The sequence below is a fragment of the Bacillota bacterium genome, from assembly GCA_023511455.1.
Lineage (GTDB): Bacteria > Armatimonadota > HRBIN16 > HRBIN16 > HRBIN16 > HRBIN16.
Genome location: JAIMBJ010000010.1, coordinates 1 through 57,671, shown reverse-complemented (window position 1 = coordinate 57,671; position 57,671 = coordinate 1). Strand labels below are relative to the sequence as shown.

Genomic DNA, 57,671 nt, shown 5'->3' with positions numbered 1-57,671 from the left:
CACGTTCCCTCGTCGTAGGCGCCAGTGAGGGAACTATACCAATGGTAATAGCTATCACCGCCCCACACCCCAAACGGGGCGACGCGGTAGTCTACGACTGTCCGGGCATCCATGCCATAGCAAATTGGGGCTAGCGTGTCACCATACATGGTACCGACGTTATCCGGTAGATTCAATACACGCACAGGCTGGGTCTGTCCATTGACAACCTGAACCTCACGATGGTAGGTAGGGTCCAGAGTGCTGGTAATCACCGCCCCACGAGTATCCTCGTCTACGGCGAAGCTTGCACTGGCATAAACCTGACCATACTGGTTTGCTGGGCAGTGTCCATGTATCTGGGAGTCCAACGTGGCAGAGACACGGATTTCGGCGATACCGTTTTGTATCACCGGTGTACGCTGGATCAAATACACGCCCCACGAATTTCCCGTCGCTGATTGCCCCGGATGGTACTGCCATCGGTAAGGCGCCCCCCATCCATTGTCGGCAGAATGGGCAAATAAGGAGGGCGCCGAGGCTCCTAAGGGCCCCCAGCCCAGCCCCCACCCCGCACCAGCTGTAATCGTGAGGTAAACCCTTGTCGGCGGGTTCGGTGCGGGATTGCCGTTAGCGTCAAGCCACTGCCATACTGCGGTTACCGTACCGTCGGCACGAGCGCTAAAGTCTGTATTTGAGCTATAGGACAGAATGGGTGTCCAAGGCAGAGGCCAGCCGTGGTTGCTCCAGTGATACACTACCGGCCAGTTACCATAGGGAGGACGTGGAGAAAGGTCATATACAGTGGAACCTTGTGCTTCGTAATGCTTAACCCATCTGCCTTGAGCCTGGGATTGGAGAGGTGGAACCATGACGCAAATAGCAAGCACAGTCCACATTGCCGCATGTAACGCGTGCATTAAGTATTTCTTAAGAAGTAGCTTTATTCCCGCCCCCGTAGTACTGCAAAATTCAGTATTCTATCCTTCATAACGAAGCTGAAGATGCACACAGTAGCCAGTGTGCGCAGGCAAGCAAATCGTCGTAACATTTTGTGAGCACCCTCCTTTGTGGTGTTGTGATGAAAAGCCGTCTGGAAATTTTCGTCCACACTACGGGAGATGCGCTACTGGCTACAGTATAGCACCTTCCTACATGGTTGTCAAGCGTTTTTGAGGGTGTTCGAGAAGTGGTAGGGGTCAGGCAATTGCAATAGTCTCGCAGAGTTGGCGACACAAAGCGACATCATCTGTCATTCTGAGCGAAGCGAAGAATCTCTTCTGAGGTGCTGAGATGCTTCGCTTGCGCTCAGCATGACAGGAAAGTGTCGCTTCAGTCGCTGGAACAAGCCGCGAGGCGATTTATCGAACACCCTCACCGTTTTTGCGGGGGGGTGGGAAAAATTTCTCGAATCTCGCCAAAGGTTGCGCCCTGTGTTCTTGCGAGGGAGCGCAGCGACCAAAGCGATCTCCTGCGCTGTGGTGGATGCGGGCGCACTCGTAAAAGCTCTGCAACGGCTCGGTGGGAGCCTCGCCCTCACGGGGTTGGAAAGGGGGTGTATCCGTCATCACCCCTGCCGGTGCTGGGCTAGCGGTTGACGATTCCCCCCTCACTCCTGTATAATTCCTTCACCAGTCCTTACATCAGTATGCTTAAGGAGGCGTATCGCTAACTTGATTATCGTACTGAAACCCCATGCGACAGAACAAGACATCGAAGAGCTGACAGAGAACATCAAGGCGCGCGGGTTTGGCGCGCACGTGTCGCGCGGCGTCGAGCGCACCATCATCGGCTGTATCGGCGTCATGGACGCGGAGAAGGCGACGCTTTCCGAACAGTTTTACGCGCTGCCTTATGTAGAACAGGTTATCATTATCTCCAAACCCTACAAGCTGGTCGGGCGTCCTTTCCGACCGGAGGGTACCGTCATCAACGTCAGGGGGGTGCAAATCGGGGGCAATCGCCTGACGATAATGGCAGGTCCCTGCACCATCGAGTCGGAAGAGCAGCTGATGGAAACGGCTCGATTTGTCAAACGGATGGGTGCGCACATCCTGCGCGGCGGCGCGTATAAGCCCAGCACCTCTCCCTACTCGTTTCAGGGCATGGGCGAGGAAGGTCTCAAACTGCTTGCCGCCGCACGCGAAGAGACGGGATTGCCCATCATCACGGAGGTAATGGACACGCGCGATGTAGAACTGGTCGCGCAGTATACCGACATCTTTCAGGTGGGCACGCGCAATATGACCAACTTCGCCCTGCTGAAGGAGATTGGCAACACCAATATGCCCGTGTTACTCAAGCGCGGCTGGGCGTCCCTGATCGAGGAGTGGATGCAGGCGGCGGAGTACATCGCCTCACGAGGCAACTACAATATCATCCTGTGCGAGCGGGGTATCCGCACCTTTGAAACCTACACCCGCAACACTTTCGACATCAACGCCATTCCCGTTGCAAAGGAGATCTCGCACCTGCCTGTAATCGCGGACCCCTCACATGGCACAGGCAAGGCAAGTCTCGTGCCCCCCATAGCGGCAGCGGCGATTGCGGCGGGCGCAGATGGCATTATAGTGGAAGTGCACCCGCAGCCCGAACGCGCGCTGAAGGACGGACCGCAGTCCTTGCGCTTCGAGGCGTTCGAAGAGATGATGCAGAGGCTGCGTGCCGTTGCGTCTGCAGTGGGAAGAAGCATCTAGGAGGATAGCATGGCGGAAGCGATTTGCGAACGGCTGTGCATCATCGGGGTCGGGTTGATTGGCGGCTCCATTGGGCTGGCAGCCCGCCAGCGCGGACTGGCGAAGCATGTGGTGGGCGTGGGACGCAGCGCGGAGCGGCTGAAAACGGCTTTGCAGGCGGGCGCAATCGAAGAAGCCACGACTTCGCTGCAGGAAGGCGTCACTGGTGCGGACATGGTGGTGGTATGCACACCGGTCGGGCTCATCGTGCCCACCATCAAGCTGTGCCTCCAGTGGCTCCCCGAACGGTGCGTGGTGACCGACGTTGGCTCCGTCAAGAGCGGCATCGTGCAACAGGCAACCGACCTGCTGGGCGGGCGTTTCGTCGGAGGGCACCCCATGGCAGGGTCTGAACAGACCGGAGTGCAGAATGCACGCGCCGACCTGTTCGAAGGCACTACGTGGGCGCTAACGCCCAACGAGAAAACCTCACACGATGCCTTGCAGAGGGTCACCGCGCTGGCGGAGGGAGTGGGAGCTCGCGTGCTCATCGCCGACCCCGACGAGCACGACCGCGCAGTGGCTCTGACCAGCCACCTGCCACACGCGGTGGCGCTGGCTCTGGTGCATGTGGCGGAGAATGCGCCTTATCCCCAGCTCATCGGAGGCAGCTTCCGTGACGGCACACGAGTCGCTGCCAGCTCCCCCGACCTCTGGCGCGACATCTTTCTGCACAACCGCGAACACGTGCTCTGGGCGATTGACGAGTTCGCGGGGCAGCTGCAGGAGGTGCGTTCTGCTATCGAGAGTGAGGACGCGGAGACCATCCAGCGCCTCTTTACCGAAGCACGGATGCTGCGACAGGCTTTCGGACTATGAGCATGGTACGCGAAATCATCCCCCTCTCCTCTCCACCTGACGCCTGCGTACAACTGCCCGGTTCCAAAAGCATCACCAACCGTGCGCTGTTGCTGGCGGCGCTGTGTGACCAGCAGGTAACTATTGCACACGCCCTCCACTCGGAGGACACGCAGGTTATGCAGGAGAGCCTGCGGCGATTGGGCTTCGTGGTTGAGCGACCAGACCCTGAGACGCTGACAGTGCTCGGTGCAGGCGGTAAGATACCCGCCTCTCAAGCAGACCTCTGGATTGCCAACGCAGGCACGGCGGCGAGGTTCCTGACGGCTATGGCGGCGCTGGGTGAGGGAACCTATCGGCTGGACGGCACAGAACGCATGCGCCAGCGTCCCATTCAGCCGCTGCTCGACGCCCTGAACGCACTGGGGGCAGAAGCGACTTCCGAGTTGGGCACAGGATGCCCTCCCGTGATGGTTCGGGCGCGTGGGCTGACAGGAGGGAGCGTATCGGTGCGTGGCAATATGAGCAGCCAATTTCTGTCTGCGCTGATGATGGTGGCTCCCTGCGCCAGACAGCCTGTGACCATACAGATCGAGGGCGAGCTGGTATCTGCCCCTTTCGTACAGATGACCCTCAGGATGATGCGGCAATTTGGCGTAGACGCGCAATGGGAAAAGGAGCGCACTCGCATTGTGGTCCCTGCCCCCCAACGATACCATCTGACAGGAGACGCAACCTACGCCGTAGAACCCGATGCCACAGCCGCTTCCTACTTCTTGGCGGCGGCGGCGATAACCGGCGGGCGCGTTTGTGTGCGGGGATTGAACAGGGCTTCCCTGCAGGGTGACATCCGCTTTGTGGAAATCCTGCAGCAGATGGGCTGTTTGGTGCGCTGGCTGCCCGATGGAATAGAGGTCAGCGGTACTGACGCGCTGCGTGGGGTAGATGCAGACATGTCGGACATCTCGGACACTTTTATCACGCTGGCGGTAGTTGCGCCCTTCGCCGATAGCCCCACCCGAATCCGCGGAGTGGAGCACGCCCGCTATCAGGAAAGCAACCGCGTGAGTGCGGTTGCCACCGAGCTGCGAAGGCTGGGCATCGATGTGGAAGAACATATCGACGGGTTAACCATCTATCCGGGCACGCCGCAGCCGGGCACGGTGCAGACGTACAATGACCACCGCATCGCGATGGCCTTCTCCATCATCGGGTTGCGCGTGCCGGGCATCATTATCGCCGAGCCAGAGTGCGTGCAAAAGACCTTCCCCAGCTTCTTTGAGAAGCTTGAAGAGTTACGAGGAGGCGCGAGATGAAGCAGATGGTCATCGCCATCGACGGTCCAGCTGGCGCAGGCAAAAGCAGTGTGGCGAAGCGTGTGGCACAGGCACTGGGCTATCGGTATCTGGACACAGGCGCACTCTACCGGGCGCTGGCGTGGAAAGCAATGCAGCGTGGCTTGCGTCCACAGGATACCCGGTATATCATCGAGATGACGCGCGAAACGCGGGTGGAGCTGCAACAACACAACGGCGAGCAACGGGTGCTGGTGGATGGCGAGGACGTGACGGACGCTATCCGCGCGCCGGAGGTGGGGAACCTGGCATCGCCGATTTCCGCCATTCCCGAAGTGCGCGAGATCCTGCTGGACTGGCAGCGCGAATTCGGAAGGCAGGGGGGCACTGTTGCCGAGGGGCGCGATACCGGTACGGTGGTCTTCCCCAAAGCGGAGGTGAAGATATTCCTGACAGCCTCGCTGGACGAGCGCGCCCGCCGTCGCCACAAAGAGCTGCTGGAGCGCGGCATCAACATCTCCTTCGAGCAGGTCAAGCTGGACATGGAGGCACGCGACCAGCGTGATAGCACCCGTCATGTGGCACCGCTGCGCCCCGCACCCGACGCCGTGGTCATCAACACCGACCACATGAGCCTCGGCGAGGTGGTGGAGGAGGTTCTGCGAATATGCCGTGCCCGGTTCACGAACGAAGCACCACCCTCTACGTAATCTCGCGGTGGGTGGTCTGCCCCATCCTGCGCCTTCTCTTCTGGATGAAGGTAGAGGGGCGTGAAAACATCCCGCCGGGTGCAGCCATCCTCGCCCCCAACCACACCAGCTACATGGACCCGCCGGTAGTGGGGTGCGCCGCCTGGCCCCGCTTCTGCATCTACATGGGTAAAGCGCCGCTGTTCAAAATCCCTGTGCTGGGCTGGTACATCCGTCGCGCCGGTTGCTTCCCTGTGCATCAGAACACTGCCGACCGACAGGCACTGCGCACTGCGCTACAGGTGCTGAGCATGGGCGAGCTGCTGATTATGTTCCCGGAAGGCACTCGCAGCGGGGACGGCTATCTGCTGGAACCGCAGACGGGCGTGGCACTGCTGGCGAAGATGAGCGGTGCGCCGGTGGTGCCTACTGCGATTATCGGCACGCGCGAGATAATGCCCGCAGACCCCCGTCTGCCGCGCTGGCACCGCCTGCAGGTGATTTTCGGCGAGCCGATGCACTACCAGCCTTTTGCCGAGCATTATGAAACCGACCGACAGGCGCGGGAAGCCTTCAGCCGCGAACTGATGCGCCGCATTGGAGAGATGATGGAGAGCCGGGGCTATCGTGCTTTCCGCCCGACGCCGTCGAACACTGCTTCTCGTTGAATCCGCCTTCGCGGTATAATATGCCTGGCTGAGGTGACATCGATGTTACACAGTGTGGAAGACATTATCCGCGCCCTGCAAGAGCATCCCGATTGGCGAGAGCCGTTGCTCAACGCCCTGCTGACCGACCAGTATCGGCAGCTGCCTACCCGCGCTGACCGACTGGAAGAGGCACTGGCACGCCTTGCCGAAGAGAGCGCAAAAACCGACCAGCGGCTGGCGGAGATGGCGGCGCGGATGGAGGAGTCCCGTCGCGAGACCGACCAGCGGTTGCGCGAGTTGTCCGAGAAGACCGACCAGCGGCTGGCGGAGATGGCGGCGCGGATGGAAGAGTCCCGTCGCGAGACTGACCAGCGGTTGCGCGAGTTGTCCGAGAAGACCGACCAGCGGCTGGCGGAGATGGCGGCACGGATGGAAGAGTCCCGTCGCGAGACTGACCAGCGGTTGCGCGAGTTGTCCGAGAAGACCGACCAGCGTCTGGCGGAGATGGCGGCACGGATGGAGGAGTCGCGTCGCGAGACTGACCGACGGTTTGCGGAGATGGCGGCACGGATGGAGGAGTCGCGTCGCGAAACTGACCAGCGGTTTGCGGAGATGGCGGCACGCATGGAAGAGTCCCGTCGCGAGACTGACCGGCGGTTTGCGGAAATAACCACCGATTTACGCGCACTCACCGAAACGGTGCGGAACCTGATACGTCGGTTTGACTCTGAACTTGGCAGCGTGAAAGGGATGACGCTGGAGATGCTGTACCGAGATAACGCCACGACCATCCTGGGCAAACATTTCAGAAACCTGAGACTGGTGGATCGAGGGCAGTATCTGCAGGAGATGCTGGATCAACATCCCATCACCGACAACGAGTGGAAGCAGCTGGTATCGTCGGACGTGATGGTTCAGGGTGTGCATCGGCTGACGGGCAAGGAGTATCTGATGGTGTGGGAGGTATCGTGGGTGATAGACGACCACGATGTGGAGCGTGCGGCAGACAGAGCAGAAATCCTTCGTCAGTGGCAGGCGAATGCACTACCCGTTGTGGCGGGTAAGGTCCTCACCGCCAGTGCACACCAGGCCGCTCAGGAACGGGGCGTCTTGGTCATACTCGATAGTGAAGTGCTGGAGCAAACCGCGCCTGCGTAGGTAAGGGTGGGATTGATGGCGAAGGTGCAGATTGGCGTTCTGGGTGGAGGGCAGTTAGGACGGATGCTCGCACTGGCGGGCTATCCGCTGGGGATACATGTATCTCTGTACGACCCCGACGCTTCCGCCTGTGCAGGGCAGGTTGCGCCTTTGCTGAGCGGTGCGTATGACGATTGGGACACCCTGGCCCGCTTTGCCGAAGGGAAACAGTGCATCACCTACGAGTTCGAAAACGTTCCCCTGCCCACTGTCCAGTGGCTGGCAGAACGGTTGCCCGTACACCCCACGCCACGCGCCCTGCAACTCTTTCAGGATAGACTGCTGGAAAAAACCTTCTTGCGCGACATCGGCATCCCCACCCCCCGCTTCGCAGCCATAGACATCCATTCGCCCGAACGCGCCCTTGAAGTTACAGGATGCCCTTGTGTCGTGAAGACCCGGCGTTTCGGCTATGACGGCAAGGGGCAGGCTGTCGCGCGCTCCGAAGAGGAGTTTCTTCAAACGGTGCAGGAGTTTGCACCACAACCGCTCATTGCGGAGGAGCTGGTGCCGTTCGACCGCGAAGTGTCGGTGCTCGGGGTTCGTGCGCTGGACGGAGAGGTGAGGGTATACCCGCTCGTGCAGAATCACCACCGTGGAGGAATCCTGCGGTTGTCGCTGGCGCCCGCCCCAGATACGTCGGCACAGGTATCGGCTGCTGCGGTAGAATGCATCACGCGCCTGCTCCAGTCGCTGGAATACGTGGGGGTAGTGGCTCTGGAGATGTTCCAAGTGGGCGAGACACTGCTGGCGAACGAGGTCGCTCCGCGCGTTCACAACAGCGGGCACTGGAGTATCGAGGGCGCAGAGACCAGCCAGTTCGAAAATCACCTGCGCGCAATCTGCGGTTTCGCGCTGGGCAGCACGGCAGCGCGCGGCTACAGCGCAATGGTAAACCTGATTGGCGACCTGCCACCTATCCGTGAGGTACTTGTTATCCCGAACGCACATCTGCACCTGTATGGCAAGCAACCCCGCCCCGGCAGAAAGATTGGGCACATTACCGTGCGCGCAGACAGCCCCGACGAGCGCGATGCGGTGCTGGAAAAAGTGTTTTCGGCATACCCTTCGGGACGTCCTTAACGGTTGCCTGCGCGCAACAGGTTCGGCAGGTTCTGGTTCTTCGCGCGGGACTGCTCCGCTAACTGCTCCTTGAAGGCGACCACCTTCTGGTGCAACGCTTCGTCAAATGTCGCCAGTATCTGCACGGCGAGGATGCCTGCGTTGCGTCCACCGCCGATGGCGACGGTTGCCACTGGTACTCCCGCAGGCATCTGCACGATGGAAAGCAGCGAATCCCAGCCCTGCAACTTACTCTCCACTGGCACGCCAATAACTGGCAGGGTAGTGATGCTGGCGGTGATGCCTGGCAGGTGTGCGGAACCTCCCGCCCCTGCGATAATCACCCGCAAGCCCCGTTCTCGGGCGGTGCGTGCGTACTCAATCACGTCCATCGTGGTGCGGTGAACCGACAGCACCCGTATCTCGTAGGGAACGCCAAACTCGTCTAATACCTCCGCCGCCAGGCGCATGGTGGGCAAGTCGGAGTCGCTGCCCATGATAATGCCAACCAGCGGTTGTTGCATCATTGTCCTCCTTTAGCAAGAAGCGTTTACTCCACCAGAATCGTACCCGCTTCCCCTTCCAGAACCTCTCCGATGATAGCGGCGCAAGGGGTCTGATAGTCCTGCAGCCTGCGCAACAGCTCGTCCACCCTTTCTGCAGCCACGGCGATAATCAACCCGCCTGATGTCTGCGGGTCTAACAACACATGTTGCATCGGCAGGGAGATATTCGCGCTCCACTGCAGGTGTTCACCTACATACTCCCGGTTGAGGCTACCGCCACGGGTGGTGTTGCCCTGCATCGCCAGAGGTTCCACCTCCGGCAGAATGGGCACTCTGTCGGAGAAGAGCCGCACAGACACCCTGCTCGCCAGCGCCATCTGATACAGATGCCCCAGTAACCCAAAGCCTGTCACATCGGTCGCCGCGTGAACCCCCACTTCTTGCATCGCCTTTGCCGCCCCCTGATTGAGTGATGCCATGACTCGTATCGCTTCATCCAGCACATCGGGAGGGCACTCGTCAAACTTCGCGGCGGTGGTGATAATGCCAGTGCCCAGAGGTTTTGTCAGCACCAGCAGGTCGCCCGGCTTTGCCCCCGAGTTGGTGACCACCTTGTCAGGATGCACTACGCCCGTCACCGCCATGCCATATTTCGGCTCGGGGTCATCCACGCTATGCCCCCCCAAGATAACTACCCCTGCTTCGCGTGCCTTGTCGTAGCCACCACGCAGGATTTCTCCCAACATCTCTGCAGGCAGGCTGTCGACGGGAAAACAGACAAGGTTCAGCGCGGTTAGCGGAGTACCTCCCATCGCATAGACATCGCTGAAGGAGTTTGCCGCAGCAATCGCGCCGTACCAGTAGGGGTCGTCTACAATCGGGGTGAAGAAGTCCACTGTCTGCACGAGCGCCATCTCTTCGTGGACGCGGAACACCCCTGCATCATCGCGGGTTTCAATGCCCACCAGCAAATCAGGATGGGCAACGTCAGCGAACTGACGCAGCACCTGCGTCAGCTGGGTGGGTCCCAGCTTGCTCGCTCAACCCGCGCAACGTACCAGCTGTGTCAGGCGAAGGCGTTTGTCTTCCATACCGGTTTATGATACCATAAACACGTGTTGGCGAGGAACCATCTCTGCGCCGCGCCATCCCGTTACGGTATAATAGGTGCAGGAGATGGGATGACAGATGGCTCTGGAGACCATAGAAGACATCATCCGCGCGCTACAGGAGCATCCCGAGTGGCGAGAACCGCTGCTCAACGCCCTGCTGACCGACCAGTACCGGCAGATGCCTTCGCGCATCGACCGGATAGAAGAAGCGCTAATGCGCCTCGTGGAGCAGACTGCGGAGACCGACCGACGCCTGCGTGAACTCGCCGAGCAGAACGAGCGGCGGTTTCAGGAGCTTGCCGAATATCAGAAAGCAAGCGACCGTCGAATCGACCAGCTGACCGAGCGAATAGAAGCCCTTGTCGAACGGGTCACTGAAATGCATTATGACCTGAGCATCTTGAAAGGCGTGGCGCTAGAGGACTACTATCGGAACCACGCGACCTCCATTCTGGGCAAGTTTTTCAAGCGGATGCGCGTTGTCGAGACCGGAATCTATCTGGACAACCTCGACGACCAGCGTCCCCTCTCCCGAGAGGACTGGGACGAACTGCGTCTCGTGGACATGCTGTCCACCGGGAGGCATCGGGAAACGGGCGAAGATTATCTGATGGTGTGGGAAATCTCGTGGACGGTCGATGACAACGACGTGCAGCGTGCGCTGGCGCGCGCCGAACGACTGCGCCAGTGGGACATCCGCACCGTGGCGGTGGTGGCAGGGAAAGGCATTACCGGCAGCGCACACGAGCTGGCGCAACAGCGCGGAGTACTGGTGGTACTGGATGGTGTGCCACAGGATGGGTCCGGGCTAATCCACTGAAGACATCCTGTGAGCTATCCCCGGCGGCAACTCTACCGTTGGTATCTCCCCGATGGCGTGATAGAGGGCGGAGGGAAGACATGTGGATTAGGCTGGTGGTGTTGCTGATTGCGCTTGTCACGAGTGGTAGCGTCTGCGCGTTCGCCCGTGTGCCATCGGATACCGATGCGATATTGCGGTTCGCCTCCGGCACGCTGCAGGGCTGGACGGTCGAGAACGAGCAGACATGGCGAATCAGCCTGAATCCCCCCTTCTTCTCGCCGCAGGGTGTACAACCCGGCTACGTGGTGAACTCGCTGGAAGCTGGCGAAAGCAACACCGGCACGTTGCGCTCCCCTGTGTTCACCATCCGCACGCCCATACAGCGTTTCCTCATTGCAGGGTGGGACGGCACCCGGAACGCCCAGAACGATGGCGACCGCACCTGGGTGCTTTTGCGCTCGCACCCCGACGGCGCCATCCTCCGCCGAGCGCATACGCCCGGCAGTAATACCCTGACGCCGGTGAAATGGGTTACCGCAGACCTTATCGGAAGGCAGGTGTATCTGGAGGTCATCGACGGTAACCCTGTCATTCGCCCCGGTGGCTTCGCGTGGATTGCCTTCGCTGATTACCGACAGGAAGACCCTCCCATCGCCAAACCTGTGGAACGCAACGACCTCTACGCTGTGCCCATCGACGAGGGGGCAGAGATGGTGCTGTGCAGGTCGATACCGTTTCTGGCAGCGGTTCCCGAACGGCGTGGAACATCCCGTCGGCAGGTGGAAGGTCACCGCGAAACCATCCCGATACATGCTCAGGCTGAAACGCTGTATCTGCTGGGTATGATGAATGAAGGCTGGGATTACGGATTGGCGCACTGGGGCGAACACCCCGAACTGCGCGACAAACGCGACGACCTAGTATATGTCGGCACGTCCATTGGCGAACTGCTTATCCACTACGAAGACGGCACAAGCGACAGGGTGCCACTTGTCATCGGGGCGACTGCGTGGTTCGTGGCGCAGTGGGCACACGGTCCCACCCACTCGGTAAGCGTGCCCATCCGCGAGCCTTTCGCCTCGCGCCCGGAATACATGCGCATCCTGCGGCGCGCCCTGCGTCTGCGCGAAAGCGAGGAAGCCGCTACCAACGACCGCCGGCACGCCCACTACTACCTTGCCATTCGCCCTCGCCCCAAACGGATAGAAGCCATCACGGTGATAGACAATCCCGATACGCGCGGACGCCCCCTCATTTCCGCCATCACGCTGGCATCTGCCCAGCCAGAGGCAAACCTGAAGCCCTTCGGTCGGTGGCGCGCGGATGCCGATGACCTCAAACCTGCTTTCGCCTCTTACCGCGTGCCGAACTGGATTGCCGATTTGGACGCACTGGCACGTGCCCTGTATACCTCGACAGAAGACCTCCCGCGCCGAGTGCCGCTACTGCCTTTTCCCAAAGACGCGGATGTAGCCCGTATCCGCTTTCTGGGCGGGCGCGAGGCGGATATGCTCACCAACATCTGGACTGCCAACATCCTGCAGATGATGGAAAAGTTCGAGAGCAGCACGGGCTTTTTCCGTGAAACGGGCAAGGACTGCCCCTGGTACGGCGGCTACAGCGGTATCGGTACCTGGGCGCCCATCGGGGTATACGCCGAGGGGGCATACGGACGCAGTTCGGACCACTACGCAACCCTTGTGTTGCGGTGCGCTTACGATGATGCCCGCCGCACCAACTACGTGGACTTCTGCGATCGATGGCTCTACTTCTACCGCGCCAACCGCGACCCGGCGCAGGGTCCTCCCAACGAACCTCTGGACATTTCACGCTACCCGAAAGATGCACCGCCGCACTGGGCGTTTGTGATGAACGGTCCCTATTCCCTGCCGTGGGCAATCAACGAGATTGACGGCAATGAGGAAATGGAGGGGCATGCCGCAACGATGGTGGGCAGGTGGGTGGCATGGCGGATGCTGGGCGCACCCACAGAGGAATGGTTAACCGCTCCACGCCCACACGTTTACGGCAAAAGCCGCTGGGACTCCACACGCGACGCCGCCGAGTTTGTGTGCTGGTTCATGGACTACACCGGGCGCGACGTGATATTCAGTGAAGGGGAAGTTACAGGCTGGGGAGGGGGACCCCATCTGCCGTTATGTCCGCCCGGAATGAGCAGGGAAACCGACCCTGAGAAGATTCGGCGCAACTACGCGAACGCCGATATGTACGAACCCTACGCCACTTACACCTGCATGGTGGCACTGCGTTGCTCCGCGCAAATCGCTGACGCGTTGGGCGAAAGGGAACTGGCATCCCGCTGGCGCGCATACGCTGACCGCCTGCAGGTTGGCATGGTGCGCCTGTTGAAAGTGGGTGACCATAACAACTTCTGCTGGCGAGTCAGCCCCTACTCGGTGTTGCCGAGCCTGCAGGACTCTCTCGTGCAGGCATGGTTCTCTATCTATCTGGACGGCTACGACCCCGCGCGCTGGAACAGCATGATGACCTCCATCACCCGCAACACGTTGCGCAGGCAGTTGAGTCAGCGGTATGGGCACGCGCCCGTGCTGGCAATGGGCTACGGGCAGGGCTGGCTCAGCCATGCCGCCCTCATGCTGGACGAGATGGACGACGCGGGTAAACTGCTCTGGAACCTCGCCAAATACACCTATGACAAAAACATGGATTACGCCGACCCCCCGCGAGGTATTGAATGGCGAAAGTGGCTGTGGATTATCCCCGAAGGCACATGCATCCTGCCGAACGGGATGTGGTACCGCATCGGCGACCTGAGCAACGGCGCCAATCAGGGACCCGCCATGCACGCTCTGGAAGCCTGCGCCGGGATAGACGATACCAACCCCCGGCATGTGCGCATCCTGCCCCGTGCCCCTTCTCCGCTGAGCGGTATCGAGGTAGACAACTTCCCGGTGCTGATTCCGGCGGAAAAAGGGTTACAGGTCGCTCGCCTGCGCTATTCATGGCGAAAAGAGGGAACATTCACGCTGTCCTGCGACAAACCCATACCCCTCCTGTCGGTGCGGTTGGGTCCCTTCACCAGCGAGGAGGATGCCAGACGATGGCTGCGGACGAATACCCTGCCCGCCGCAGCAAAAACGCGACTACAGGCGTCCGGGCATGCGGACGGCGAGCCAGCGTGGTGGGTGTGGATCGAAGAGATGCGCACAGTGAGCCAGATTCACTGGTCACCAGACCGACGCACCAAAACCAGATAGAAAACCACCATGCCGACAATCAGGCTCACCAGCTGATAGTTCGCGTCTATCTCCGTAATCGTGAAGAAAGAGCGGCTGGGGATAGCGGTTTCCCGAAAGTTTGCCACCACTGCGGTAAAGAAGTTATTCGCCGTGTGCGCCCCCAGTGCCAGCTCCAGGGTGCCAGAGCGCAGGGTGATGAACGCCCAGAAGAATCCGGCGAGGAAATACAGAAGCATCACCTTGACGAAGCCTGCAGTGGTCTCTGGATTCGCCGCGTGGGGTAGGGCGAAGAGCAAACCGTTCAAGATGGACAGCAAAACGGGATGCCGCAAGAGGAAACCCGTTGCCTGCAGCAGGTAGCCCCGATAGATAAGCTCCTCCGTGCCCGCCTGAACCGGTATCAACAGCGCAGCCACCACCAAGAACGGCAAAACCGTCAGCGGTTCGGGGTTTGGCTGATACCTGCCCGGATGCAGCAAGGCTTCTACCAGCCCTGCTACTGCCGCAAGCACAAACCACCCAACGAAGCCCGTTGCCAATCGTTTCCACGATACCTGCGCGTAAGGGGTCACGAGCGTGCGGAAGGGCCTGCCATGCAGCAACCGCACCGCCAATGCGACTGCTGCCAGCCCGGGCGCGAAGCTGAGCAGCAACAGCGCAAGCAGCAGCAGGTCCGCGCGGGCGGGGTCAGGCTCGCGCGACACCAGAGGCACGGCGGTAATCACCTGTCCGCCCATCCAGCAGACAAAAATAAACACAACGCCCGCCACATACCGCCACCACTCGTTCCTGCCCTGGCGGGCTATTTCCAGAAAAGGGCTGGCTCCTTCCATCTCATCCCGACGCCATCGGCGTCCTTTGCATGAAGTCCATCGTCTCTTCCAGTGAGCGCACGCCTGTAGTGGCACCAAGCGCGGTCACACACAGCGCGCCCACTGCGTTGGCGAAGCGACCGGTCTGCTCCAAATCCCAGCCCTTCACCACGCCGGTCAAAAAGCCAGCGGCAAAGGCATCACCTGCTCCCAGCGCGTCCACCGCCTGCACCTGATAGCGCGGGATAGACAGCCTGACGTCCGCGGTGCGGATGTAACATCCACGCTCACCCATCTTCAACCCGACCACCTTCACACCGTGTTCTAGAAACACTTGCGCGATGTCCTCGGGGTCTTCCTTGCCGGTGAGCATCTTCGCCTCTTCGATGCTGGGTATCATGTAGTCCACGTAGGGCAGGCAGGGCTTGACGGTGTTCATCCACCCGCTGCTGGTGTTCCACACCGTGTCGAAGCTGGTGATAATACCCATCTCTTTCGCACGGCGCAGCAGTTCTGCCGTTGGCTCGCCGTCGATGCCGGGCATGACCAGCGCGCCTGCCACATGAAGCACCTTGCTTTGCCGCACGATGTCCATGTCCACGTCTTCCAATCGCAACGCGGCGTTTGCACCGATATAGTGCAGGAACGAGCGTTCGCCATCGCTGTGCACCATCACCATCGTCGCGCTGGTGGCTTCCTTTTCGTCGCGCTTGACGCCGCGCGTGTCGATGCCGTGCTTTTGCAGCACCTGCACCAGAAAGTCGCCAAAGCCGTCGTTGCCCACCTTGCCGATGACGGCGGTGCGGACACCGATTTTCGCCAACGACACGCCCGTGTTCGCAGCGCAGCCACCGCTGTGCAGCTCCATGCGCTCGACCAGCTGGAGCCGACCGCGTTCGGGATAGGTGTCTATTGGCTTGCCAACCACATCGGCAACCAGAATGCCTAGGCAGGTTACCTCGAACATGACTCACCCTCCTTTTACAATGTAATCTGGCAGTGCGTTGTTGTTATCTGGTTATCTCGGAGCAGACAACCGCAAGCCTCATTTACTCATCCGGCAGGCGAAACTGTTCATCGGGAATAACCTCCGGCTCTGGCGGCAGCACAATAACGCCGTAGTTAATGAGCAAAGCGCGGGTCCAGTATACCGTCGCCAGTGCTGCAAAGCCGGCGAACATCAGCGCTACCCCTATGACGCTGAGCACGCAGAAGATTGCCCATGCCGCTATCATCGCGAACATCCCCGCACTGAATGGCAGGTTGCCTATGGTTAAAAGAAGGGAACGTCGAAGCACCCTCCTCAGCCAGCTCGTTTTGGTCTGCTCTGCGGCATACGCCCCGAAGACATGCTCCACCAGCAACGGATACTGATACAGCATGGCGGTTATCCACAGGAGCAAAATGTACAGGATAACCACCCCGAACACACGCATGAACAGCAGATTGCTCTGCAGATAGAGCGCGACGTTTGCCGTGATGACCAGCGTGACAAAGGTCTGGATGACCGCCATCCACAGCGTTTTCCAACCCAATGCGCGCCATGCTTCGACAAAGCACAGCAGAGACGGGTCATCACGCGTCGCCACGCGATACGCTAGATACACACACCCCATCCACACCTCGCCCAGCAGCACCGAGCCTGCGAAAAACACCGCCAGAACCACTATCACCTGTTTTGTAACAGCGGCAAAGTTAATGGCGACCGACGCCACCAACAGTGCGATCAGCCACAGCAGGCTACTTGCCAGGGTCAACCCGAGGCGGTCGTAGGCGTCGCCTGTTGCGCTGCGCAACGCCCGGAAAAAGGTGATGGTGGGAGAAGACGGCTTTTCCATGAGCTTCTACCTGACGGGAGGCTTGACGGTACCCTGTGGGATGATATTCTCGGCGGTGAGCAACACCACATCGCACCACTGCACATAGGGTTTAATACCCTCTCCGGCACGCTGCACCACTCGCAGTTCCAGAACATGAAACCCCGGGGACAACCTCACGGTGCCCATGCGTATCCATCCGAAGCCCTCGCCGTAACCACCGACGGAGACGGTGCTTTCCGGTGGCTGTGGGGCGTTATCGTCGACGCTCCATAGCAGCGGCGAACCGCCTTCCGTGCGGCACGCTACCCACAGGGCATAGTTCCCTTCCTCTCTCACGGCGAACCGATAGCGCAGGAAATAACCTCGCGCGGGTGGGTCGTTGATGTTTTGCAGTCGTACCACCTTACCACCACTTGCCCAGGGCAGGTCTACAATCTCATCGAAGTTGCTTTCGTCCGCCGTTTCCGCTTCCATCCAGAGGTACTGCGATAACCGCTGAACCAGCTCATCCAGTGCCTCACTGGCGAGCAGATAGGCAGTATACACCTGACCAGCCCGGAGGTTATCGCGCGCCTGCTGCCAGCGGAACCGACCTGTCCCTACATCTACCCGACGCGACTCCCCGATTTTGATCAGCCTTGCCAGCTCATTGACTGCGTCCTCGGCAGCTTCCACCGGGAACAGCGTTCCGCTACCGGTAAACACCACCGGCACCGTTGGGAGATTCAACGAGAAATTGCGCCCTTTCCCACTGATTTTGACGGGCGTGCCATCAGGCAGGTGCGCTGTGAACACACGCGGCTCAATCAGGCGGAAATTGACCGGGCGGTCTTTGTCCACCGACCACATGACGTACTGCTCTCCGGTGAGCGTACGGATATGGTAAGCCCGGTAGTTCCGCCCCACGTTCACCATGGCTCCCTCACGCACCGACGGGAGCCACCACACGTCTCCGGGCAGTTTTTTGACCTCGCAGATACCCGATGCAGTCTGAGGGAAGAAAAGCACCTTGGGAGGCAACTGCCATTCCGGTCGTACCAGCACCGTTTGCTGGAAAGAGCGCAACCACTGCAGCGGAGCGTTATCTGTCAACGCCTCAGCCACCCGGAAGAACCAGCCCCGGCTGCCCGCTTGAGCCAGAGCCTCCGCCTCGCTGTGCAGGGTTTGGCTATCTGCGTAGTCTCGCTTCACATCGTGTGCCAGCGCAGCCAGCAGCCATGTGGGGCGTACGCTCTCTGTCGCCTGTCCCATTGCCGGAGCCATACCCTTGACGGCGAGGTTGAAACCGCGCTCCGCAGTAACCACCAGCAACCCCTCTACGCCCGGCTGGTTCTGCGCGAACACATACATCGGGTGGAACCTCTGCCAGCTCAGCAGGACGGGCACATCTGCCAGGTGGCGACGAAGCACCGCCGCCAGGCGGTCAGCCGCTTCCTGCAACGCTTCCCGCCGATACTGGTTTACGTCTCTCCAGTAGGCACAGCGGGTCGCCTCCACCCGACGCAGGTTGCCCGTCGGCAGGTCGTACAGCTGGGGAATACCCTTTTGCCCGCGCCAGAGGGGGATTTGACGTGCGGCTTCGGCAAACGACTCCAGGTTGCGCTCCGAGAGCGCCCACGCGCTCATCAGGTTCTCCAGAGTCTGATACTTGCGCACCAGAAAGGCTTCAAAGCCCAACCGAAACCCCGGCGACGACGGCACGATACCGTCATCTTCTAAAGGGGGTGTCCACCGTCCCAGCGGGTCCGCGAAAAACCGAAGTCCCTTGCCAAATCGCAGTTTGCCCAGAGTCTGCAGCACTCCGTCGCGCCAGGCATCGTAGCTATCCCATACGTCGGGGACGAAGCCGCCGTTGTCCGCCAGAGGGCGATGGGGATAGGCAACCATGATCGCCATGACGCCTTCCTGCAGCTGAAGGGGCAGACGCCCCACCCCCTGCTCCACAGCCACGCGCGTATGGCTGAGGATACTGCCGTCATGGGTGTCGACCACAAATACCTGCGCATGGTCAGCGTATGGCGCGCGGAAAACGACAACCCCACCCTGCGTGATGTTTGCGATACGGTTGGATGCCGGAGCCACCACATACCCCTGCGCGACAGGCAATCCCGCCTCCCCGAGGGAAAGACCATAGCGCATGTTCCGCGACTCCAGCGCATCCACCAGCCTCTGCCAGCGTTCGGCAGGAATGGTCGGCGCCGCGTCGCGAGGCACGATACAGACATCGCTGATGCCTGCCCGCGCCAGTGCATCCAGCAGTTGCTCGTCGCGCTGGAAGTCCGCCTCAGTAGAGTCCGCTCGCAGGGACTGCGGGGTAAACCACACTCCTGCTGGCATGTAGATTTCCCCATCCCACTGGAGGCTGTGCGCAGGCGTCACCTGCCAGCGATGGGTTGCCCCATCGCGGTCTACGAAAACGCCCTGCCCCACTATCAGCCCCTGCGCCTGCACTACCAGAGTAAGTGCAACCAGCGTCAGCGCGAAAACGAACACTCTGGACACACTACTCACCCTTTTCCACGAACTTCTGCATACGCTTTCGCCGTGCGCTGCAGTGGTTCCTGCCAAAAGGTTTTTGCCACCCTGATTGCGAACCATACCGTAGCAGTGGTGGCATCATGATAGAGATACAGGAAGCGTCAGTGACATATCCCAACGGCGTGCACGCGCTCCGAAACATCAACCTGCGCGTGGAGAAGGGGGAGTTTGTCTTTCTGGTGGGAGCCACCGGGGCGGGCAAGTCCACCTTGCTCAAGCTCATCACGCGCGAGGTGTTGCCCTCTCACGGCAAGGTGATTGTGGCTGGACGCAACGTTGCCGAGATACCTCCCCACGAAGTGCCCTACTACCGCCGGATGATGGGAGTGGTGTTTCAGGATTTCGGGCTTCTGCCCAATAAAACCGTGTGGGAGAATGTGGCATTCGCCCTGCGAGTACTGGGGCTTCCACGCAAGGAGATTCGCAAACGCACCGCCAACGCCATCGAGCTCGTGGGGCTTCTGCGCCGGTGCGACAGCTTCCCCGCCCAGCTGTCGGGAGGCGAAGCACAGCGGGTTGCTATCGCGCGCGCCATCGCCAACGACCCGCCTCTGCTTCTGGCGGATGAGCCGACAGGTAACCTGGACCCCGATACCTCGTGGGACATCATGCAGCTGCTCAGCCACATCAACATCCGCGGTACCACGGTGCTCGTCGCCAGCCATGATAAATACGTGATAGACCGAATGCGCAAGCGCGTGGTGATGCTGGATAGAGGTACCATTGTCAGCGACGTTCCGTGTGGGGTGTACACGCATGAACCTTAGCCATGTGGAGTTTCTGGTGGAAGAGGCTCTGGTCAACCTGCGGCGCAACGGCTTGATGACGCTGGCAGCCATCGGCACGGTTGCGCTCGCGCTGGCGGTGTTTGGTGGTTTCGGATTGATCCTGTGGCGACTGGAGAAGCTGGCCAGCAGCCTGCCTCCCAAGTTCGCCATCGACGTGTTCCTGAAGGACAATGTCTCGCGCCAGCGGGCGCAGGAGCTGCAAAAGCAGTTTGAGAAGCACCCCGACATCGCACAGGTAACTTTCAAACCCAAAGAACAGGCATGGCCCGAGTTCCAAAAGGAACTGCAGCAGGAGATTACCGCCGCACTGCCGTATAACCCATTGCCCGACAGCTTCGTCATTCAGGTCAAAGACCCTTCGCGGACAGGGGCGGTCAGCGCATGGCTCAAGAGCCTGCCCGAAGTGGATGCGGTGCGCGACGCGAAGGAAGAGGTGGATATCATCCTGTCGGTGGCAACGGTGGTGCGATGGGTAGGCATCGGCGGTACGGTGTTGCTGCTGATTGCCACCAGCATCATCATCTACAACGCCATCCGCCTCACGGTCTTTGCCCGCCGTCGGGAGATACGCATCATGCAGCTGATTGGCGCAACATCGGCTACCATCCGCACGCCGTTCGTGCTGGAGGGGGTTGTGCAGGGCGTGCTGGGTGCGTGGATTGCCTGTGGGCTGATTTTCGCAGTGTCCAGACTGGTATCTCACTTTGTGATGCGCAAACTGGTGTTCATCGACAGTCTGGGCGGCTCACCGATGCCCGTCTGGGTAGTCTTTCTAGCTCTGACCGTCCTGGGCGCGGCGATAGGGGGTGCAGTCAGCACCCTCTCCGTCCGAAAATACCTGCAAGCAGTGTGAGTCCTGTTGGGGGTGGGTCATGGGGTTAAGATGGGAATGGCTGGTTAGTCTGGTAATTGTTCTGGTGATTGCATCTTTCGCGGTGGCAAAACCGCCGCAGCGTTCGTCTTCGCAACCCTCCAAGCCAGCCGCCGCCAGCAAGACCGAGCTGCAGAAGAAGCTGGCAACGGTGCAGAAGCAGATTCGACAGGCCCGTGCCGAAATCCGACAGATTCGCAAGCGAGAACGCGCTATCACCGCCGACCTGCTGGCTACCGAGCAAGAGCTGGACGTCACCCGCAAGCGATTGCACACGGTGCGCGCCCGATTGAACACCGTAAGGTCTTTACAGCGCAAAACCGCCGCGCGCCTGAAAGAGCTCGAACAGCGCCTGCAGCAACGCCAGCAGCTGCTCGCCCGCCGTGTGCGCGTGGCTTACCAGCAGGGTAACGCCAGCACGGTGCGCGTCTTGCTCGGTTCGCGGGACGTACATGACCTCATCAGCCGCTCGTACGTGCTGGGGCGTATCGCGCGGGCGGACTCGAGGCTGGTGCTCGCCATCCGGCAAGACAAGGAGGAAGTCGCTCAGGCAAAGGCGCAGCTGGACAAGCAGGCACAGGAAATCGCCCAGCTGGAAGCGGAACTGGCGCAGCAAACCTACCGTTTATACCAGCAGACAGAGGTCAAACGGGAAATATTGCAGGACATCGCCCGCGACCGCCAGCTGAAGGAGCAGGCGCTGGATGAATGGGAAGAGGAGTCGCGCCAGATTGCCGCGATGTTGCGGGCGATGGAGCAGACCCCGCGGGGTCAGGCTCGCCTCGCCCGACCGTTCCGCGGGGGGTTCATCCGTCCGGTCAACGGGCCGATTGTATCGGGCTTCGGGATGCGGTTTCACCCCATTTTGAAAGTGAACCGAATGCACAACGGTGTGGACATCGCTGCGCCTTACGGCACCCCGATTAAAGCCGCAGCGGACGGGGAGGTCATCTTCGCGGGATACCGGCGCGGCTACGGTAACACGGTCATTATCGACCATGGCGGGGGCGTGGCGACGCTGTACGCGCACTGTTCCGCGCTGGCGGTGGGCGAGGGTGCGACGGTAAAGCAGGGGCAGGTTATCGGATACGTGGGGGCAACCGGACTGGCTACGGGACCGCACCTGCACTTTGAGGTACGCCGCAACGGCGAACCCGTGAACCCCTTGTAGGCTGTCATCGGGATGACTGAGTACACGAGTACAAAAGTATCTCCTTACGTGTTAGGCTGTCAGTATTTCGGCGCATGTCATCTGCTGGAGGCCATGCGCTCCACCGAACCCCAGACAAGCTGCAATCGGAGGCGTGCTTGATGAGCTATCACATTGAACAACGCTTGGATGAGTTGTTTTCTCCGAAGAATTCAGGGGGAATGCGTGTCTTCCTGTTCGCGAAGTTTTACGAAGAGATGCTGAGGGAATACTTTGAACAAAGTGGTTATCAGGTGCTGCCGGGGAAGCCCAGGATTTTCTGGAGCAAAATCTCCGTTCCGTCCAACGCTCTTAGCGATAACCACAGAAGACTTATCAATAAGCTAAAAACCTTGCGCGAAAGTCGATCCCATTGTACGCCAGATGGGTTGTTTTTATGCGGTAGGGACTACTTTGTATGGGAAGCTAAAAACTGGGTACAGGAACTGTACCCTTCGCCCTTCGCGGATCGCGTCTGGGATTTTGCATGGCTGCTAGCGAAGCAGGCAGACTACAATGGTCGTTCGTATGACTTATCCGGTTTCATCATCTCGTGGTGGGAGCGCGAGAATGGAATGGATGAAGCTTTGGCAGAAGTGCGAAGATGTGTATATCCACTACATGTAGAACTGGTCATCACCAAAGACGTATTGCGTGAATGCATTGAGGCCCAATATGATTGGTACCTGAGTCTTATGGATAGGAAACGGGAAAACATTAACCAGTTCTTCGATGTCCTTCTCGGAAGATAACAAGCCCACAGCTCGCGGCTCTTATCTAACACAGCAAGAACAAAATCAGCCTGCGTCTACTCTCTATGAGGGTGGGCGGATGTTTCCAGCATCTCGGCAGAGGCGCTTAAACGTTGTCCCGACTTTGCCAGCAACAGCCGTTCGTGTAATTGAGCAAAGTAGGCGAGCATCTCCTCTTCACTGAGGTGCGCAAGCTGCTCCTGTCGCGCCTGCTGAGCTCCATGCTGGAGCTGTACGCAGTCAAACTCTTTCGTTTTGCTCATCATCGATGAGTACCTCCACAGGCGTGCGGATGTCTATTGCTCTCCAACCCAACCGCCTGTTTACCTCGTTCGAATACGGTTATAGTTCACGATATGTTTGAAATTCCAGCTGACCACAACATCTACGCCATTTACGGTGGCTACTGCTACATGCAGGGCATCTCCCTGCCATCTCTCGGTAACAACGCCTGCTTCTATATACGCTTTCTGTAAGTAAAAGGCCTCGCTCGTAACCGCTGCAAGTTCGGCAAACGGCAGAAGTGTATAAAAAGCCGCTCGCACATTTTCTGGCGCCCTCGTCACCTCATCTGCAACTAAAGCAGAGGTAACAAGAAACAGCTGTCCCTGTTTTACTTGGTTGAAAAAGAGCTGGCTTCCTGCAGCGAAATCTACGTCTTATAAACCTCCATATACGGATGTGTCAGCATATACTCTAATTCGCATGCATGCCTCCAGCATGATTATAACACACATGAACTGCAAAAAGTTTCAGTTATCCCCACATGTCCCAGATGAGTCTTGCCAGAATGGCTGCCACTGCCCACAGGAAGAACTTGCGGATAAAGGGACTGCCCCGGCGCATTGCCAGCCGACTGCCCAGCCAGCCGCCCAGCACGTTCGCCAGCAGGAACGGTATCGCCAGCAGCCACTGTACGTGCCCCTGCCAGGCGAAGGTCAACAGCGCGGCAAGGTTGGTGGTGGCATTCAGCACCTTCGTATGTGCCGTCGCCGGCAGAAACTCCATACCCAGCAACGTGGTCATGCCGAACATCATGAAGCTGCCCGTGCCCGGCCCGAAGAAGCCGTCGTACGTGCCGACGACCAGCGCGATGAGAAAGGTAACCAGATCCGGGTGGCAACGGGTTAGCGGGCTGCGTCTCTGAAGTCCCAGTTCCTTGCGCCGCCATGTGTATACCCAGACTGCTATCAGCAACACCACCACCAGAGGGCGCATCACCGACACGCTGAGATGCCCTGCCAGCCTCGCTCCCGCCGCTGAACCGACAAACGCTGCCAGAATGGGTATGCGCAGGCTTCGCCAGCGCACATGTCCTCCACGCGCGTATTGCCACGCGGCGATCGTTGTACCACTGATGGAGATGAGCTTGTTGGTTCCCAGCACGCTTGCCGGGTCAAGGTGGGGAAACAAGAGCAAAAGCGCAGGTATCTGGATAAGTCCGCCACCGCCCACAATGGCGTCAAAAAGGCCTGCGCTCCACGATGCCAGACTCATCAGCACATAATGGAGCAGGGGTGTTTCAGGAAGCGGCGACATTATCAGCGCATCCCGTTCGGCTATCGGGCAGCACAAAGCCGAAACGGCTACCCACGTTCAGTTCGCTCTCCACCCATACGCGCCCTCCATGCGCTTCTACCAGATGCTTCACGATGGACAGCCCCAGCCCGGTTCCCCCTTTGGCACGGCTGCGTGCCTTGTCCACGCGGTAGAACCGTTCGAAGATGCGCTCGAGGTGTTCGTTGGGGATGCCGATGCCGGTATCCTCTACCACAATCTCGCTTCCCTCAGGTACCTTTCGTGCGTAGATGCGTACCTGCCCACCTCGCCGGTTGTATTTTATCGCGTTGTCTATCAGGTTCCACAGAATCTGTTCCAGCTGGTCCCTCTGCGCACAGACGATAAAATCCTCCGGCACATCCACAACCAGCGTCACCTCAACCTCTTCCGCCTGCGCCCGGAGCTGGTCTACCAGAGAGTGCACCACACCGCTCAGGTGGATTTCCTGCGCTTGGGGAATGGGACGCGCCTCCGCCTTAGCCAGCACCAGCAGGTCATCGGTCATACGAGTCAGGCGTTCGGTTTGCTGCACGATAGTGTTGAGAAACTTTTGCTGAATAGCAGGGTCGTCCGGCGGCGATTCGAGCAGGGCTTCCGCGTTGGCGCGGATGGAGGCAAGCGGTGTGCGCAGCTCATGCGAGACGTTGGCGACAAAATCGCTGCGAATCTGTTCCAGCCGGCGCAATTCACTGATATCTGTCATCACCACCAGATAATTCGAGACGGCAGCCTGGGGTGCAGTGGGCAGAGGCAGGATGCGCACAAACACCGTTCGGGGATGAGGGTGTGGAAATCGGATCTCCGCATGTTGGGGGCGCTGAGTCTGCACGCAGCGGGTCAACAGCAGGTTGAGGTCGTAACACAGGGTGCGCTGCAACAGGGTCTGTCCCAGTACTCCCCTCCCCAGCAAGCGCGACGCGGCGGGATTTGCGGAGACGATGGTACCTTCTGCGGTAACCAGCAGCACCGCATCCTGCAGGGATTCCATCGTGTAATGGAGCAACGAGCGGTAATGCTGCACTTCGGCTGAGAGGTCTTCGCACCTCCTCTGGAGGGGATCTGTCTGTTCTTCGAGACGACGCAACCTCACCATCAACACCATGACTGCGATGCCCAGAGCCAGCACCAGCAGCCACGGCAACCACGCTATCATATGTCATCCTCGAAACTTGTAGCCAACCCCACGCACTGTCAACAGATACTTCGGCTTGCGCGGATCGGACTCGATTTTTTCCCGTAACCAGTGGATATGCACATCTACCGTACGCTCTTCGATATATCTTTCCTCGCCCCACACACGGTCCAGCAAGGTTTGTCGGGAGAACACCTGCCCCGGGTGCTCCATCAGGAAGCGCAGCAGGTCAAACTCTTTCGGCGAAAGGGACAGCAGAGTGTCGCCCAGCCGGGCTTCGTGGCGCTCCACGTCAAGGCTCAGTTCGCCCGCCTTCAACACGTTTCCCGCCACAGGAACAGCAGCCTTCGCGCGTCGCATCACCGACTTGATGCGCGCTATGAGCTCCCTCATGCTGAACGGTTTGGTCACGTAATCGTCCGCGCCGATTTCCAGTCCCACCACGCGGTCTGTTTCTGCCCCTTTAGCCGTCAGCATGATGATGGGCACGTTGCTGCGCTTGCGCAGAATCTGGCACACTTCAAACCCGCTGCGCGTGGGCAGCATCACATCCAGAACCACCAGGTCCGGGTTCTGTTCGTGAAAAAGCCGCAGGGCATCCTCCGAGTCGGTAGCGGTGACGACCTCAAACCCTTCACGCTGCAGTGCATACTGCAGAGCGTCCAGCAGCGGCTGTTCGTCGTCAACGACAAGGATTTTCATCTGTCCTCCCCCCTTACCCGGAGGGGTTTAATCGGCGATAATCTCCACGTTGGCGCGGGGAACGACCACTTGCTTGCCGTCTTCCAGCTCTGCCTCCAGCACGCGAACCATCGCGCCCGTTGGTATCTCCACCAGCTGTGGCGGTAGAGCGGTTACCGTTGCCAATCTGCCGAAATACGGCTCGCGGATGATTCGCACGTGGCTGCCAATCTCCAGCACCTGCGCTTCGAACGCGGCCCGCGGCAGAGGCTCGTTTGCCAGCTCGGGACGTGGCACAATCACCTCCGGACGAATGACCCCTGCCCGGATCTGCGTTGCGCCGTTGATGGACGCCATTCTGCCCTCCAGACTGCGCAGCAGGTCGAAAGTGCGTTGCGCCATGCGTATCTCACCAAAGCCTTCGGTGAGGATCAGCGTGAGCGGGATGTCCTCGTGCCCCGTGATGGCCACACCGATGTCGTAGCCCAGAAACTCCACCAGGTCGGTATCCAGCGTGCCGCCCACTACGATGCCTACCACCCCCATCTCACCTGCCTTGCGCAGGGCAGAGCCGGAAATAAAGCTGCCCCCCACAATCACCTTGCCAGCAAGGTCGGGGGTAATCATATCGTCGGTAATGGGCTGTTCAGGGCTATCGACGACTACCTTGATTTCGCCCAGGCGCTCACCGCCCACGCCAAAGATACCCTGCACCAGCGAGCCATGGGTCTCCACCACCACTCCCTCTTGCGGAATGACTTCCACCACTTTGCCCGCAATATAGGCTTTCACTTCCAGTGGAGTGGGCTTCTCGCGGATGCCGATGTGTCCGGAGACTTCGGAGATGAGCTCTACCGTGCCTTCAATGGGCGATTTCACCTCGCTGCGGAATAAACCGAATAAACCCCGCGACTCCGCCAGTACCGTGCCCACCTGCACGGTATCGCCCACCTTCACTTTGAGCATTTTAGGCAGTTCATCGGGCTGCACACCCAGCTGTTCTGCCACCCGCACCGTTTGCATGATGCCCGGAATCTCCGCCCGGGCGACAACCGTGTCCGGCATCACCTCCTGCCCTTCCTGCACCATAACTGTTCCCTTCAGGGGCAACCGCCGCGTTTTACGGATAAGGGCATGAGCGCTGACCGCCAGACCGGGAGTATAAGCGGTTCCCAATACCACAACCTCCGGAAAGTGAGCAATTTAACCGTATGCTAGTGTATCGTGAGAGAGGCGGTGTGTCAAGTCAGGCGCTGCAGGGCGATTGTTAAGAAAGTGTTATCGCCTTTCCTGCCGGGTGACCTGCTGTCCGTCGTAGGTGAAAACCATGATGTCGCCATCTACCACCGTTTCCAGATGCACCGGACGGTTCCAGATGGTGTAGATGTTTTTCAATGTCCGCAGGGTGTAGTCCATATCTAACGGTTTGCCGTCGTAGTAGTGTTTAAGGTACAGCTCGCCCCGACGCCCGTAGTCGCCGTCCTCCACCATGACTACCGGCACGCCGAAGTTGGTCATCGAGTCCAGCAGGGTATCGCGCACCTTCTCCCAATCGGTCTCCTGCACGCGCCAGACCAGTTCACCGTCCACCTCTTCCAGCTTGTAGGTGTACAGGTCGAGTTTTTTGACCAGCGATTCGGTGAGATATTTGCGCAGGAAGGTAACGTCGCATTCCATCTCGCGCACTTCCAGCAGCTTCTGCCAGCCTTCTCCGACGGGGCGTGGTTTGGGACGTTGCAGCCAGTCGGTTTCGGGTTCCTCATCTTGTTCGGGTGGCTCGCCGTTCCATCGCCGTTCGATGTCGCGCAGAATCTGGTAGCCGACATAATAGGGGTTCAGACTCATCCGCGAGCCCGGTGATAGCACGCTGGAATGCATCCGGCGGAACTCGATATGCTCGGCGGGAGTTAAGGGCAACGCCTCCAGCACGCGCTCGTGAATCAGCGATGCCCAGCCCTCGTTCATTATCTTGGTGCGGATTTGCGGCAGGAAGTATAGCATCTCCTCGCGCACCATGCCGATGATGTCGCGCTGCCAGTCTTCCAGGTCGCGGGCATAGTCGCGCAGGAACAGCAACAGGTCTTTCTCCGGTTCCGGCGGGATGCGCCTTGTGGTCGGCGGCTCTGGGGTTTCCACCCGCCCGAGAAGGTCATCGAACTCACTGCTGGGGCGGGTAAGGGTCGGCTTTTGCTGGGCGTATTCCTCGGGCGCGCGCCGGCGGTAGGTGGGTTCCACCGGGTCGATATGCTCTTCGATGCTCAGCACCGCGTCCAGAAACTGTTCCACCTTCTGGGGACCGTATTCCATCTCGTACTGGCGGATGCGGTCAGCGTGCAGGCGGGCGCGTTCTACCATGCGCCGGTCGGTATGCGCGAAGTAGGTGTTGTTTTTGAAGAAATCGGAGTGCCCCAGCACGTGCGCCACCACCAGCTTGTTGGCAAGCAACGAGTTGTTCTCCAGCAGAAACGCCTGCGACGGGTCGGTGTTGATGACCAGCTCGTAGATACGGGCGATGTTGTATTCGTACATCGTCTTCTGGCGGTGATAATCGCGCCCGAACGTCCAGTGCGAGAAGCGTGCGGGTAGCCCGTACGCGCCAATCTCGTAGATGATATGCGCAGGCACGAGCTCAAAATGCACGGGGAAGGGGTCTAAACCCAGCTCGTGCACCTTTTCCCACGCCTGCTCGATGAACTTTTCCAGCTCAGCGCGTTCCTGTGGAGTCATGCTGTACCGACCTCCGGGTGCTTGCTGAAGAACCTCTTTAGCGCGGGCCAGACGTCCTCTTTGCTGGTGATACGCACCAACACCACGCGCGGGTCACTGGCGAAACGTTCTTGCAGCGCCTGCCCCAGCGGCGCGAAAGCATCCGCATGCCCCCACAGCTCGTCGGCAATCTCGCCGTAGCCAATCAGGTTGCTGATGGACGCCATCTGCTCGACCAGTTGCACCACCTCGCGGTCGCCCCAGTTGTAACCGTCGGAGAAAAGGAAGGGATAGATGTTCCACTCGCGCGGGTTATAGCGTTTATCGATAATCTCCAGCGCGAGCTTATATGCTTCCGAGAGTTTGGTGCCTCCCGAATCACCCGCTGCGAAGAACTCGTGTTCGTCCACCTCTTTGGCGATGGTATGACAGGTGATAAAGACAATCTCGGTGTTGGTGTATTTGGTGCGCAGGAAGCGCAGCATCCAGAAGTAGAACGAGCGGCAGATGTACGCCTCGAACTCGCCCATGCTGCCCGACACATCGCGCATCGCGAAGATGACGGCGTTGCGCTGCGGCTCGGGCACCACTTCCCACGAGCGGAAGCGACGGTCATCGGCGTGTATCTGGAAGCCCGGTTTGCCTTCCTTCGCGCTGCGCTTGTACGCTTCGATGAGCGTGCGCTTACGGTCGATATTGGAGAGTGGGCCCTTGCGGGCGATGGTGTTGAACTGGGTGGTGTCCGCCATCACCTGCTTGTTGCCCTTTTCCTGCAGGTTGGGCAGGTGCAGGTCTTCGAACACCAGCTCCATCAGCTCCTCGATGGTGAACTCCGCCTCATAGAAGTCCACGCCGGGTTCGGTTCCGGCTTGCTTGCCTGCGCCCTGCCCTTCGCCCTGTTGCCGTCCCAAGATGTCGCCAGGTTGGGTGCCGCCGCTGCCCTGACCCACGCGCTTACCGGCGTTCGGGTCGAAGCGGATACGCGGCAGCTCCAGCCCGCGGATGGGGATTTTCACGATCTTGCCGTCGTGGGCGGTGATGATGTCCTGCTGGCTGATAATCTCGCCCAGGTTCTGTTTAATGACCTCCTTCACCTTTTCGTTATGGCGCTGGCGGTCACGCTCCGCGCGATGGTGCAGGTCCCACGGGTCTTGCGAAAGGATAAAGGGTGGATGATGCCACATCTCCTTCACCTCTTTCTCTCCCCCGCCCCACAGGGGGCGGAGGAGCAAGTTACCGGTTCAGTAAGGTACCCACGTAGCGCATCACCTCGCTGGCGCACACGGGGCAATAACCGTGCTCGGCGCACAGGCGGTCTACCACTTCGTTCATCTTCTTCAGCTGTTCTTCGTTAGGTGTGGCCACCGAAGTGGTAATCTTCACCACGTCCTTGAGGTCAGCAAACAGCTTGCGCTCGATGGCTTCCTTGAGCCGCTCGTCGCTGTTGACGTCGAAGCGGACGTTGCGCCGTGCCAGCGAAGCGACGGAACGCAGGATACCCTCGCGGAACTCGCGTTTGGCGTTCTCCGAGATGCCAATCTGCTCCTCGATGGAGCGCATCAACTTCTCGTCGGGTTCCATATCCTCGCCGGTGATGGGGTCTTTCACCTTGGTGCGGTTGCAGTATGCGTCCACGTTGTCCAGATAGTTGTCCAGCAGGGTCTGCGCCGCTTTCTCGTACGAGTAGACGAATGCCCTCTGGATCTCCTTTTTGGCGAGCTCGTCGTATTCCTTGCGCACTTCGTCGATCAGCCCCAGCAGCTTACGCTTCTCTTCCTCGTTGCTGGTATATTCCGCGAGACCATCGCGCAGGCTGCGCAGCACGTCGATAGGCGTGATGCACGACTTGCCACTGCGGGCAATCGCGCTGGAGATGCGGTTGATGATGAAGCGCGGCGACACCCCCTGCATTCCTTCATCGGGATACTCTTCCTGCAGCTCCTTCAGGTGGCGCTGGTCCCATTCGCCCACCTGCTTCTCGCCGTCATAGAGCTTCATCTTGGTCATCAGGCTCAAGCCACTCTTCTTGGAGGGCTTCAGGCGGCTGAGCACGGCGAACATGCTCGCCACGCGCAGGGCATGCGGTGCGATATGCACCTTTCTCAGGTCCACGCCGTCTTCCTGTACCTCGCTCTGGGCAATGAGCTTCTCGTAGATACGCACTTCATCGCTAACGCGCAGGTTGTAAGGCACTTTGACCACGAAGATGCGGTCAATCATTGCCTCGTTCTCCTTGTTGGAGAAGTAGGCGTTGTACTCGTACTCGTTCGTGTGAGCCACGACGACAAGGTCGCAATAGATGAGTGCGAACCGGGAGGCTTTAATCATCTGCTCGCCGGCAACGGTGTTGAGCTCGTACAGGAACCGCTTGTCCGCTTTGAGCATTTCGATGAACTCCATAATGCCGCGGTTGGCGATGTTCAGCTCGCCGTCGAAGTTGTACACGCGCGGGTCGCTCTCCACCCCGATTTCGGTGAGCATCTGCAGGTTCACGCTGCCCGTCAGTTCCGACACGTCCTGCGACTTGGGGTCGGAGGGCTTGAAGGTGCCGATGCCGATTCGGTTGCGCTCGGAGAAGAAGATGCGTTCGACGGGCACCTGATCGATTTTGCCGTGGAACTCCTCCTTCAGTCGCCAACGACACACAGGGCACAGGTCGCCCTCGATGTAGATGCCGAACTGTCGGCGGAAATCTGCCCGCAGGTCTTCGGGGATGAGGTGTAGCGGTTCCTCGTGCATGGGACAGCCTTTAATGGCGTAGACCGCGCCCTGCTCGGTACGCGAATATCGCTCCAGCCCGCGCTTGAGCATGGTCACCAGCGTGGACTTGCCTCCGCCCACGGGACCCACCAGCATCAGGATGCGCTTGCGCACGTCCAGCCTCTTGGCGGCAGGGGCGAAGTATTCGTCCACAATCTGCTGCAGGGTCTTATCCAGCCCGAAAATTTCCGAACGGAAGAAGCGATACTGCTTCGGACGCCCTTCCGGTTCGTCTACCCCCGCAGCCATAATCATGTCGTATACGCGGGCGTGCGCCAGGTCTGCCACCTGCGGGTTTTTGGTGACAATCTCCAGATAGTCCGCGAACGTGCCTTCCCAGTATAGAGACTGTTCGCTCTGACGCAGCTCCTCCGCCTGTTTCAGGAAATCCGATGGCTTCATGTTGTATCCCGTCTCCTTCCTGCTTGGATTGCCAGTAGTAAAGCAAAACGCCTCGTGCTGCGGAGGTCACACACGAGGCGCTAATGGGACGGGCACAGTGAGGTCAACCGCCGGGAGGCTTCTCCTCCGCTACAGTGCTTTCCTTTGCGCCTGCAGGTGTGTCCTCTGCAGCATGGATAAGGTCAACTGGCTCCTTCTGGATATCCTCTGGGTTGCTCAATTTTCCTCTCCAACAACCTTTCGTTGCACAATGTTCTGTTTAGTAGACTGTGCCGGACATGTGAAAGTTCCGTTTTCGTAGAAACCAGCAGCGGCAGTCACGCACGCAGACAACAGGATTATACCTGTTTTCTACTGTATCTTAATTATTGGTGCAAAGTTTGTCAATCCTTCAGAGCATTTTCCGGTATAAGTGCGGATGCGTCCGCCCCTTTATTACAGGGGCGGACGTGCGGCCACTTACCCGCTCCTGGAAGTGGGCGGATGTGGCGCCTGCACCGCCTGCGCGGTGGTCTGGACGGTGGTGGCATGCACATCCGCAGCGCGGTGCACCTCCGCCTCGCCCAGCTTCTCCGCAATCTCTTCGGGACGATCGGCAATGCGCATCATCTCATCCTTGTCAATGATACCCTTGCGGTACAGCGACAACAGGAACGAGTCCAGTGTGCACATGCCCCACTGCTGTCCCGTCTGGATGGCGGAGTAGATGCTGTAGGTCTTGTGGTCGCGGATCATGTGCTGGATGGCGGGCGTGCAAATCATCACCTCGAACGCAGCGACGCGCCCCGGACGGTCGATACGCGGCAGCAGCTGCTGTGAAATTACCGCCACCAGGTTGGTGGAGAGCTGCACGCGGATCTGCTCCTGCTGGTCCAGCGGGAACACGTCGGTGATGCGGTCTACCGTCTTGGCGGCGCCGGTGGTGTGAAGGGTGGAGAACACCAGGTGTCCGGTTTCTGCCGCCGTAATCGCCGCCTGGATGGTGCGCAGGTCGCGCATTTCGCCCACCAGAATCACGTCCGGGTCCTCGCGCAGGGCGCGCACCACGCCGTCGGCGAAGGTCGGCACGTCCACGCCCACCTCGCGCTGCGAGATGATGGACTTCTTGGGCGCATGGTAGTATTCGATAGGGTCCTCGATGGTGATGATGTGGCAATCACGATGCGTATTAATCCAGTCAATCATCGTTGCCAGAGTGGTTGTTTTACCCGAACCTGTTGGTCCTGTAATCAGGATAAGCCCGCGCGGTTCGTACAGCAGGTCGATCACCTCGCGCCCCAGCCCCAACTCCTCGAAGCTCAGCATCTTGTAGGGGATTAGACGCAGGTTCATGGCGAGCGTGTTCTTTTGCCAGTACGCCGCCACACGGAAACGCGCCTTGTTCTGGTGCGAGATACCGAAGTCGGTGCTGCGGTCGGTCTGCAGCTCCTCCCAGTTGCGGTCGGGGCATATCGAGCGCACCAGTCGTTCGGTATCTGCCGGGGTGAGAACGTCAAACTCCTGTAGCCGATATAACCTGCCATAAATGCGCAGTACCGGTCGCTCACCGGCTATCAGGTGGATATCGGAGGCATCTCGCTCCACCGCCAGGTCCATGAGTTTGTCGATGGTGACCATACCAACACCCTCCTCCTTGTTTTTGTCCCCGTTATCGGGGCGGGCTGATGTGCGACTGTCATCACAATCCAGCAGAGACGCAGGCATCCCCCGGCGATAGCGTCGGGTGGAAAAGCACTCTGCATACACTATAAAAGGAAAGCTCGATGTTGTCAAGCAGTTTGCAACCCTGTTTTGGAAAAGGCGTGTCGAAAAGTTTTTCCGCGCCCCCTCCAAACCGTTGACAAATATGTCTGTATGAGATATAATGATGAACGATATATCGGGAAGCGAGGTATACATCTATGAGCGCGTATGAGCAGATGGTCAAGGGCAATACGCCCATGCTCATCCTGTCGCTGCTGGTGGAGAAGCCGATGCACGGTTACGCCATCGCGAAGGAGATTGGGCAACGCACTGCCGACCTGTTGCGCTTTCGCGAAGGCACGCTCTACCCCACGCTGCACGAAATGGAACAGAAGGGCTGGATCGTGGGCAAGTGGGAGAGCACCGACGGCGGGCGCGAGCGCAAGGTGTATTCCATTACCCCGCAGGGCTTGCGCGAATTGCAGCGACAGCAGCACGCCTGGCAGCGGTTCCGCAACGCCGTTGAGGCGGTGATGCAGCGAAAGTCTCCACCATCGGCAGAGGGAGGGGTCGAGCTATGTACAACCTGATTGAGGATTATCTGGATAGACTGTGCCTGCCGCTGGTGCGTCGACTGTTCTACCATGAACGCCAGCGCATCCGTCAGGAGGTGCGCGACCACCTGCTGGAGCGGGTCGATGAACTCAAATCGCAGGGCGTCAGCGACGATGAGGCAGTGGCGGTCGCCATCAAGCAGTTTGGCTCACCCGAGTGGGTGGGCACGTTGCTGCTGGAGAAGCACACGCAGCGTCCCGTCGTGACCTTGTGGCGGGGACTGGTGCTGGCGGGGCTGACACTGGTCACCGCTTTCCTGCTGACGGTGCCACTTGCGCAGCCGCTCGCGCCGCCCCGTGCGGTCATGCTGCAGGCGGTAGACGCCATGATGTGGACCCTCGGCCAGCTTTCTGGTAGCCTGCCAGAGGCACAGCAGCTGCGGCGCACGTTGCTACAGTCGCGCTTGCCATCGGGATGGTCTATGGGCGTGCCGCCAACAGGCTGGAAGTGGCAACAAGCAGACCCTCCCTTGCAAGCGGTAGAAGGGCTGGTGACACAGCGGTACAGCCAGTGGCTGGGTAAGCGCCTGCGAGACTCCTGGTTAGTTCGTCGTACGATAGGCGTGAGTCTTTCGGCTGGCAAAATACGCCTTCCTGTAGACACCCTGCCTCTAGTTAGCGTCTGTGGGGAATTCGGATGCGTCGGTTTCCCGCGACCATTCGACTCGCGTTCCGTCGACGATGCGATACTCAAGTTCGCCCTGCCCTTGCTGGCGCTGGCGACGCTTGCTGGCTGGCTGACCCGCCGCCTGCGCTGGGCGATTGGCGCCTCGGTCGCCGCAGTGGTACTGAGTTTTCCCGCCACTTTGTTGTTGACATTTAGAATCTCCTCAGCAGAACCTGCAAGGAGCTACGAACAACCGCCCCTCACGCAGGCGGTGCGTTTCATGGAGGACATCGCTGCCCAGAAGGCAACCCTCATCGGCAAAGCGACGCCCATCCTGTCTGCATCCGAGGCAGGTCTTGCCAGCGATGCCGAACGTGCGCAACGTATCCTGCAGCTGGGGCAGCTCTATCGCCACTACGCGAAACAGTACACTGCTGCCTGGCAGCGGTGGAACGACGCCAGCGGGCTGCAGAGGGTGTGGTGGACGTTTTCGTACCATGTGCTGCCGACGTGGTGGAGCCTCCCTGTCGGTCTGCTGGCGACGCTAATGGGCGGCGGCTTGGGCGTGATGGTGCGTGTTTGGGGGTGGCGCATGCGTCACTTCTTGCTTTACCGTTTCGCATAAGGTGCAAAGAAGAACGAAGCCTCCTTCACCTCAGAGGGCATCCCCCTGCTTGGGATGCCCTTTTTTCAGCAGGAAACACTACCCACCGTTTCCGAAAAGATTCCCTAACACTCAAAGGAGGTGTGTGGAGATGCCACCCGACGCGGGCAACGCGCAGGTCCGTTTCGACGTCATCGGCAGGGCGTGGGGGTTGTATCAGAGCCAGCTGGGAATGTGGATAGCCATCAGTGCTCTTGTGCTCATTGTGGGCGCCATCCTGGCTTCCCCTACCTTCGCGATAGGTCTGGCTTCCGAAGGCGGCTCTATGTTCCGCATAGACCCGCTCGGGTTTGTCGTGAATCTCGTGACGGGGACGCTGATGCTCACCGTATCTGCTGCGGTGTTCTATGCCGCGCTGCGGCAGATACGTGAGGGGAGTCTTCGGCTGGAGGCGATGGGCGAGGTAACCCCTGTGCTGGGCAAGGTGATGGTCGCGGCGTTCATCGAGGTGCTACTGACCAGTATCGGTTATGCGCTGTTCATCGTGCCCGGTCTGGTCGTCAGCGGATTGCTGATGTTCGCGCTGCCGCTGGTCGTTGACCAGAAGCTCGATCCCCTCGATGCCATTCGGCGAAGCTTCGACATGCTGAAATCGCAATGGCTGATGGCGACGCTGTTCATCGTGGTGGTCACTATACTGGGATTTGTGGGGCTTATCCTGTGTGGGATCGGCGCCATCTTCACCATGCCGTTTTACTTTCTGAGCATCGCGCTGCTGTATGAGGACTTCGTGCGGGGAGCGGCTGAGGCTTAGAGAGAAGCACGCCTTGCACCACATCAAGCAGAAGGGGGTCTTGTTTGGAGAAGGGACGAGAACTGACATCGGTTCGCGGGATTGTAGCGGGGATTGTGCTGGGTATCGCCGCAGGATTGTGGCTGAACTATAGCGTCACCGAGGCGCATCCGCTCTTTGTCACCGTCTCGTTGGGAGCAGACCTGTTTATCCGCCTGCTGCGCATGATTATTGTACCGCTGGTGATGGCATCGCTGGTGAGCGCAGCGGCGAGCCTGGATACCCGTCATCTCGGGCGGCTGGGCAGCCTGACACTGGTGTATTACACGCTGACCACGCTGCTGGCGGCCGGACTGGGACTGGTCATCGTCCATTGGATACAGCCGGGTGTAGGTGCTGTGCTGCAGTCTGGTGACTTGCCGAAGGAGATTGCCGAAAGAGCTCCTCCGACCTTCACCGACCTCCTGCGCAATCTCATTCCAGCGAACCCTGTGGATGCGATTGCCAGGACCGATATGTTGCAGATTATCAGTTTCAGCTTGATACTGGGCATCGCGTTGAACCTGATGGGCGAGCGGGGCGCCACCGTCCGCCGTTTCTTTGACGAGGTGTTGCAGCTCTCGATGGTGATTGTGGGCTGGGTGCTGCGGTTGCTTCCCGCTGGCGTCGCCCTGCTGCTTGCACGCGCCATCGGTCAGGCAGGCGTCGAGGCGTTTGTTCCGCTGGCGAAATACATGGCGTCCGTACTGGGGGGACTGCTGGTACATGGGTTTGTGGTGCTGCCCCTGCTCGTATGGGTGCTGGGAGGGGTATCGCCCTGGCGTTTTCTGGCGGGCATTTCGTCCGCAATGCTGACAGCTTTCAGCACGAGCTCCAGTGCGGCAACATTGCCCATCACGTTGCGCGCCGTCGAGCAAAGGCTGCACGTGCCCAGCCACATCAGCCGCTTCTGTATTCCTATCGGCGCGACGGTGAACATGGACGGAACCGCGCTTTACGAGGCAGTGGCGGCACTCTTTATCGCGCAGGTGTATGGCATCGCTTTAGACCTTCCGCAGCAGATGGTGGTGTTGTTCACTGCCACGCTGGCGGCGATTGGCGCAGCGGGCATCCCCAGCGCGGGTCTGTTCACGATGGTCATCGTGCTGCAGGCGGTGAACCTGCCGCTGGAAGGCATCGGCATCATTCTGGCAGTGGACCGCGTTCTGGATATGTTTCGCACGATGGTGAACGTCGAGGGTGACGCAGGTGGTGCAGTGATTATGACCAGGCTCACCCATCAAGAGTAAACCGTAGCCCCCGCCCAGTGGGCGGGGGCTACTCTCCGCGATACTACATGTCGTAGTCAGGCGGCGAGGGTGTCTTACTCTCCTTCTTCTCGGGCTTCTCCACCACCAGCGCCTCGGTGGTAAGCAACATGCCAGCGATCGACGCCGCGTTCTGCAACGCCGAGCGCGTCACCTTCACCGGGTCCACGATACCCGCCTTCACCATGTCCACATACTCGCCAGTGAGGGCGTTCAGCCCGTGACCCTTCTCCATGTTCTTGACGCGCTCGACCACTACCGAGCCTTCCAGACCGGCGTTCTCCGCAATCTGACGCAGCGGCTCCTCCAGCGCGCGGCGTACGATGGCGGCGCCATGCTGCTCATCGGGCGTCTCGCCGATGCCGTCCAGCGCGGGGATGATGTTCAGGTAGGTCACCCCACCGCCGGGCACGATGCCCTCTTCCACTGCCGCGCGCGTCGCCGACAGCGCGTCCTCGAAGCGGTGTTTCTTCTCCTTCAGCTCGGTCTCGGTGGCTGCACCCACCTTAATCACCGCTACACCGCCTGCCAGCTTCGCCAGCCGCTCCTGCAGCTTCTCACGGTCGTAGTTGGACTCGGTTTCCTCGATCTGCTTCTTAATCTGGTTGATGCGCCCCATCACCGCGTCGCGGCTGCCCGCGCCTTCCACGATGGTGGTCTCCTCTTTGGCGACGATGACCTTCTTGGCGTGCCCCAGCATGGACATGTCTACGTTCTCGAGCTTGATGCCCAGGTCCTCGCTCAAGAACTTGCCACCGGTGAGGATGGCGATATCCTCCAGCATCGCCTTGCGTCGCTCACCGAAGCCGGGCGCCTTCACCGCCGCCACGTTCAGCACGCCGCGAATCTTGTTCACCACCAGCGTCGCCAGCGCGTCGCCTTCCACGTCCTCCGCGATGATAAGCAGCGGCTTGCGGGAGTTGGCTATTTTCTCCAGCAACGGTATCAGGTCTTGCGCGTTGGAAATCTTCTTCTCGTGAATCAGGATGTAACAATCCTCCAGCACCGCCTCCATGCGCTCGGGGTCGGTGATGAAGTACGGCGAAATGTAACCGCGGTCAAACTGCATGCCCTCCACCACTTCCAGCGTGGTGGTGGTACCCTTGCTCTCCTCCACGGTAATCACGCCGTCCTTGCCCACCTTCTCCATCGCCTCGGCGATGACCTTACCGATTTCGGGGTCGTTGCCCGCGATGGAGGCGACGTGTTCCACATCCTCTTTGGTGGACACGGGGATGGCGTGCTTCTTAATCTCCTCCACTGCCTTTTCCACCGCCATCTCGATGCCGCGCTTCACCAGGATGGGGTTCCCACCTGCGGCGACGTACTTCAGACCCTCCGCCACAATCGCCTGCGCCAGCACCGTCGCGGTGGTGGTTCCGTCACCGGCAACGTCGTTGGTCTTGGAAGCGACCTCGCGGCACAGCTGAGCGCCCATGTTCTCGAAGGGGTCTTCCAGCTCCACCTCTTTGGCAACGGTCACACCGTCTTTCGTAATGGTGGGCGAACCCCACTTCTTCTCCAGCACCACGTTGCGTCCCTTCGGACCGAGCGTCACCTTCACCGCATCGGCGACGAGGTTCACTCCGCGCTCAAGGGCGCGTCGCGCCTCCTCATCATACAGAATCATCTTGGCTGCCATCGTTCACACACCTCCTCTCCGTTGAGATTTAGCCTTCGCGGATTGCGTAAATCTGGTCTTCATCCAGAATGGTGTACTCTTTACCGTCCACTTCCACTTCGTTGCCACCATACTTGGAGAATATCACGCGGTCACCCACTTTCACCGACATCGGTGCGCGGGTGCCATCCTGCAACACACGACCAGGCCCCACAGCCACCACACGTCCTTCCTGCGGTTTCTTCTTGGCGGTGTCGGGCAGGAAGATACCGCCAGCGGTCTTCTCTTCCTCTTCAAATACCTCCACAACGACCTTATCCCCAATCGGTCTGAGCACTGCGTGCACCTCCTCTCACGGCAAATTAGCACTCGGAGAGTTCGAGTGCTAATTTTTAGATACCGCATTTTTCTGATAATGTCAAGGGTAGAGAAGCCACCCCGTCTGCAGGAAGAACCGGCAACCCGTCGAAAACTTTCGGGCAGAGGTGAGAGATGATGCGTTGCACGACCGGCTTGATGCCAGCGTTGTTGCTGATGGCGATTTTGGCGTTTTCGGGAGCGTGTACCAGCCCATTACATGCCAAACCACTGCGCGCGTTGCTCGTTGTAACGGGCGAAGGGCATGAGACAAACGCCATTTCCTCCGCACTCTCATGGCTGCTGAAACGCCATGACCACATCCAGTTCACCCTTCACAGAAACACAGATGCCCTGTCTTCGCAAGGACTAAAGGACACTGACGTGCTCTTACTTTTTGCACCCGGCGTAACGCTGCAGACGGAGCAACGGCACGCCGTGGAGCAGCTCGTGCAGCGCGGCGGTGGAGTGGTTTACCTGCACACCAGCCCTGCGCCCGCTGTCGAAGGTACGACAGGCAACGTGGTGGTAGAGGTGGTGCCGCCGTACCATCCGACGACACAGCATGTGCCTTCTTTCCAGATAACTGACGCCCCTCTGCGCGAAGAAGCCAGTCCGCCCGTCGGAGCACAGGTCGTCGCCCGCCAGAGAAACGGACAGCCGCTGGCATGGGTTCAGCAGCTGGGCAAGGGCAGAGTATTCGCCACTGCGCTCGGACATACGCCCGCGGCGTGGTGCCACCCGCATTTCCAGAAGATGGTGTTGAACGCCATCTACTGGTGCGCCGGACGCAAGCCTCCGCAACCGCGTGCGCCTCGCCCACCGAAGGGGTTCGTATCCCTGTTCAACGGGGTCAATCTGGAAGGCTGGGGGGAAGTCGGCCCGCCGTGTTGGTCTGCGCACGATGGCGTGATTGTGTGCACCGGTTTGAGCGAAAGCACGGGATGGCTGCGATCGAACCGGATGTACCGCAATTTCGTTCTGCGTCTGGAATACCGCATCTCTGCCGGAGGCAACAGCGGCATCTTCCTGCGCGCGCCCCACTACGGCAGGAGCTCGCGATTAGGTATGGAGCTGCAGATTCAGGACGACGGAACCGCTCCCCCAAGCAACACCTGCACCTCCGCCGTGTACAGCGTGGTGACGCCGCGCCTGAACCCTGCCAGGTCCGCCGGCGAGTGGAACCAGGTGGAGGTGACGCTGAAGGACAGGCACCTGCGCGTGGTGTGGAACGGGCATCTGGTGCACGATATTCACCTCGATGACCCTGCGCTGAACGCGAACCTGCCACGTACCCACCTCCTTTACCGCCGCCCGAACTGGGGCTATATCGGCTTGCAGAACCACCGCAGTCTGGTGGAATTTCGCCACATTTTCATCAAGGAGCTGGATTGAGTATGGGCGATCCGCCCGCGGGGAGGTGCGCAGGTTCGCCCCCTCAGTAACGCAGGCTGAAGCCTGCGCCTACACGAGGCTCTTGCCAAGCCGTCAAGACGTGGGAATGAAGCATGGGGGACTGCCTCACGCAGCGGGGCTATGCGCCAGCTCATGCTGTCTCGCCCACCGCGCGATGGCCTGGCGCAGATCGGCTTCGCGGAAGGGTTTGGCAAGGTAGTCGTCCATCCCTGCCTGCAGGCACAGCTCGCGGTCGCCTTCCATGGCGTTGGCGGTCATGGCGATAATCACCTGGTGGCTGCCCATTGCCTCTTCCCGCTGCCGGATAAGACGGGTAGCCTCATAGCCGTCCATTCCAGGCATATACACGTCCATGAAGACGAGATCGTACTGCTGCTGCGCGGTTTTGTCTATCGCCTGCCGCCCATCCGTGGCGATGTCCACCTCACAGCCCAGCTTCTGCAGCATCCGCACCGCTACCTTGCGGTTGACCTCGTTGTCTTCCACCAGCAGGATGCGCAGTCCGGCGAGCAACGGCTCCGGCTCTGTCGGTGTCGCCTCAGCATTGGCAGGTTGGGTAACAGCGTGCACCACCGGTAACGGCAGATCGACCCAGAAGGTGCTGCCCCTGCCCACTTCACTGCTCACGTCGATGTGTCCGCCCATCAGCTCTGCCAGCCGCTTGCAGATGGTCAAGCCCAGACCGGTTCCGCCGTAACGGCGAGTAGTAGAGGAATCCGCTTGCGTGAACGCCTCGAAGATGGCGTGCAGGCGTTCAGGTGGGATGCCGATTCCGGTGTCCTCGACCGACAGGCGAACCCATGCCCGTCCCTCTTCCTGCTGGAGTAGCTCCGCCCGCACCGCCACTCCGCCCTGCTCGGTGAACTTGATGGCGTTGTTGACCAGGTTCGCCAGAATCTGGCGCAGGCGCATGGGATCTGTTAACACGGCGTTCGGCAGGTCTTCAGTCACCTCTGCTCGCAGGGCAAGGTCTTTCTCTCGGGCGCGGGGCATGAACAGCTTCACCGTATCTTGCACTACCTCGCGCAGGTCGGTGGGCACGGACTCCAGCACCATCTTGCCCGCTTCGATCTTGGCGATATCTAGAATGTCGCTGAGGATGGAGAGCAGCAGGTCCGCGCTGGAGCGCAGGGTCTTGAGGTAATCGCGCTGCTCTTCGTTCAGCGGCGTGCTGAGCAGCAGCTCGGTCATGCCTATAATGCCGTTCATCGGGGTACGGATTTCGTGGCTCATGCTGGCGAGGAACTCCGATTTGGCGTGGCTTGCCGCCTCCGCCGCTACCGCCAGCTCCTGTGCTTGTAACAGGGCGTGCTCGAGTTCCGCGTTAAGGTCAGCCAGTTCCATCTCCGCTCGCTTGCGCTCGGTGATGTCGCGCACCACAGCGATGGTATTGCCAGCCTCTCCCGAAGCAAACCGCGCTTCGTAGTGCCGTATCTCCCCATTCGGGTGTGTTAGTTCGTACTCGCATTGCTGGAGCTCTCCCGTGCTGCGCAGACGTTGAAGGGCATCCTCCGTAACCTGCGTTACTGAAGGCGGTAGCAGCTCAGAAACCTTTTCGAACATGAACACTTCCGGTGGCAACAGCAAAGATTCGCGACGGTGGGCATGGTAATCGATAATCCGTCCTTCTGTGTCCAGCACAAAAACGAGGTCAGGCAACGCAGTCAAAATACCAGGCAACCGTTGCTCGCTTTGGCGAAGGCTTTCCACCATCCTGACGCGCTCCAGAACTCCTTCGGTGAGGTGGGCTGCTACCTGTAACAGTGTAATGTCCTCTGCCCGCCACAAGTCCGATTCGATGAAGTTGACAAAGGTCATGAACCCCACCAGCTCGTTACCGCGACGTAGCGGCAAAGCGATGATAGAGTTCGCAAGGGAGGCTTTGAGGGCACGTCGCGCGGGTTCTGCCTCGGGAGGCAGGTCGTCTGTATGCCGCACGACGATGGGCTTGCCCTCTTGCAAAGTCGGTAACGCCCACTGCACCTGATCCACTGGCAATTTGTTCGGTGCTACAGGGCGATTGTGGCTGTTCGGGGCGAACCATCGGTGCGATAAGACGAAAGCGTTTTGTTCCGTGTCCAGCAGCCACATCCCAGCGCGGTCGGCGCCGCATATCCGTGCAATCTCAGAGAGGCACCACTGTACCGCCTCGTCGAAGTTCTTGTGATGGATGTATCTGGATGCAATGGCTGCCAGGGTATTCTCGATATGCAATCGGCTTTGCAATTGCTGCTCGGTGTGCTTGAGGTCGGTAATGTCGTAAGACACGCCCGTTATGCCCACCACGTTACCACGCTCATCCCGATCGGGTACAAAGTAGCACTGATACCAGAGGTTGCCTACCTGAAGCGTCTGAGTGTGTGTCTCTCCGTTCAAAGCACGCCGGATGGCTTCCACCACCTCTGGATGACCTTTGTAAAGCTCCAGAGCGTTTTGCCCCACGACCTCACCGGGCGCGAGACCAAGCCGCGCCAGACCCTTACCCCCTGAGTAGGTAAAGCGCCCGTCAGCGTCCAGTGCGTAGATAACAACCGGCAGATTGTCACTGATGACCTGCAGATGTTGCTGGTGAGATTGTACCTGGGAGGCAATTTGACGATTGCGCTTGCATTTGTGCAGCAGGAGGCTGAGCAAAACACCTATTACCACCGAGAAGGCGATGTGAGCGTACGGTCGGTCTGTACGGGCCGGATAGCCGTGGATATGCCCCAGCATCGCCAGTACGACAACACCCACTGCAGCTCCAAGAACATACTCCGCCCATCGTGAACGGCAGATAGACCACATCGCCAAAACCTCTCCACAGGTTTTTTCCATAAAACGTACTCTTTCATACACTCTTTTTGCGCGGCGAACCACCATAAGGAATATCGGCTCTGGTTCGAGAAACATCATATAGACAAACCGTTTGGCGAAAGGGGGAAGGGGATGGAAAAGAAACTGCTGGTCTGCCTGCTCGTGGTGGTGGTTACGACCTCTGCCCTGGCTCAGCCCACCGCTGTAGAAGCGCTGGCGCAATCGCCGACGCAAATCAACGTCTACTGGCTTCCTCCTGCGGAAGGGGAGGTGCAGTCCTACATCGTCGTGCGCGATGGGCAGCCGATTGCCACCCTGACCGCCGACACACGACAGTATGTGGATGAGCCGTTGCTGCCTGCGCAAACCTATCGCTATCAGGTGATTGCAGTGATGGCAGACGGCACGCGCAAAGCCTCTTCGGAGGTGACCGAGCGCACCTTCCGCGAACTGCCGAAGCGCATTCGCTACCCGCTGGTGGTGGTGGGAGGCACCGCCTCCGGTGTGGGTGCGGCGGTTACCGCCGCCCGCGAGGGGGTTACCGTCGCCCTGCTGGAACAGACCAACCGTCTGGGCGGCATGATCAGCAACGGCGTCAGCCTTACCGATATGCGCAACCCCGCCCGTTCCAACGGGTTGTTTGAGGAGTTCCGTCGCGCGGTTCAGCACTACTATGGCACCGGCAACGGCATGGCGTACGAACCTCGCGTGGCGAACATGCTGCTCAAAGGCATCGTGGCGCAGCACCCGAATATTCACGTCTACTTCCGCGTGCGTCCGGTGGCGGTGGAGCGCAGAGACGGACGCATCCGCGCGGTGGTGGTGCAGGATATGCTCACCGGGCGTAAAGCCACTTTTGAAGGCGATATCTTCATCGACGCCACCTTCGAAGGTGACATCGCCGCGTGGGGAGGCGCACCCTTCCGCGTGGGACGCGAGCCTCGCTCACCCGAAGAACCGCACGCCGGGCACATCTATTACGACCGCGCCAACGACCGCATCCTGCCCGGCAGCACGGGTAAGGGGGACAAGCGCATCCCCTCCTACGCCATCCTGCTGGCGGTGAAGGACTACGGGCCCGGCGCGGATAAGACCATCCCGCAACCGCCCTTTTATGACAAGGAGAACTACACCCGCACCCCACCCTGGGAGAAGACGTGGGCGTACCTTTACGGGCGTTTCCCCGGCGGCAAGTTCGAGATTAACCAGCACCCGCAGGGCAGTAACCTGCCCGGCATCAACTACGATTATCCCACTGCCAGCTGGAAGCGACGCGACGAGATTGCCGAACGCTACAAGTGGCACGCGCTGGGTTATCTCTACTACATCCAGACCGAGCTGGGCTTGAAAAACATCGGGCTGGCGGAAGACGAGTACCGCGACAACGGCAATGTGCCGCCGCAGCTGTATGTGCGCGAGGCACGGCGCATCATGGGGCACGTGCTGATGAACGAAAGCGACGTCTGGAAGGCGAGAGAACGCCTCCGCCCCGACTCCATCGCTATCGGCGACTATCCGATGGACTCGCACGCCGTGCAACCCAAGACCGACTGGGACTCTCCCGACATGGGTGAGGGCGAGTTCTGGCTGGTGAATTACACGCCGTGGTATCAGGTGCCGTTCGGCATCCTGCTTCCGCTGCGCCTGCGCAATGTATTGGTGGCTACGGCGGTGTCCGCCACGCATGTCGCCTACGGCACGCTGCGCATGGAGCCGGTGCGCATGAACATGGGGCAGGCGGCAGGTGCGGCGGCGGCGCTCGCCCTGCGCTACGACACCGAGCCCAAACGCATCCCGTCGCGCCTCGTGCAGGAGGTGCTGCTGCGTTACGGGGTGTACCTGTACTGGTTCCCCGACGTGACGGCGGAAACACGCGGCTTTCGCGCCATCCAGTATCTTGCCGCGAGGGGATACTTCCCGGAGGAGCGGTTTGAGCCGGAGAAAATGCTTACCCGCGCCGACGCGGCACGCTGGCTGGCGCATCGCCTGAGGCAGGGAAATCCGTCGCTGCAGTATGCACGTCCTGCGTTGCCCTACGCCGACCTTCCCGAAGACCATCCCGCACGCAGGGCAGTGGAGTTGCTGATAGCAGCAGGCATCATCCAGCCGGAGGAGACGCAATTCCGCCCCGATGCCCCCATCTCGCGCGGGCTATTCGCGCAGTGGCTGGTTGGCGTGATGGTGAAACTGGGGCAGTGGGAACCCGCCCCCGCGCAGCAGGCGCGCTACCTGGACGTGCTGCCGGATTCGCCCTTCGCTGCCGCGGTGGCGACGCTGCGCAAGCGCCACATCACCTCCCTCTTGTGGGATGGTACAGAAGCCCTGCAGGAGGAGGGGGTGCGTTTCTTCCCCGAAGGGCCTATCACCCGCGCCGACGCCGCCCGCACACTCTATCTCACCGTGCGCGACACCATCTGGCGACCAGAGGATGCCGACTATGTGAGGTGAGGGTTATTCGGATAGCGGGAATCCACAGGCATGGTTCTGCGTATCAAACTATCGAGAACTCGTGAGAGGTGACATGATGCGACGTGCGGTCGTGTACGTGGTTATCGTGCTGATAGCGGGGCTGGTCATCTACGCCTTCCAGCCGCCGAAGCCGCTTGGGGAGGGCAACGTCGCCCCGAATGTGACGCTGAACCTGCTGGACGGACAGAACAAAACACTGGCGGATTACAAAGGAAAGGTCGTGGTGCTGGACTTCTGGGCGACGTGGTGCGCGCCCTGCCGCTTTACCATGCCCAAGATGATTGATTTCTACAACCGCCACCGCGACCAGAACGTGGAGGTCATCGGGGTCGCCGTGGATGTAACGAACCCCGCAGAGGTAGGGCAGTTCGTGAAAGAGATGGAGGTCAATTATCCGATTGCGGTCGACCGGGAAGCCGTCGTGAAACAGGCGTACGAAATCAAAAACCTGCCCACGCTATTTGTCATCGACAAAGAGGGCAACATCGTGCTGCGGCTGGAGGGTTATGACCCGCAGCACACAATACAGACGCTGGAGGACACCGTCAAACGCGCCCTGTAGGGGCAACCCTTGTGGTTGCCCCCATTGGTTTTGGTTGGTGGGTACAGGGCAACCCTTGTGGTTGCCCCCGTCGGTTTTGGTTGGTGATTACAGGGCAACCCCCTGTGATTGCCCCTGCGGGTGTTGAATGGCGGTGATGTAGGGGCAACCCTTGTGGTTGCCCCTACATTGTGGTTGCCCCCCCTACCCGACGCGCAACAATTTGATTTTGTTCGGGTCGTTCGTGCCGATGCCCATCTGCGCGGCGGTCTGCAGGTAGCGCACGGGACGCCCCACCTGCGCCAGCGGCGGCAACCCTATTTCCTTTCGCCGCGCCTCCACAATCTGCCAGCCAACCGTGTCGATGGCGACGGGGTCGGTCGATGCCAGAATGGCGTTGTAATCCCAGGCGTAGTCGCCCCGCAAGCCGGGTCCCCCCTCCGCGATGGGACGGATAGCGTCGCAGATGATAAGCCGCGTCTTCTGGCGAATAGCGGGCAGGGCGTTCAGGTCCGCCAGATAGGGGTCGCAGTTGTTGCCGTGATGCGCGCCCGGGTTGTCGAAGGAGCCGTAGTGGTTCTTGCAGGCGTTGGTGATTCCGGCGATGCTGTGGTCTTTCAGGATGGGCGCGTTCACCAGAGCAGTGATGCGCTCGGTGAGTATCTTGCTCAGGCGTCCGTTGAAAGAACCGCTGCGGGTGGGAGTGGGTTCGTAGTCGCCGTTGGTGCCGTAGCACTTCACGCCGGGTCCCTCGCGGTTCAACGTAAATCCCGACTTCGCGAGGTCGCCGTCGCTGCGGTCCCAGATGATGATGTTCTCCGGTTTCACACCTGCCAGCTTCAGCCCCTCCACGATTGCCATCACCACTTCGGGATGGGTGGACGCCCCCCGCCCGAACAGGCAGTTGACCTTAACACCCACCACATCCTCGGGCTTAAAGTAATGTTTCCAGGCGTTCTTGTCTGTTTTCTCGCCGCTGAGGCGACGCACCGCCTCGAAGACCATCGCCTGCACCACTTCCTGACGGATGCGGTGCCCCTCACCTTGCACGTTGGGGTTCTTCACCTCCACCACCGTGCTTTGCGGATTCTTTTTCTCCTGTAGAAGGGCAGCGAACACCGCCGCGGGGGTGTATATTCCCGCTCCTCTCATCATCAGGTCTTTGAGGAACTCTCTTCGAGATGGCATCTGCTTCACTCCTTTTTCTCCAGATGTCGTTCGTACAATCGCTTTTGCGCCTCACGGGTCAGATGACGCAGGTCGCCCAGCGTGGTCACGCGGATTGCCGCGATAGGTTGCACCGGACATTTGGCTTCGCACTCGCCGCAGCCCGTGCACAGGTAGTCATTGACGAACGGGCGGCGCAATCCGTCCACCACCTTCCAGTATACCGCGCGGTAGGAACAGTGCTCATCACACACCAGGCACTTCTTATCCTGCGCCCACACGATGCAGGTACTCCTGTCTATATACGCCCTTCCGATGAAAAGATACTTCTTTTCCTGCGGGGTGAAGGGCTGGATGGCATCGGTAGGGCACACGTCGCCGCACGCGGTGCAGTACTGGGCACAGTGCCCAATGCGCGGCACCAGAATCGGCGTCCAGAACCCTTCGATACCCGCTTCGCTCAGCGCAGGCTGTAGCCCGTTGGTCGGGCAGACCTTCATGCAAAGACTGCACCGCACGCATTTCTGCAAGAAAAGGTCTTCCCGCAGGCTGCCGGGCGGTCGGATGCGGGCAGGGCTGGACGCCTTGATAGGGGAGTTGCCGACCGTTTTCGACCCCGTATCGCCCACCGAGATGCCTGCCCACAGCAGTCCCAGCGCACCGAATCCCAGCAGACGACGCCGGTTCAAATCGGTTTTCGTTTCGAAGCCCTCACGGCGCAGGGTGATAGGGAAGGAGGTCGCCTGGGGTGCGCATACCGACACGCAGTTATAGCAGTAGATGCACTCACGTGCCAGATAACGGTGCGAGTCCGGCAGGATGGAGCCCATCTTGCACTCGCGGTCGCAGCGGTGGCAGGCGATACACTGGTCGGAATTCGTCTGCCTGCGCACGATGCCCCAACCGGAAAGCAGAGCCAGCAGCGCACCCAGCGGGCACAGGTTGCGGCACCAGAACCGACGGCTCACCAGTCCCAGCGCGAGGATACCCGCGAACAGCAACGCCGCCAGCAGGTTCATGCGGTAGTGCGGTTGGGTTTCGGGGATATACGGAATGTGCGTCAGCGCGGGCATCCAGTCCGCCACCGTCGGTGAGCCGGTGACCATTCGCCCCAGCAACGCCACCGGAGCGAACAGCACCCACACTACCGTTCGGGTGAGAATGGCAAAGGGGTCGAACAAGTACGCTACCTGAACGGAAAACAGCGCGGATACCAGCACTGCCGCGAGGATGTAGTACTTCACCTGTGGAAAGCCTTTCTCCCCCGCCGCCCGCCGTTTCCAGCGCACCAGAAAACGGTCGGACAGGTCGATGACGGTTCCCATGGGGCAGAACCAGCCGCAGAAGAACCTGCCCAGCACCACCGTCAGCAGTAGCATAAACCCCGCCAAGGGGATAAGCGCGCCGATGACCTCCCGCGAGGCGATGAAGGTGCTGAGCACCGCCAGAGGGTCGGCGCGGAAGAACAGGTCGACTGCGATTGGGGAGCGCAAGGGATACACGGTGAACGCCAGCAAAAGCAGGAACAGGGCGAGAAACGCTATCTGCGTGATACGGCGAACGTTCTGCATCCGCCAGAAGCGCGGGCGCACCCGCCCTGTTTCGCGAAACCGCTTGCGTGCCTCCGTAACCGTGCTCATCGGCTATACCCTGGTGATGTTCAGGCGGTTGAGGCGTGCCTCGCCCACGCCCAGCTGATGCGCGTGCATGATGTAACCGATGTCCTCTGGTTTCAGTCCGAACAGCGTGGTGGCGAAGGCATCCGCCGCCACCGGGTCCACCGCGGCGATAACCTGATTGGGTTGTCGCACTTCGCCCGGGCCTTTTGGCCCTTTGGTGACCAGAATGCGGGTAGCGTCGATGATGGTCAGGTGTGGCTTCACCGCCAGCGCAAAGTCGCCGATGGATTCGTGTAAGCCCTGCACGTGCCAGCTCTGCCGCTCCCACACAATGCCCATCAGGTTCTTCAGTCCCAGCGTCAGGCGGGTGGCGCTGTGGTCTTTGGCAACGGGCACGTTGATGAAGCAGTCCGCTTCCAGCACGTCGCGCACCACTTCGGTCTGATTCAACACCTTCGCGCCCGCGATTTGGACAGGGCGGTACATCCCCTTGTGGTTGGCGTTGACGATGATGGCGCCGCCCGCGTCCGCCACACGCCGTATCCCGCTCATCTCGAAGCAAACCGTGGCGGGTTCATCGCAGGTATGCTCGGCAATCAGGATGCGTTTCGCTCCTGCCGCTCTGCACATTTCGATGAGTGCGGCGATGACTTCGGGGTTGGTATTCGCCGCCTGTTCGGGGGTACGCAGCCATGCCGCATTCGGCTTCAGCACGACGGTATCGCCCGGCTTCACGAACTTTTCGATGCCCCCCAGCGGGCGAATGGCACGCTCTACCATCTCCTTCACGCTGCCGCGTGAGGCAACCGTCACGATATTTTGCACCCGCTTCACGTGTTCGCTTTTGGCACTATCCAGCGGTTTCTGTGCGCCGACCTGTCCGTTACTTCGCCCGGAACAACCGGCTACCGCCGCCAAACCTGCCAGACCCAGCCATTGCAACATCTCTCGCCGATTCATGGGGCAAACCTCCTTCCTTCTTTTGGACGCCGTATCGCTTGGAAACGGTACACTTTTTTGTGCTGTTTGGTTTATTTTATCTAGCTTGTTTATCATTATAACATGCCTGCGTCGAAAAGGCAAACGTGGTTGACCTTCACCAGAGGATGTGGTATGTTACGGATAGAGGTTCGCAGAGCCGTTGTGCGAGGGGAGTGAGAAGATGCCGGTTGAGATGGAGACAAACCGTCTGCAAAGCGTGCAGCGTTTACCGGAGGCTATCTATCCGGACAGTCCGCTGTACCGTCAGCCTCTGCCGATAGCCAGCGCGCGCCTGTGCGACTGCAAGCCCACGCATCTCAGCTGTCTGCCACCTGCGGAATGGGTGAAGTGCCAGGTGGGGGTCTGGCAGTTTTCCTACGAGGGGCGCGATATTCGGGATAAGAGCGTACATCCGGCGGTCTTTCCCATCGCGCTCGCGCGACGGGTGATCGAACTGTTTACCCATCGTGGAGAGCTGGTACTCGACCCGTTTGTAGGCAGCGGCACCACCCTGGTCGCCGCTCAAGACCTCGACCGGAATGCGGTCGGCTTTGACCTCCAGGAAAAGTACATTGCGCTCTGCGCACAAAGACTGCGCACCTCACTTCCGCTCGGCAATACCCAGCAAGTGGCCGTTCAGGACGATGCGCGTCATATTCCCCTGTACCTGCAGGCAGGCACAGTAAAACTGATATGGACGTCGCCTCCTTATGCGAACCTGCTCAATCGCCCGCGCAAGAACAAATCCAGAAGACACCGCAAGAACGAGCAGTACGGGAAGGTAGAACAGTACAGTCAGGATGAGCGTGACCTCGGCACCATGGCGCTGGAGGAATACACACAGGCAATGGGGGATATTTTTGAATCGCTGTTGCCTCTGTTGCAGCCCAGGGCACACTGCGTCATCAACGTGCCCGACATGTGGTGGGAGGACGAACGCATCACCATACACATTGCCCTTGTCGAAGAGCTGCGCCGGCGTGGTTACGAGCTGCGCAACATCATTATCTGGGACCGACGCAATCTGGTAAACGGCATTGGTATCTTCGGATATCCTTCGAACTACATTACGATGGGCACCACTTTTGAATATCTGCTGGACTTTTGGCGACCAGAATGACACCAGAGATTGTCTCCAAAGAGGATTTAATCGCAAAAATACGATTGATCGCCGAACGGGGATGGCACCGTAGCGTCAAACACACCATCAACACGCGCAACGACGGAGCGGTAGGTAATACCCTCGAGGCTTTACTCGGTATTCGTGAGAACAACCTGCCAATCCCTAACGCACAGGAGTGGGAGATTAAAGCGCAGCGCAAAGCCTCTACCTCGCTGGTAACCTTGAAACATGTGGAACCCTCTCCGCGCGCCTGTAAAATTGTCACTATGGTACTTTTGCCTGTGTATGGGTGGCGCCACCCTCTTGCCGGCAAGAGGTACGACGAAGAGGAGATGAGCTTCAGACAGACGCTCCGCGCCTCACAGTTTACTGACAGAGGGTTTACCATCGTGGTCGACCGACACGCAAGGAAAATAAGGGTCTTGTTCGACCCTGAGAAGGTGAACACTGCTGTCCCCGAAATAGCAACATGGCTGGAAGAGGTTATTGCCCGCGGCGGAGGCACCCTGAACCCGGAGCCTTTCTGGGCGTTCGACGACCTCGGCCCTTTAATCGCTCAGAAGCTGCGCAACTGTTTTTACGTCGTCGCCGATAGCAAAATAGAAGATGGACACGAATGGTTTCAGTTCAAGGAGCTTTACCTTCTATCCGGCTTTAGCTTCGAGCGTTTTCTGCAAGCGGTCGAGACGGGGGATGTGTTGATAGACTTTGACGCGCGAACCAAACACAATCACGGCACAAAATTCCGTCTTCGCCAGGGAGCATGGCCCAGTTTGTATACCAATGTGCAGTGCATCTTTACTCTGGATTAACCTCCTATCCTGCCGATGGATTCCCGCTGAAAAAACCCGCAATTTTATGGAATAACCCTCTGGTAAGACATTGCGACAGAAAGGAAGTTACGGGCGATGGCTTTACGGGCGGCTTCGACGCATCAGGAAGAGCGCGTTATCCGTCGTGTGAAATGGGCATTTGGAGGTACCGGAGCTGCACTTGGCGCAATACTACTCTTCCCCGTTCACCCCTTGGCGGCTGCAGTGGGAAGCCTGATTGGCGCTTTCGCCGGGGTGCTGTTCGCATACCGCAAGGCGGTAGTGGCTCTGGCGCGCAAATGGTCGCTGGAAGACCCACCCCGTACCAGCCGGGCGGCTTTCGCCTTCTATCTCGCCGCCTTGAAGTGTAACCATCTGGACGATATCAGCCGAACCCGACTGGAAAGATGTCTGGTGGAGGCAGACGTTGACGCCGGCGTCTTCTCCGTCGGCCGGGTGGGAGTGTACCGCCGTCGTTTTACCGTACAACCCGATGACCCCGGACCGGCTTTTCTGCTGGCGGCAGCATACAAGCAGGGCTGGCTTCCACAGGATGAGCAGATGATCCCGGTATGGGTGCGGGTAGTTCGTGAGGAGTGGAAAGAGCACCCCCTGTGGGAACGATTTGGACTGTCGCGTAGCAAGATGCTGGAGGAGCTTGCCAACACCATTGTGCGCGAGGGTAATGTCACCCCGGAGTGCGTCGAGGTAGTGTCACAAGCCTACACCGAGAACCCCCGAAACCAGAGTTGGCTGACCTACCTGGCGCGCGCCTACCCGCCCCGTACCGACCCGCAGGCTCTGAAGGTGTATTATGCCTTCTTCAAGCACGCGCCCCGTGATGCCGCCAACACGCACTTTCTGGCAGAATGGGTATCCGGACACCTGCAGGGCAAACCGTGGGAGGCAGAGGTGCTGCGCGCAGCGATTGCCCTGGGCGGAGACGCGCGTCAACGCTACGTGACCGCTCTGGCAAGATGCCAGATGCTGATGCACTGTTACGATGAAGATGCCCTGCCGGTATATCGCGAAGCATTTGCCCAGAACCCGGAGGATATGCACACCTTCGCCGCGCTGGTAACCGCATTGGCGCGAAACAACGTGTACGATGAGCAGGCAGAAGACCTTTACCAGCGAGCCATCAAGAATGAAAAAGCACTTGCGCCCGTTGTGGAGGAGATAGGCGGCGATATCCGGGATGTGCAGTGCGCGTTGGCGCATTGCCTTGCCCAGCGTGGAGCGCAAACGAAAACAGCCATCAGCCTCTACGCCAGAGCATTTGAACACAACCCATCAGACGTCGCTGTGGCCTACGCCTATGCTCAGGCTCTGTCGAAGGCAGAGGACTACTCCCAGAAGGCACTGGGAGTGTACGCGGTTGCCCATAAAAACTACCCGGACGACGCAGAGATACTGGTCGCGCTGGCAAAGGCGTACGCGCAAAACGGCGTGACCAACCACGAAGCCACTTATGTCTACCAGAAGGTGCTGCACGCTCGCAAAGAGTGGCCCGGCATGTGCGAGAGCGTCGCCGCGCTGTATGCCGGAGAAAAACGTCCACCCGAGCTGGCAGTGCAGCTGTGGAAGCGTCTGGCAGAAGAGCAACCGCAGAACGCCCGGGTGCGCAAGTGGATTGCTGCCGAGTATCTGCGACGACGGGAGGCGAAGAACGCCCTCACCTACTACCAGATGGCTGCGGAAATCGCACCCGACGATTTTGAGGCGCAGCTGATGACCGGCAAACTCCTGCTGGAATACACGAACGACCTCAACGGCGCACTGCAGGCACTGCAGGCGGCTGTCGCGCTGCAACCCTTAAATCTCGAGGCGAATCTGCTGCTGGGCGATACTCTGGCGCGACTGGAGGTGTATCCCGCTGCGCTGATGGTGTTCGAACATGTGCTGGACAACATCGACAGCGACAACGTACATGCCCTGCGCATGGCAGCGCAAATGAAACACCTGACCGACCACGATGTACTCGCAGCTGTCAAGATGTATGAACGTGCGGTCACCCTCGAGCCCGAAAACATCGAGGTTTGGAAAGAGTTTGCGGAGTTCACCAAAGACCACGGTATGGTGGACCGGGAAATCCGCGCTCTGGAGACGCTCACTCGCCTGGACCCGCGCGAGAGTGCGCATCACGTGCGATTGGGAGAGCTGTACGTGATTGACGGCGATTTCCGACGCGCAGAGGAGCACCTCCGACAGGCGATTGCACTGGGCGCGCAGGGTACTGCGGTATTTACCCTGCTGGGTGAGGTGGCCACTCGCGTGCGGCGTAGCGCGTAACGGTGTGCCTTCCTACCAATCTCCTGCCCAATTTGGTATACTAAAAAGAAAGCCCGCAGGAGTAAAGCGATGGCACATCACATACGCGAGGGTCTCAGTTTCGACGACGTATTGCTGGAACCGCGCGGTACGGAGATAACCCCCGACCTCGTGGACACCTCTACACGCCTGGTAGCGGACATCATTCTGCGCGTGCCTGTTGTCAGCTCGCCGATGGATACGGTGACGGAAGCGCGCATGGCTATCGCTATCGCGCGAGAGGGCGGTGTGGGCGTCATACACCGCAACATGAGCATCGAGCGTCAGGCGGAGGAGGTGGATAAAGTCAAGCGTTCGGAGCACGGCATTATCGTTCACCCCATCTCTCTCAGCCCCCACGATACCATCCGCGATGCGCTCGCCATCATGGAACGCTACCATATCTCCGGCGTGCCCATCACGAACGAGGAAGGCGTGCTGGTAGGCATCCTCACCAACCGTGACATCCGCTTTGAGCAGAACTTCGACCGGCGCATCGACGAGGTCATGACGAAGGAGGGGCTGATTACCGCGCCTGTGGGCACCACCCTGGAGCAGGCTCAAGAGATACTGCAGGAACACCGCATCGAGAAGCTGCCTATTGTGGACGAACATTTCCACCTGCGAGGACTGATTACCATTAAGGACATCCTGAAAATCCGCCAGTACCCCCAGGCGACGAAAGACAGCAAAGGACGTTTGCGCGTAGGGGCAGCGGTGGGCCCGCTTCGCCAGACTCTGGAACGGGTGAGTGCGCTGGTCGATGCAGGGGTGGACTTTGTGGTGGTGGACTCGGCGCACGGACATTCTGCGGGCGTCATCAACGCGGTGAAAGCCATCAAGCGTGCATATCCGAACCTGCCGGTAGTTGCGGGCAACGTGGCGACCAAAGAAGGTACCCGCGCCCTGATTGAAGCAGGAGCGGACTGCATCCGCGTGGGCATTGGCGCAGGCTCCATCTGCACCACGCGCGTGGTAGCGGGGGTGGGTGTGCCACAGCTGACCGCGATTATGGACTGTGCCGAAGAAGCGGCGAAGTATGATATACCCACTATCGCCGACGGCGGTATCCGCTGGTCGGGTGACATCACCAAAGCGCTGGCAGCAGGGGCTTCCTGTGTGATGGTCGGGAACCTGCTGGCGGGCACCGAAGAGGCGCCCGGCGAGGTGGTGCTCTATCAGGGACGAGCCTACAAGGACTATCGTGGTATGGGTTCTATCGGCGCGATGCAGGAGGGCAGCAGTGACCGTTACTACCAGCAGCGCGTCGACCGTTTCGTGCCGGAGGGCGTGGAAGGGCGCGTCCCCTACAAGGGACCCGTTTCGGAAACCATCTACCAGCTGGTGGGCGGAGTTCGCTCCGGCATGGGCTATCTGGGCGCGAGAACGCTGGAAGAGTTGCGACAGAACGCGCGCTTCATCCGTATTACTAATGCGGGATTGCGCGAAAGCCACCCGCACGACATCTGGATTGTGAAGGAGCCACCCAACTACGCTTCCGGTTGGGGCAGCGGGCAGCTTTCGTCAGAAGATTAGCTGCGGATGGAGGAGCATGAACGGTACCAATATCAACCGTGTGATGTTCGCGCTCGCCGTAACGGGGCTGGTTATCGCAGGGCTACTGTGGTACTGGCATGTGCAGAACGCCGAAATCCCCTGCACGAACGCCGGTTGCGACCAGGTAGCCAAACACCCTGCATCTCGCCTTTTTGGCATACCCGTCGCCGCCTACGGCACGCTGTTCTATCTGTCCTTCGCCCTGCTGTGTGCCCTGCGACCATCGGTGTCCGCAGAACATCAGAGGCTGTTTGCGCACCTGCTGTTGCTGTGGGGCACGGTGGGCTTTCTGGTTTCACTGTATCTTACCTACCTGGAGCTGTTCGTCATTCACGCGATTTGCCAGTGGTGCCTGGCGTCTGCTATAATCGCTACGGCACTGTTTGTGCTGAGCTTGCTGGCGTGGCGACAGCCGCATCTCATAACCACACCATCTGAGGCATAGTGAGGAGAAAATGAAGTCGGAGACCCGTTTTCTGTTAATTATGCTGGGGTTTGTTCTGATTTTAGGCGCGGGATTGGCGGCGCTGAATTTCTACACCCGTCCACCGCAACTCCCCGAACCGAAACCCGTGGAGATTAAACTCAGTGACCTGGTGATACCGGGCAGACCTGAGAAAGGCAATCCCAACGCGACGGTGGTTGTCGTAGAGTTCAGCGATATGCAGTGTCCTTCCTGCCGTCGGGGGAATGAGACCATGGAGCAGTTACTACTGAAGTACGACGGTAAAATCCGTGTGATATTCCGGCACTATCCACTGGACATCCACCCGAAGGCACGGCTGTTCGCGCAGGCGGCTGAGGCAGCACACCGACAGGGCAAGTTCTGGGAGATGCAGGACCTCATCTTCAACGAACAGGACGCCAGCGAGAAGCGTCTGGAAGAGTTTGCACGCTCGCTGGGCTTGAATATGGAACAGTTCCGCAAGGACATGAAAAGCAAGGAAGTGCAGGAGGCGATTGTCAACGACCTGGTCACAGCACAGCGATATGGAGTGACCTCGACACCGACTTACTTCCTGTTTGTGGGAGAGAAGGGTCAGATGATTCAGGGACACCTGACCCTCGCCGCGGAGATGCAGAAGGTGATGGAGGGCGACTGATGAGGGTGTTCGAAAATCACCTCGCGGCTTGTTCCAGCGACTGAAGCGACACTTTCCTGTCATGCTGAAGTCTATGTTGTTTGTCAAGGGCTACCAGCCGCTACCCCCCCACAGCGGGCATATACTCAGACACG

47 protein-coding genes are annotated in these 57,671 nt (G+C 59.6%); 26 read left to right on the top strand and 21 right to left on the bottom strand.

All coding sequences use genetic code 11. The annotated features are described in order from the left end of the window. Positions 1–1,652: 1,652 nt before the first annotated feature. The 7 genes from aroF to K6U75_07880 are packed head-to-tail and all read left to right on the top strand — an operon-like array spanning position 1,653 to position 8,426. Complete coding sequence (aroF, locus tag K6U75_07910; GenBank protein MCL6474960.1) at positions 1,653–2,675, top strand: 3-deoxy-7-phosphoheptulonate synthase; 1,023 nt, start codon at positions 1,653–1,655, stop codon at positions 2,673–2,675. Between the two features lie 9 nt (positions 2,676–2,684). Continuing rightward, entirely contained in the window at positions 2,685–3,533 is an 849-nt protein-coding gene (locus tag K6U75_07905; GenBank protein MCL6474959.1) for a prephenate dehydrogenase, read from the top strand. Further along, positions 3,530–4,828: a 3-phosphoshikimate 1-carboxyvinyltransferase gene (gene aroA, locus K6U75_07900; GenBank protein ID MCL6474958.1), complete on the top strand. Its 1,299-nt coding sequence runs from the start codon at positions 3,530–3,532 to the stop codon at positions 4,826–4,828. The genes K6U75_07905 and aroA overlap by 4 nt, the downstream gene beginning before the upstream one ends. Next, positions 4,825–5,517, top strand: a complete 693-nt coding sequence (cmk, locus tag K6U75_07895; GenBank protein ID MCL6474957.1) for a (d)CMP kinase — start codon at positions 4,825–4,827, stop codon at positions 5,515–5,517. Before aroA ends, cmk begins: the two co-directional genes overlap by 4 nt. After that, positions 5,475–6,164: a 1-acyl-sn-glycerol-3-phosphate acyltransferase gene (locus K6U75_07890; GenBank protein MCL6474956.1), complete on the top strand. Its 690-nt coding sequence runs from the start codon at positions 5,475–5,477 to the stop codon at positions 6,162–6,164. Before cmk ends, K6U75_07890 begins: the two co-directional genes overlap by 43 nt. 42 nt (positions 6,165–6,206) lie before the next feature. Continuing rightward, complete coding sequence (locus tag K6U75_07885; protein ID MCL6474955.1) at positions 6,207–7,304, top strand: hypothetical protein; 1,098 nt, start codon at positions 6,207–6,209, stop codon at positions 7,302–7,304. 24 nt (positions 7,305–7,328) lie between these two features. Then, positions 7,329–8,426 carry a 5-(carboxyamino)imidazole ribonucleotide synthase gene (locus K6U75_07880; GenBank protein MCL6474954.1) on the top strand — a complete coding sequence of 366 codons (1,098 nt, stop codon included), beginning with the start codon at positions 7,329–7,331 and terminating at the stop codon, positions 8,424–8,426. Here the strand turns inward: K6U75_07880 and purE are convergent. Continuing rightward, positions 8,423–8,932, bottom strand: coding sequence for a 5-(carboxyamino)imidazole ribonucleotide mutase (gene purE, locus K6U75_07875; protein MCL6474953.1), 510 nt, complete (start codon positions 8,930–8,932; stop codon positions 8,423–8,425). The two genes, K6U75_07880 and purE, sit on opposite strands and share 4 nt — an antisense overlap. A gap of 23 nt (positions 8,933–8,955) precedes the next feature. Continuing rightward, positions 8,956–10,002 carry a selenide, water dikinase SelD gene (gene selD, locus K6U75_07870; GenBank protein ID MCL6474952.1) on the bottom strand — a complete coding sequence of 349 codons (1,047 nt, stop codon included), beginning with the start codon at positions 10,000–10,002 and terminating at the stop codon, positions 8,956–8,958. A gap of 97 nt (positions 10,003–10,099) precedes the next feature. Between selD and K6U75_07865 the strand changes: the two genes are divergently transcribed. Next, positions 10,100–10,843: a hypothetical protein gene (locus K6U75_07865; GenBank protein ID MCL6474951.1), complete on the top strand. Its 744-nt coding sequence runs from the start codon at positions 10,100–10,102 to the stop codon at positions 10,841–10,843. Between the two features lie 80 nt (positions 10,844–10,923). Beyond that, positions 10,924–14,064 (top strand): hypothetical protein, encoded by a 3,141-nt coding sequence (locus tag K6U75_07860; protein MCL6474950.1) that lies wholly within the window; start codon positions 10,924–10,926, stop codon positions 14,062–14,064. Here the strand turns inward: K6U75_07860 and K6U75_07855 are convergent. The 4 genes from K6U75_07855 to K6U75_07840 form a co-directional block, all read right to left on the bottom strand. Further along, positions 14,028–14,879, bottom strand: coding sequence for a CPBP family intramembrane metalloprotease (locus K6U75_07855; GenBank protein ID MCL6474949.1), 852 nt, complete (start codon positions 14,877–14,879; stop codon positions 14,028–14,030). The two genes, K6U75_07860 and K6U75_07855, sit on opposite strands and share 37 nt — an antisense overlap. Position 14,880: 1 nt before the next feature. After that, the gene (locus K6U75_07850; protein MCL6474948.1) at positions 14,881–15,825 is read right to left on the bottom strand and encodes a sugar kinase; all 945 of its coding nucleotides are present in this window, start codon (positions 15,823–15,825) and stop codon (positions 14,881–14,883) included. Positions 15,826–15,907: 82 nt separating this feature from the next. Continuing rightward, on the bottom strand, positions 15,908–16,696 hold the full coding sequence (locus tag K6U75_07845) for a hypothetical protein (GenBank protein ID MCL6474947.1): 789 nt from the start codon (positions 16,694–16,696) through the stop codon (positions 15,908–15,910). Between the two features lie 6 nt (positions 16,697–16,702). After that, positions 16,703–19,180, bottom strand: a complete 2,478-nt coding sequence (locus K6U75_07840; GenBank protein MCL6474946.1) for a hypothetical protein — start codon at positions 19,178–19,180, stop codon at positions 16,703–16,705. 116 nt (positions 19,181–19,296) lie between these two features. On the opposite strand from K6U75_07840, the gene ftsE reads away from it, so the two are divergent. The 4 genes from ftsE to K6U75_07820 all read left to right on the top strand — a co-directional run bounded on the left by ftsE (position 19,297) and on the right by K6U75_07820 (position 22,816). After that, entirely contained in the window at positions 19,297–19,983 is a 687-nt protein-coding gene (ftsE, locus tag K6U75_07835; protein ID MCL6474945.1) for a cell division ATP-binding protein FtsE, read from the top strand. Beyond that, positions 19,973–20,857 (top strand): permease-like cell division protein FtsX, encoded by an 885-nt coding sequence (gene ftsX / locus K6U75_07830; protein ID MCL6474944.1) that lies wholly within the window; start codon positions 19,973–19,975, stop codon positions 20,855–20,857. The genes ftsE and ftsX overlap by 11 nt, the downstream gene beginning before the upstream one ends. 19 nt (positions 20,858–20,876) lie before the next feature. Further along, positions 20,877–22,046 carry a peptidoglycan DD-metalloendopeptidase family protein gene (locus tag K6U75_07825; protein ID MCL6474943.1) on the top strand — a complete coding sequence of 390 codons (1,170 nt, stop codon included), beginning with the start codon at positions 20,877–20,879 and terminating at the stop codon, positions 22,044–22,046. 140 nt (positions 22,047–22,186) lie between these two features. Then, on the top strand, positions 22,187–22,816 hold the full coding sequence (locus K6U75_07820; protein ID MCL6474942.1) for a hypothetical protein: 630 nt from the start codon (positions 22,187–22,189) through the stop codon (positions 22,814–22,816). A gap of 56 nt (positions 22,817–22,872) precedes the next feature. Here K6U75_07820 and K6U75_07815 read toward each other — a convergent pair whose 3' ends face one another. The 9 genes from K6U75_07815 to K6U75_07775 all read right to left on the bottom strand — a co-directional run bounded on the left by K6U75_07815 (position 22,873) and on the right by K6U75_07775 (position 33,674). Then, complete coding sequence (locus tag K6U75_07815) at positions 22,873–23,082, bottom strand: hypothetical protein (protein ID MCL6474941.1); 210 nt, start codon at positions 23,080–23,082, stop codon at positions 22,873–22,875. Between the two features lie 490 nt (positions 23,083–23,572). Next, entirely contained in the window at positions 23,573–24,355 is a 783-nt protein-coding gene (locus K6U75_07810) for a TSUP family transporter (GenBank protein MCL6474940.1), read from the bottom strand. Then, positions 24,339–25,529: a PAS domain-containing protein gene (locus K6U75_07805; protein MCL6474939.1), complete on the bottom strand. Its 1,191-nt coding sequence runs from the start codon at positions 25,527–25,529 to the stop codon at positions 24,339–24,341. The genes K6U75_07810 and K6U75_07805 overlap by 17 nt, the downstream gene beginning before the upstream one ends. Before the next feature lie 3 nt (positions 25,530–25,532). Further along, positions 25,533–26,210 (bottom strand): response regulator transcription factor, encoded by a 678-nt coding sequence (locus K6U75_07800; protein ID MCL6474938.1) that lies wholly within the window; start codon positions 26,208–26,210, stop codon positions 25,533–25,535. 27 nt (positions 26,211–26,237) lie between these two features. Then, entirely contained in the window at positions 26,238–27,365 is a 1,128-nt protein-coding gene (locus tag K6U75_07795; GenBank protein MCL6474937.1) for a hypothetical protein, read from the bottom strand. A gap of 102 nt (positions 27,366–27,467) precedes the next feature. Continuing rightward, positions 27,468–28,916: a SpoVR family protein gene (locus tag K6U75_07790; protein ID MCL6474936.1), complete on the bottom strand. Its 1,449-nt coding sequence runs from the start codon at positions 28,914–28,916 to the stop codon at positions 27,468–27,470. Then, entirely contained in the window at positions 28,913–30,079 is a 1,167-nt protein-coding gene (locus tag K6U75_07785) for a DUF444 family protein (protein ID MCL6474935.1), read from the bottom strand. Before K6U75_07785 ends, K6U75_07790 begins: the two co-directional genes overlap by 4 nt. Before the next feature lie 49 nt (positions 30,080–30,128). After that, entirely contained in the window at positions 30,129–32,057 is a 1,929-nt protein-coding gene (locus tag K6U75_07780) for a protein prkA (GenBank protein MCL6474934.1), read from the bottom strand. 459 nt (positions 32,058–32,516) lie between these two features. Next, positions 32,517–33,674 carry a type IV pilus twitching motility protein PilT gene (locus tag K6U75_07775; GenBank protein MCL6474933.1) on the bottom strand — a complete coding sequence of 386 codons (1,158 nt, stop codon included), beginning with the start codon at positions 33,672–33,674 and terminating at the stop codon, positions 32,517–32,519. Positions 33,675–33,958: 284 nt separating this feature from the next. Between K6U75_07775 and K6U75_07770 the strand changes: the two genes are divergently transcribed. From K6U75_07770 to K6U75_07755, 4 genes are all read left to right on the top strand, one after another. After that, the gene (locus K6U75_07770; GenBank protein MCL6474932.1) at positions 33,959–34,330 is read left to right on the top strand and encodes a PadR family transcriptional regulator; all 372 of its coding nucleotides are present in this window, start codon (positions 33,959–33,961) and stop codon (positions 34,328–34,330) included. After that, entirely contained in the window at positions 34,318–35,586 is a 1,269-nt protein-coding gene (locus K6U75_07765) for a permease prefix domain 1-containing protein (GenBank protein ID MCL6474931.1), read from the top strand. Before K6U75_07770 ends, K6U75_07765 begins: the two co-directional genes overlap by 13 nt. Before the next feature lie 130 nt (positions 35,587–35,716). Continuing rightward, positions 35,717–36,379: a hypothetical protein gene (locus K6U75_07760; protein MCL6474930.1), complete on the top strand. Its 663-nt coding sequence runs from the start codon at positions 35,717–35,719 to the stop codon at positions 36,377–36,379. 44 nt (positions 36,380–36,423) lie between these two features. Next, entirely contained in the window at positions 36,424–37,647 is a 1,224-nt protein-coding gene (locus tag K6U75_07755; protein MCL6474929.1) for a dicarboxylate/amino acid:cation symporter, read from the top strand. A 43-nt stretch (positions 37,648–37,690) separates the two neighbouring features. On the opposite strand, the gene groL is transcribed toward K6U75_07755, so the two are convergent. Further along, positions 37,691–39,307: a chaperonin GroEL gene (gene groL, locus K6U75_07750; protein ID MCL6474928.1), complete on the bottom strand. Its 1,617-nt coding sequence runs from the start codon at positions 39,305–39,307 to the stop codon at positions 37,691–37,693. 28 nt (positions 39,308–39,335) lie between these two features. Beyond that, positions 39,336–39,623, bottom strand: coding sequence for a co-chaperone GroES (gene groES, locus K6U75_07745; GenBank protein ID MCL6474927.1), 288 nt, complete (start codon positions 39,621–39,623; stop codon positions 39,336–39,338). 155 nt (positions 39,624–39,778) lie between these two features. Between groES and K6U75_07740 the strand changes: the two genes are divergently transcribed. Next, a complete protein-coding gene (locus K6U75_07740) occupies positions 39,779–41,038 on the top strand; it encodes a DUF1080 domain-containing protein (GenBank protein MCL6474926.1) in 1,260 nt (419 codons plus the stop codon). A gap of 126 nt (positions 41,039–41,164) precedes the next feature. Here the strand turns inward: K6U75_07740 and K6U75_07735 are convergent, their stop codons facing one another. Continuing rightward, positions 41,165–43,876, bottom strand: a complete 2,712-nt coding sequence (locus tag K6U75_07735; protein MCL6474925.1) for a response regulator — start codon at positions 43,874–43,876, stop codon at positions 41,165–41,167. Between the two features lie 111 nt (positions 43,877–43,987). On the opposite strand from K6U75_07735, the gene K6U75_07730 reads away from it, so the two are divergent. Both K6U75_07730 and K6U75_07725 read left to right on the top strand, forming a co-directional pair. Further along, a complete protein-coding gene (locus K6U75_07730) occupies positions 43,988–46,303 on the top strand; it encodes an FAD-dependent oxidoreductase (GenBank protein ID MCL6474924.1) in 2,316 nt (771 codons plus the stop codon). Between the two features lie 76 nt (positions 46,304–46,379). Further along, positions 46,380–46,886, top strand: a complete 507-nt coding sequence (locus K6U75_07725) for a TlpA family protein disulfide reductase (protein ID MCL6474923.1) — start codon at positions 46,380–46,382, stop codon at positions 46,884–46,886. Between the two features lie 183 nt (positions 46,887–47,069). Here the strand turns inward: K6U75_07725 and K6U75_07720 are convergent, their stop codons facing one another. The 3 genes from K6U75_07720 to K6U75_07710 are packed head-to-tail and all read right to left on the bottom strand — an operon-like array spanning position 47,070 to position 50,611. Further along, entirely contained in the window at positions 47,070–48,053 is a 984-nt protein-coding gene (locus tag K6U75_07720; GenBank protein MCL6474922.1) for a DUF362 domain-containing protein, read from the bottom strand. A 5-nt stretch (positions 48,054–48,058) separates the two neighbouring features. After that, positions 48,059–49,672: a 4Fe-4S binding protein gene (locus tag K6U75_07715; GenBank protein ID MCL6474921.1), complete on the bottom strand. Its 1,614-nt coding sequence runs from the start codon at positions 49,670–49,672 to the stop codon at positions 48,059–48,061. Positions 49,673–49,675: 3 nt separating this feature from the next. After that, entirely contained in the window at positions 49,676–50,611 is a 936-nt protein-coding gene (locus K6U75_07710; protein MCL6474920.1) for a DUF362 domain-containing protein, read from the bottom strand. Positions 50,612–50,825: 214 nt separating this feature from the next. Between K6U75_07710 and K6U75_07705 the strand changes: the two genes are divergently transcribed. The 6 genes from K6U75_07705 to K6U75_07680 all read left to right on the top strand — a co-directional run bounded on the left by K6U75_07705 (position 50,826) and on the right by K6U75_07680 (position 57,537). Beyond that, the gene (locus K6U75_07705) at positions 50,826–51,752 is read left to right on the top strand and encodes a site-specific DNA-methyltransferase (GenBank protein ID MCL6474919.1); all 927 of its coding nucleotides are present in this window, start codon (positions 50,826–50,828) and stop codon (positions 51,750–51,752) included. Next, positions 51,749–52,567: an MvaI/BcnI restriction endonuclease family protein gene (locus tag K6U75_07700; GenBank protein MCL6474918.1), complete on the top strand. Its 819-nt coding sequence runs from the start codon at positions 51,749–51,751 to the stop codon at positions 52,565–52,567. Before K6U75_07705 ends, K6U75_07700 begins: the two co-directional genes overlap by 4 nt. Positions 52,568–52,663: 96 nt before the next feature. After that, positions 52,664–54,859, top strand: a complete 2,196-nt coding sequence (locus K6U75_07695) for a tetratricopeptide repeat protein (GenBank protein ID MCL6474917.1) — start codon at positions 52,664–52,666, stop codon at positions 54,857–54,859. Between the two features lie 69 nt (positions 54,860–54,928). Continuing rightward, entirely contained in the window at positions 54,929–56,413 is a 1,485-nt protein-coding gene (guaB, locus tag K6U75_07690; protein ID MCL6474916.1) for an IMP dehydrogenase, read from the top strand. Between the two features lie 16 nt (positions 56,414–56,429). Then, complete coding sequence (locus tag K6U75_07685; protein ID MCL6474915.1) at positions 56,430–56,879, top strand: vitamin K epoxide reductase family protein; 450 nt, start codon at positions 56,430–56,432, stop codon at positions 56,877–56,879. A 10-nt stretch (positions 56,880–56,889) separates the two neighbouring features. Further along, entirely contained in the window at positions 56,890–57,537 is a 648-nt protein-coding gene (locus K6U75_07680; protein ID MCL6474914.1) for a DsbA family protein, read from the top strand. Positions 57,538–57,671: the final 134 nt, after the last annotated feature.

What these genes read in the sequence shown, in the direction of transcription:
- K6U75_07905 (MCL6474959.1), top strand. Translation starts at nt 2,685, where the DNA reads ATGGCGGAAGCGATTTGCGAACGGCTGTGCATCATCGGGGTCGGGTTG.
- aroA (MCL6474958.1), top strand. Translation starts at nt 3,530, where the DNA reads ATGAGCATGGTACGCGAAATCATCCCCCTCTCCTCTCCACCTGACGCC.
- cmk (MCL6474957.1), top strand. Translation starts at nt 4,825, where the DNA reads ATGAAGCAGATGGTCATCGCCATCGACGGTCCAGCTGGCGCAGGCAAA.
- K6U75_07890 (MCL6474956.1), top strand. Translation starts at nt 5,475, where the DNA reads ATGCCGTGCCCGGTTCACGAACGAAGCACCACCCTCTACGTAATCTCG.
- K6U75_07885 (MCL6474955.1), top strand. Translation starts at nt 6,207, where the DNA reads ATGTTACACAGTGTGGAAGACATTATCCGCGCCCTGCAAGAGCATCCC.
- purE (MCL6474953.1), bottom strand. Translation starts at nt 8,932, where the DNA reads ATGATGCAACAACCGCTGGTTGGCATTATCATGGGCAGCGACTCCGAC.
- K6U75_07865 (MCL6474951.1), top strand. Translation starts at nt 10,100, where the DNA reads ATGGCTCTGGAGACCATAGAAGACATCATCCGCGCGCTACAGGAGCAT.
- K6U75_07860 (MCL6474950.1), top strand. Translation starts at nt 10,924, where the DNA reads ATGTGGATTAGGCTGGTGGTGTTGCTGATTGCGCTTGTCACGAGTGGT.
- K6U75_07855 (MCL6474949.1), bottom strand. Translation starts at nt 14,879, where the DNA reads ATGGAAGGAGCCAGCCCTTTTCTGGAAATAGCCCGCCAGGGCAGGAAC.
- K6U75_07850 (MCL6474948.1), bottom strand. Translation starts at nt 15,825, where the DNA reads ATGTTCGAGGTAACCTGCCTAGGCATTCTGGTTGCCGATGTGGTTGGC.
- K6U75_07845 (MCL6474947.1), bottom strand. Translation starts at nt 16,696, where the DNA reads ATGGAAAAGCCGTCTTCTCCCACCATCACCTTTTTCCGGGCGTTGCGC.
- ftsE (MCL6474945.1), top strand. Translation starts at nt 19,297, where the DNA reads ATGATAGAGATACAGGAAGCGTCAGTGACATATCCCAACGGCGTGCAC.
- ftsX (MCL6474944.1), top strand. Translation starts at nt 19,973, where the DNA reads ATGAACCTTAGCCATGTGGAGTTTCTGGTGGAAGAGGCTCTGGTCAAC.
- K6U75_07825 (MCL6474943.1), top strand. Translation starts at nt 20,877, where the DNA reads ATGGGGTTAAGATGGGAATGGCTGGTTAGTCTGGTAATTGTTCTGGTG.
- K6U75_07820 (MCL6474942.1), top strand. Translation starts at nt 22,187, where the DNA reads ATGAGCTATCACATTGAACAACGCTTGGATGAGTTGTTTTCTCCGAAG.
- K6U75_07815 (MCL6474941.1), bottom strand. Translation starts at nt 23,082, where the DNA reads ATGATGAGCAAAACGAAAGAGTTTGACTGCGTACAGCTCCAGCATGGA.
- K6U75_07810 (MCL6474940.1), bottom strand. Translation starts at nt 24,355, where the DNA reads ATGTCGCCGCTTCCTGAAACACCCCTGCTCCATTATGTGCTGATGAGT.
- K6U75_07805 (MCL6474939.1), bottom strand. Translation starts at nt 25,529, where the DNA reads ATGATAGCGTGGTTGCCGTGGCTGCTGGTGCTGGCTCTGGGCATCGCA.
- K6U75_07800 (MCL6474938.1), bottom strand. Translation starts at nt 26,210, where the DNA reads ATGAAAATCCTTGTCGTTGACGACGAACAGCCGCTGCTGGACGCTCTG.
- K6U75_07790 (MCL6474936.1), bottom strand. Translation starts at nt 28,916, where the DNA reads ATGACTCCACAGGAACGCGCTGAGCTGGAAAAGTTCATCGAGCAGGCG.
- K6U75_07785 (MCL6474935.1), bottom strand. Translation starts at nt 30,079, where the DNA reads ATGTGGCATCATCCACCCTTTATCCTTTCGCAAGACCCGTGGGACCTG.
- K6U75_07780 (MCL6474934.1), bottom strand. Translation starts at nt 32,057, where the DNA reads ATGAAGCCATCGGATTTCCTGAAACAGGCGGAGGAGCTGCGTCAGAGC.
- K6U75_07775 (MCL6474933.1), bottom strand. Translation starts at nt 33,674, where the DNA reads ATGGTCACCATCGACAAACTCATGGACCTGGCGGTGGAGCGAGATGCC.
- K6U75_07770 (MCL6474932.1), top strand. Translation starts at nt 33,959, where the DNA reads ATGAGCGCGTATGAGCAGATGGTCAAGGGCAATACGCCCATGCTCATC.
- K6U75_07765 (MCL6474931.1), top strand. Translation starts at nt 34,318, where the DNA reads ATGTACAACCTGATTGAGGATTATCTGGATAGACTGTGCCTGCCGCTG.
- K6U75_07760 (MCL6474930.1), top strand. Translation starts at nt 35,717, where the DNA reads ATGCCACCCGACGCGGGCAACGCGCAGGTCCGTTTCGACGTCATCGGC.
- groL (MCL6474928.1), bottom strand. Translation starts at nt 39,307, where the DNA reads ATGGCAGCCAAGATGATTCTGTATGATGAGGAGGCGCGACGCGCCCTT.
- K6U75_07740 (MCL6474926.1), top strand. Translation starts at nt 39,779, where the DNA reads ATGATGCGTTGCACGACCGGCTTGATGCCAGCGTTGTTGCTGATGGCG.
- K6U75_07735 (MCL6474925.1), bottom strand. Translation starts at nt 43,876, where the DNA reads ATGGAAAAAACCTGTGGAGAGGTTTTGGCGATGTGGTCTATCTGCCGT.
- K6U75_07730 (MCL6474924.1), top strand. Translation starts at nt 43,988, where the DNA reads ATGGAAAAGAAACTGCTGGTCTGCCTGCTCGTGGTGGTGGTTACGACC.
- K6U75_07725 (MCL6474923.1), top strand. Translation starts at nt 46,380, where the DNA reads ATGCGACGTGCGGTCGTGTACGTGGTTATCGTGCTGATAGCGGGGCTG.
- K6U75_07720 (MCL6474922.1), bottom strand. Translation starts at nt 48,053, where the DNA reads ATGCCATCTCGAAGAGAGTTCCTCAAAGACCTGATGATGAGAGGAGCG.
- K6U75_07715 (MCL6474921.1), bottom strand. Translation starts at nt 49,672, where the DNA reads ATGAGCACGGTTACGGAGGCACGCAAGCGGTTTCGCGAAACAGGGCGG.
- K6U75_07710 (MCL6474920.1), bottom strand. Translation starts at nt 50,611, where the DNA reads ATGAATCGGCGAGAGATGTTGCAATGGCTGGGTCTGGCAGGTTTGGCG.
- K6U75_07705 (MCL6474919.1), top strand. Translation starts at nt 50,826, where the DNA reads ATGGAGACAAACCGTCTGCAAAGCGTGCAGCGTTTACCGGAGGCTATC.
- K6U75_07700 (MCL6474918.1), top strand. Translation starts at nt 51,749, where the DNA reads ATGACACCAGAGATTGTCTCCAAAGAGGATTTAATCGCAAAAATACGA.
- K6U75_07695 (MCL6474917.1), top strand. Translation starts at nt 52,664, where the DNA reads ATGGCTTTACGGGCGGCTTCGACGCATCAGGAAGAGCGCGTTATCCGT.
- guaB (MCL6474916.1), top strand. Translation starts at nt 54,929, where the DNA reads ATGGCACATCACATACGCGAGGGTCTCAGTTTCGACGACGTATTGCTG.
- K6U75_07685 (MCL6474915.1), top strand. Translation starts at nt 56,430, where the DNA reads ATGAACGGTACCAATATCAACCGTGTGATGTTCGCGCTCGCCGTAACG.
- K6U75_07680 (MCL6474914.1), top strand. Translation starts at nt 56,890, where the DNA reads ATGAAGTCGGAGACCCGTTTTCTGTTAATTATGCTGGGGTTTGTTCTG.